44 protein-coding genes, 8 tRNA genes, 3 rRNA genes and 1 riboswitch (2 of these 56 cut by a window edge) are annotated in these 57,671 nt (G+C 57.4%); of the genes, 43 read left to right on the top strand and 12 right to left on the bottom strand.

Translation table 11 applies throughout. The features are described 5' to 3' along the window. Both ppc and argE read right to left on the bottom strand, forming a co-directional pair. Positions 1-1,146 carry the beginning of a phosphoenolpyruvate carboxylase gene (gene ppc / locus GKQ23_RS22830; RefSeq protein WP_056233714.1) on the bottom strand. 1,503 nt of this gene lie to the left of the window's left edge, so 1,146 of the gene's 2,649 nt are visible here — the first part of the coding sequence; the start codon lies at positions 1,144-1,146; its stop codon lies beyond the left edge, outside the window. Positions 1,147-1,392: 246 nt separating this feature from the next. Then, positions 1,393-2,544 (bottom strand): acetylornithine deacetylase, encoded by a 1,152-nt coding sequence (gene argE, locus GKQ23_RS22825; protein ID WP_056233716.1) that lies wholly within the window; start codon positions 2,542-2,544, stop codon positions 1,393-1,395. Positions 2,545-2,714: 170 nt separating this feature from the next. Here argE and argB point away from each other — a divergent pair, with 170 nt between their 5' ends. The 3 genes from argB (at position 2,715) to argH (ending at position 6,315) form a co-directional block, all read left to right on the top strand. Beyond that, the gene (argB, locus tag GKQ23_RS22820) at positions 2,715-3,491 is read left to right on the top strand and encodes an acetylglutamate kinase (RefSeq protein ID WP_056233717.1); all 777 of its coding nucleotides are present in this window, start codon (positions 2,715-2,717) and stop codon (positions 3,489-3,491) included. A 146-nt stretch (positions 3,492-3,637) separates the two neighbouring features. Beyond that, positions 3,638-4,852 (top strand): argininosuccinate synthase, encoded by a 1,215-nt coding sequence (locus GKQ23_RS22815; RefSeq protein ID WP_056233718.1) that lies wholly within the window; start codon positions 3,638-3,640, stop codon positions 4,850-4,852. 89 nt (positions 4,853-4,941) lie between these two features. Then, positions 4,942-6,315, top strand: a complete 1,374-nt coding sequence (argH, locus tag GKQ23_RS22810; RefSeq protein ID WP_212409497.1) for an argininosuccinate lyase — start codon at positions 4,942-4,944, stop codon at positions 6,313-6,315. 79 nt (positions 6,316-6,394) lie between these two features. On the opposite strand, the gene GKQ23_RS22805 is transcribed toward argH, so the two are convergent. Then, the gene (locus tag GKQ23_RS22805; protein ID WP_056233721.1) at positions 6,395-7,126 is read right to left on the bottom strand and encodes a glutathione peroxidase; all 732 of its coding nucleotides are present in this window, start codon (positions 7,124-7,126) and stop codon (positions 6,395-6,397) included. Between the two features lie 137 nt (positions 7,127-7,263). On the opposite strand from GKQ23_RS22805, the gene oxyR reads away from it, so the two are divergent. Next, positions 7,264-8,172 carry a DNA-binding transcriptional regulator OxyR gene (oxyR, locus tag GKQ23_RS22800; protein WP_056233725.1) on the top strand — a complete coding sequence of 303 codons (909 nt, stop codon included), beginning with the start codon at positions 7,264-7,266 and terminating at the stop codon, positions 8,170-8,172. Here oxyR and sthA read toward each other — a convergent pair. After that, entirely contained in the window at positions 8,164-9,564 is a 1,401-nt protein-coding gene (gene sthA, locus GKQ23_RS22795) for a Si-specific NAD(P)(+) transhydrogenase (RefSeq protein WP_056233727.1), read from the bottom strand. The genes oxyR and sthA overlap by 9 nt on opposite strands. 192 nt (positions 9,565-9,756) lie before the next feature. Here sthA and fabR point away from each other — a divergent pair, with 192 nt between their 5' ends. Continuing rightward, positions 9,757-10,398, top strand: a complete 642-nt coding sequence (fabR, locus tag GKQ23_RS22790; RefSeq protein WP_056233729.1) for an HTH-type transcriptional repressor FabR — start codon at positions 9,757-9,759, stop codon at positions 10,396-10,398. Positions 10,399-10,410: 12 nt separating this feature from the next. Next, positions 10,411-10,764 carry a YijD family membrane protein gene (locus GKQ23_RS22785; RefSeq protein ID WP_056233731.1) on the top strand — a complete coding sequence of 118 codons (354 nt, stop codon included), beginning with the start codon at positions 10,411-10,413 and terminating at the stop codon, positions 10,762-10,764. A gap of 125 nt (positions 10,765-10,889) precedes the next feature. On the opposite strand, the gene trmA is transcribed toward GKQ23_RS22785, so the two are convergent. Next, the gene (gene trmA, locus GKQ23_RS22780; protein WP_212409496.1) at positions 10,890-11,990 is read right to left on the bottom strand and encodes a tRNA (uridine(54)-C5)-methyltransferase TrmA; all 1,101 of its coding nucleotides are present in this window, start codon (positions 11,988-11,990) and stop codon (positions 10,890-10,892) included. Between the two features lie 123 nt (positions 11,991-12,113). Next, positions 12,114-12,295: riboswitch (cobalamin riboswitch) on the top strand. Positions 12,296-12,361: 66 nt separating this feature from the next. On the opposite strand from trmA, the gene btuB reads away from it, so the two are divergent. The 8 genes from btuB to GKQ23_RS22740 all read left to right on the top strand — a co-directional run bounded on the left by btuB (position 12,362) and on the right by GKQ23_RS22740 (position 20,865). Then, positions 12,362-14,245, top strand: a complete 1,884-nt coding sequence (btuB, locus tag GKQ23_RS22775; RefSeq protein ID WP_212409495.1) for a TonB-dependent vitamin B12 receptor BtuB — start codon at positions 12,362-12,364, stop codon at positions 14,243-14,245. Further along, positions 14,190-15,056 carry a glutamate racemase gene (murI, locus tag GKQ23_RS22770; protein WP_072166311.1) on the top strand — a complete coding sequence of 289 codons (867 nt, stop codon included), beginning with the start codon at positions 14,190-14,192 and terminating at the stop codon, positions 15,054-15,056. The genes btuB and murI overlap by 56 nt, the downstream gene beginning before the upstream one ends. Positions 15,057-15,446: 390 nt before the next feature. Continuing rightward, positions 15,447-16,986: ribosomal RNA gene (locus tag GKQ23_RS22765) — 16S ribosomal RNA — on the top strand. A gap of 91 nt (positions 16,987-17,077) precedes the next feature. Then, positions 17,078-17,152 (top strand) — tRNA-Glu (locus GKQ23_RS22760). 218 nt (positions 17,153-17,370) lie between these two features. Beyond that, positions 17,371-20,278, top strand: a 23S ribosomal RNA gene (locus tag GKQ23_RS22755). Positions 20,279-20,491: 213 nt separating this feature from the next. Then, a 5S ribosomal RNA gene (rrf, locus tag GKQ23_RS22750) occupies positions 20,492-20,607 on the top strand. The 16S, 23S and 5S rRNA genes sit together here with 3 tRNA genes alongside, the layout of an rRNA operon. A 98-nt stretch (positions 20,608-20,705) precedes the next feature. Beyond that, positions 20,706-20,782, top strand: a tRNA-Asp gene (locus GKQ23_RS22745). A 7-nt stretch (positions 20,783-20,789) separates the two neighbouring features. Further along, positions 20,790-20,865: transfer RNA gene (locus GKQ23_RS22740), tRNA-Trp, on the top strand. 141 nt (positions 20,866-21,006) lie between these two features. On the opposite strand, the gene hdfR is transcribed toward GKQ23_RS22740, so the two are convergent. Further along, positions 21,007-21,834 carry an HTH-type transcriptional regulator HdfR gene (gene hdfR, locus GKQ23_RS22735; RefSeq protein WP_056234853.1) on the bottom strand — a complete coding sequence of 276 codons (828 nt, stop codon included), beginning with the start codon at positions 21,832-21,834 and terminating at the stop codon, positions 21,007-21,009. Between the two features lie 121 nt (positions 21,835-21,955). On the opposite strand from hdfR, the gene GKQ23_RS22730 reads away from it, so the two are divergent. Then, the gene (locus GKQ23_RS22730) at positions 21,956-22,294 is read left to right on the top strand and encodes a DUF413 domain-containing protein (RefSeq protein ID WP_056234658.1); all 339 of its coding nucleotides are present in this window, start codon (positions 21,956-21,958) and stop codon (positions 22,292-22,294) included. A 30-nt stretch (positions 22,295-22,324) separates the two neighbouring features. On the opposite strand, the gene GKQ23_RS22725 is transcribed toward GKQ23_RS22730, so the two are convergent. Beyond that, a complete protein-coding gene (locus tag GKQ23_RS22725) occupies positions 22,325-23,845 on the bottom strand; it encodes a YifB family Mg chelatase-like AAA ATPase (RefSeq protein WP_212409494.1) in 1,521 nt (506 codons plus the stop codon). A gap of 337 nt (positions 23,846-24,182) precedes the next feature. Here GKQ23_RS22725 and ilvL point away from each other — a divergent pair, with 337 nt between their 5' ends. The 6 genes from ilvL to ilvA all read left to right on the top strand — a co-directional run bounded on the left by ilvL (position 24,183) and on the right by ilvA (position 30,731). After that, entirely contained in the window at positions 24,183-24,281 is a 99-nt protein-coding gene (gene ilvL / locus GKQ23_RS22720) for an ilv operon leader peptide (RefSeq protein WP_072277511.1), read from the top strand. Between the two features lie 140 nt (positions 24,282-24,421). After that, complete coding sequence (ilvG, locus tag GKQ23_RS22715; RefSeq protein WP_212409493.1) at positions 24,422-26,068, top strand: acetolactate synthase 2 catalytic subunit; 1,647 nt, start codon at positions 24,422-24,424, stop codon at positions 26,066-26,068. Then, positions 26,065-26,322 carry an acetolactate synthase 2 small subunit gene (gene ilvM / locus GKQ23_RS22710; protein ID WP_056234668.1) on the top strand — a complete coding sequence of 86 codons (258 nt, stop codon included), beginning with the start codon at positions 26,065-26,067 and terminating at the stop codon, positions 26,320-26,322. Before ilvG ends, ilvM begins: the two co-directional genes overlap by 4 nt. An 18-nt stretch (positions 26,323-26,340) precedes the next feature. Continuing rightward, positions 26,341-27,267 (top strand): branched-chain amino acid transaminase, encoded by a 927-nt coding sequence (locus GKQ23_RS22705; protein ID WP_056234670.1) that lies wholly within the window; start codon positions 26,341-26,343, stop codon positions 27,265-27,267. 63 nt (positions 27,268-27,330) lie between these two features. After that, complete coding sequence (gene ilvD / locus GKQ23_RS22700) at positions 27,331-29,181, top strand: dihydroxy-acid dehydratase (RefSeq protein WP_056234673.1); 1,851 nt, start codon at positions 27,331-27,333, stop codon at positions 29,179-29,181. Between the two features lie 5 nt (positions 29,182-29,186). Further along, positions 29,187-30,731 carry a threonine ammonia-lyase, biosynthetic gene (ilvA, locus tag GKQ23_RS22695; RefSeq protein ID WP_056234676.1) on the top strand — a complete coding sequence of 515 codons (1,545 nt, stop codon included), beginning with the start codon at positions 29,187-29,189 and terminating at the stop codon, positions 30,729-30,731. On the opposite strand, the gene ilvY is transcribed toward ilvA, so the two are convergent. After that, a complete protein-coding gene (gene ilvY / locus GKQ23_RS22690; RefSeq protein WP_212409492.1) occupies positions 30,728-31,609 on the bottom strand; it encodes an HTH-type transcriptional activator IlvY in 882 nt (293 codons plus the stop codon). The genes ilvA and ilvY overlap by 4 nt on opposite strands. A 165-nt stretch (positions 31,610-31,774) precedes the next feature. On the opposite strand from ilvY, the gene ilvC reads away from it, so the two are divergent. Further along, positions 31,775-33,250, top strand: a complete 1,476-nt coding sequence (gene ilvC / locus GKQ23_RS22685; protein ID WP_212409491.1) for a ketol-acid reductoisomerase — start codon at positions 31,775-31,777, stop codon at positions 33,248-33,250. Positions 33,251-33,316: 66 nt separating this feature from the next. Here the strand turns inward: ilvC and ppiC are convergent, their stop codons facing one another. Further along, complete coding sequence (gene ppiC / locus GKQ23_RS22680) at positions 33,317-33,598, bottom strand: peptidylprolyl isomerase PpiC (RefSeq protein ID WP_056234683.1); 282 nt, start codon at positions 33,596-33,598, stop codon at positions 33,317-33,319. Positions 33,599-33,797: 199 nt separating this feature from the next. Between ppiC and GKQ23_RS22675 the strand changes: the two genes are divergently transcribed. The 4 genes from GKQ23_RS22675 (at position 33,798) to GKQ23_RS22660 (ending at position 39,044) form a co-directional block, all read left to right on the top strand. Then, positions 33,798-34,613 (top strand): MoaF C-terminal domain-containing protein, encoded by an 816-nt coding sequence (locus GKQ23_RS22675; RefSeq protein WP_249168453.1) that lies wholly within the window; start codon positions 33,798-33,800, stop codon positions 34,611-34,613. A gap of 17 nt (positions 34,614-34,630) precedes the next feature. Further along, positions 34,631-35,434: an SDR family NAD(P)-dependent oxidoreductase gene (locus tag GKQ23_RS22670; protein ID WP_212409489.1), complete on the top strand. Its 804-nt coding sequence runs from the start codon at positions 34,631-34,633 to the stop codon at positions 35,432-35,434. A gap of 76 nt (positions 35,435-35,510) precedes the next feature. Further along, positions 35,511-37,529 carry a DNA helicase Rep gene (gene rep / locus GKQ23_RS22665; protein WP_212409488.1) on the top strand — a complete coding sequence of 673 codons (2,019 nt, stop codon included), beginning with the start codon at positions 35,511-35,513 and terminating at the stop codon, positions 37,527-37,529. A 132-nt stretch (positions 37,530-37,661) separates the two neighbouring features. After that, positions 37,662-39,044 carry an SGNH/GDSL hydrolase family protein gene (locus tag GKQ23_RS22660; protein ID WP_212409487.1) on the top strand — a complete coding sequence of 461 codons (1,383 nt, stop codon included), beginning with the start codon at positions 37,662-37,664 and terminating at the stop codon, positions 39,042-39,044. Positions 39,045-39,088: 44 nt separating this feature from the next. Here GKQ23_RS22660 and gppA read toward each other — a convergent pair whose 3' ends face one another. Together gppA and rhlB are read right to left on the bottom strand one after the other, a co-directional pair. Continuing rightward, positions 39,089-40,573: a guanosine-5'-triphosphate,3'-diphosphate diphosphatase gene (gene gppA / locus GKQ23_RS22655; protein ID WP_212409486.1), complete on the bottom strand. Its 1,485-nt coding sequence runs from the start codon at positions 40,571-40,573 to the stop codon at positions 39,089-39,091. A gap of 6 nt (positions 40,574-40,579) precedes the next feature. Continuing rightward, the gene (gene rhlB, locus GKQ23_RS22650) at positions 40,580-41,872 is read right to left on the bottom strand and encodes an ATP-dependent RNA helicase RhlB (RefSeq protein ID WP_056234707.1); all 1,293 of its coding nucleotides are present in this window, start codon (positions 41,870-41,872) and stop codon (positions 40,580-40,582) included. Between the two features lie 132 nt (positions 41,873-42,004). Between rhlB and trxA the strand changes: the two genes are divergently transcribed. From trxA to GKQ23_RS22565, 17 genes are all read left to right on the top strand, one after another. Then, positions 42,005-42,334 (top strand): thioredoxin TrxA, encoded by a 330-nt coding sequence (gene trxA / locus GKQ23_RS22645; protein ID WP_056234709.1) that lies wholly within the window; start codon positions 42,005-42,007, stop codon positions 42,332-42,334. A 361-nt stretch (positions 42,335-42,695) separates the two neighbouring features. Then, the gene (gene rho, locus GKQ23_RS22640; protein ID WP_056234711.1) at positions 42,696-43,955 is read left to right on the top strand and encodes a transcription termination factor Rho; all 1,260 of its coding nucleotides are present in this window, start codon (positions 42,696-42,698) and stop codon (positions 43,953-43,955) included. Between the two features lie 240 nt (positions 43,956-44,195). Continuing rightward, complete coding sequence (gene wecA / locus GKQ23_RS22635) at positions 44,196-45,284, top strand: UDP-N-acetylglucosamine--undecaprenyl-phosphate N-acetylglucosaminephosphotransferase (protein WP_056234714.1); 1,089 nt, start codon at positions 44,196-44,198, stop codon at positions 45,282-45,284. A 39-nt stretch (positions 45,285-45,323) separates the two neighbouring features. Continuing rightward, positions 45,324-46,352, top strand: a complete 1,029-nt coding sequence (wzzE, locus tag GKQ23_RS22630) for an ECA polysaccharide chain length modulation protein (RefSeq protein ID WP_212409485.1) — start codon at positions 45,324-45,326, stop codon at positions 46,350-46,352. Between the two features lie 49 nt (positions 46,353-46,401). Further along, on the top strand, positions 46,402-47,532 hold the full coding sequence (wecB, locus tag GKQ23_RS22625; RefSeq protein WP_056234719.1) for a non-hydrolyzing UDP-N-acetylglucosamine 2-epimerase: 1,131 nt from the start codon (positions 46,402-46,404) through the stop codon (positions 47,530-47,532). Then, a complete protein-coding gene (gene wecC, locus GKQ23_RS22620; RefSeq protein ID WP_056234722.1) occupies positions 47,529-48,791 on the top strand; it encodes a UDP-N-acetyl-D-mannosamine dehydrogenase in 1,263 nt (420 codons plus the stop codon). Before wecB ends, wecC begins: the two co-directional genes overlap by 4 nt. A 27-nt stretch (positions 48,792-48,818) precedes the next feature. Beyond that, positions 48,819-49,514, top strand: coding sequence for a dTDP-4-amino-4,6-dideoxy-D-galactose acyltransferase (rffC, locus tag GKQ23_RS22615; RefSeq protein ID WP_212409484.1), 696 nt, complete (start codon positions 48,819-48,821; stop codon positions 49,512-49,514). After that, a complete protein-coding gene (gene rffA / locus GKQ23_RS22610; protein WP_212409483.1) occupies positions 49,511-50,641 on the top strand; it encodes a dTDP-4-amino-4,6-dideoxygalactose transaminase in 1,131 nt (376 codons plus the stop codon). The genes rffC and rffA overlap by 4 nt, the downstream gene beginning before the upstream one ends. 1 nt (position 50,642) lies before the next feature. Beyond that, positions 50,643-51,893, top strand: coding sequence for a lipid III flippase WzxE (gene wzxE / locus GKQ23_RS22605; RefSeq protein WP_212409482.1), 1,251 nt, complete (start codon positions 50,643-50,645; stop codon positions 51,891-51,893). After that, positions 51,890-52,966: a TDP-N-acetylfucosamine:lipid II N-acetylfucosaminyltransferase gene (locus tag GKQ23_RS22600; protein WP_212409481.1), complete on the top strand. Its 1,077-nt coding sequence runs from the start codon at positions 51,890-51,892 to the stop codon at positions 52,964-52,966. Before wzxE ends, GKQ23_RS22600 begins: the two co-directional genes overlap by 4 nt. Continuing rightward, complete coding sequence (gene wzyE, locus GKQ23_RS22595; RefSeq protein WP_212409480.1) at positions 52,963-54,330, top strand: ECA oligosaccharide polymerase; 1,368 nt, start codon at positions 52,963-52,965, stop codon at positions 54,328-54,330. Before GKQ23_RS22600 ends, wzyE begins: the two co-directional genes overlap by 4 nt. Positions 54,331-54,358: 28 nt before the next feature. After that, on the top strand, positions 54,359-55,099 hold the full coding sequence (wecG, locus tag GKQ23_RS22590) for a lipopolysaccharide N-acetylmannosaminouronosyltransferase (protein WP_056234737.1): 741 nt from the start codon (positions 54,359-54,361) through the stop codon (positions 55,097-55,099). 180 nt (positions 55,100-55,279) lie between these two features. Next, positions 55,280-55,356: transfer RNA gene (locus tag GKQ23_RS22585), tRNA-Arg, on the top strand. A 78-nt stretch (positions 55,357-55,434) separates the two neighbouring features. After that, positions 55,435-55,510 (top strand) — tRNA-His (locus GKQ23_RS22580). A gap of 28 nt (positions 55,511-55,538) precedes the next feature. Then, a tRNA-Leu gene (locus GKQ23_RS22575) sits at positions 55,539-55,625 on the top strand. A 35-nt stretch (positions 55,626-55,660) separates the two neighbouring features. Then, a tRNA-Pro gene (locus GKQ23_RS22570) sits at positions 55,661-55,737 on the top strand. Positions 55,738-55,812: 75 nt separating this feature from the next. Then, positions 55,813-55,889: transfer RNA gene (locus GKQ23_RS22565), tRNA-Pro, on the top strand. A gap of 883 nt (positions 55,890-56,772) precedes the next feature. Here GKQ23_RS22565 and hemY read toward each other — a convergent pair. Next, positions 56,773-57,671, bottom strand: partial view of a protoheme IX biogenesis protein HemY gene (hemY, locus tag GKQ23_RS22560; protein ID WP_212409479.1) — the 3' portion only. The gene runs 292 nt beyond the window's last position; 899 of the gene's 1,191 nt are visible here — the last part of the coding sequence; its start codon lies beyond the right edge, outside the window — the gene reads right to left on this strand; the stop codon is at positions 56,773-56,775.

Below are 57,671 nucleotides of genomic sequence, written 5' to 3'. Positions count from 1 at the left end.
GCGGCGCAGGGTATCGAGCAGCTGGCCGTTGGCGATGATACCCATGCCACAGGCCTGCAGCGACTGGAAACAGGTGTAGAGCGGGTCCCACAGCTGGTCGTTGGAGATCAGCAGGTCGGCCGGGCGCGGAAGGCGCTCGCCCTTCAGGCGGCGGGCCAGGTAGGCCTGGGTGCTCATCAGCTGGCCGCGCAGGTTTTTCATGATCTCGCGGTACGGCTCCAGCGCCTCCGGATTACCGCACAGCTCGCGGACTTCCGGGGTACATTCGGACATCGACAGCTCGGAGACCAGCACGGCGATATCGCGCAGGAACAGGTCGCAGGCTTTCCAGCGGCTCAGCTGCAGCACGTGGCGGGTGACTGTGGCGGTCACGTTCGGGTTGCCGTCACGGTCGCCGCCCATCCACGAGGTAAATTTCACCGGCACGAAATCGACCGGCAGGGTGTAGCCGAAGGAGGCTTCCACCTGCTCGTCCAGCTCGCGCAGGAACTGCGGCACGCCGTCCCACAGGCTGTTTTCCACCACCGCAAAGCCCCACTTGGCTTCATCGACCGGGGTCGGGCGGTATTTACGAATTTCATCGGTGTGCCAGGCCTGGGCAACCAGCTGACGCAGGCGGCGCATGATCTTGCCGCGATCGTAGTCGGACAGGTCGTTGTGATCGAGCTGCTTCAGGCAGCTGTTCACTTCCACCAGTTTATGAATCAGGGTACGACGGGTGATCTCCGTCGGGTGAGCGGTCAGCACCAGTTCCAGCGACAGGGATTCCACCGCCTGGCGAACGTCCGCTTCCGTCAGGTCCGGCTGCTGTTTCAGACGCGCAAAGGTCTGTGCCAGCACCTGCGGATTATTGGCCCCTTCGCCGTTGGGTGAAATAGTGTGGTACTGCTCGGCCACGTTGGTCAGGTTAAGGAACTGGCTGAAGGCGCGGGCTACCGGCAGCAGCTCATCGTTGGACAAGTTTTGCAGCGTGGTCAGCAGCGCCTGACGGTCGGCGTCATTTCCCGCACGCGATGACTTGGAAAGCTTACGGATGGTCTCCACCCGTTCCAGGATGTTCTCTCCCAGTGCATCCTTGATAGTATCCCCGAGCAGTTTGCCGAGCATACTGACGTTACTACGCATTGCGGAATATTGTTCGTTCATATGACCCCTGACACCCTTTTTCTTATCTGTAACTTTATTTCACCCTTGTGGGCATAACTTAGTCTTTTATCTAGCCACGTTAAGAACCTTTCGTCAATTGACTTAAACAGGTGATAACGTGCCGCTAAATAGCGGTAATTTATGAAATTTAATTACAGCGAAGCGGGATAAGTTATTCTTATCGACCGGAATAATACAATTCGGGGGCAATGCGCTGTTTTTGCAGCTGATTACCCCATTTTTCACTCAGTGATAGCAGAAATGATGGACCACCTGGCTAATCAGCGCGCGGGTCGGTTTAATAAAAGCGGTGTCGAGATATTCATCCGGCTGATGCGCCTGGTTGATCGATCCCGGGCCCAGCACCAGCGTCGGGCACAGCTGCTGAATAAACGGGGCCTCGGTGCAGTAGTTAACCACTTCGGTCTGCACGCCCAGCAGTTTCTCCACCACCTGCACCAGCTGATGGTCAGGCGGGCACTCGTAGCCCGGGATCGGCGGGTGCATCTCACCGACGGTGAGTCGGCCCGGCCAGCGGGCGCTGACCGGCTCCAGCGCCTCCTGCAGTAAGCCATCCAGATCGCTCAGCGTCAGCCCCGGCAGCGGGCGAATATCCATATGCAGTTCGCAACAGGCGCAGATGCGGTTTGGCGCATCGCCGCCGATGATGTGACCAAAGTTCATGGTCGGGTAGGGGATGGCAAAACCGTCGTGGTGATAGCGCTCTTTCAGGGTGTTGCGCAGGCCCATCAGCTGGGTGATTGACTCGTGCATCAGTTCAATGGCGTTGACGCCGCGTGCCGGATCGCTGGAGTGGCCGGACTGGCCCTGGATGCGGATCGCTTTGGAGAGGTGGCCCTTGTGGGCGCGCACCGGCTTCAGCGAGGTCGGTTCGCCGATGATCGCGCAGTCCGGACGAATCGCGGTGGTGCTGGCGAAGTACATCGCGCCGGCCATTGAGGTCTCTTCATCGGCGGTGGCGAGGATATAGAGCGGCTTTTTAAGCTGAGACACCTCAACGTCACGCAGGCTGTCTAAGATGAAGGCGAAGAAGCCTTTCATATCGGCGGTGCCCAGCCCGTAGAGCTTATTATCATGTTCGGTAAGGGTGAACGGATCGCGCGTCCAGCGGCCATCGTCGAACGGTACGGTGTCGGTATGGCCGGCCAGCAGCAGGCCGCCGGCACCGTCACCGCTCTTTGCCAGCAGGTTGAATTTATTGCGCGTGCCGGGCACCGGCTGGACCTCGGTGGTGAAGCCCAGGTCACGGAACCAGCCTGCCAGCAAATTGATTAAAGTCTGATTACTCTGATCGAGGGCGATATCCGTAGCGCTGATCGAGGGCGTGGCAATCAGCTGGCGGTATAGTTCGATAAAAGGGGGTAATTTTGTCTTCACTGTTGCCGGTCCTTGAGTTAGGATAGTGTCAATATTCATGCAGTAATAGTGAATAAAAATACATTAACCACCTGCAGATGGAAACCGATAATTTATCGCCAGCCGCAGCCGTTGAACAGGCGTTTCAGTGCAACCGGAACGCAGACACCCACAGAGAGCGAGTTACGTTGATGACCAGTCCGTTAATTATCAAGTTAGGTGGCGTATTGCTGGACAGCGAAGAGGCGTTGACGCGCCTGTTTGATGCCCTGGTCAGCTACCGTAGCACGCATCAGCGTCCGTTGCTGATCGTTCACGGTGGTGGCTGCCTGGTTGATGAGCTGATGAGCAAGCTGTCGCTGCCGGTGAAAAAGAAAAACGGCCTGCGGGTGACCCCGGCCGACCAGATTGACATCATTACCGGCGCGCTGGCGGGCACCGCCAATAAAACGCTGCTGGCCTGGTCAACAAAACATGGCATTCCTGCTGTTGGCCTCTGCCTGGGCGACGGTAACAGTGTTAAGGTGGCACAGTTTGATGATGAACTGGGGCACGTGGGCCAGGCGTCGGCGGGCTCGCCGCTGCTGATTAACACTCTGCTTAGCGCCGGCTTCCTGCCGGTGGTCAGCTCGATCGGCATTACCGCGGATGGCCTGCTGATGAACGTCAACGCCGACCAGGCGGCCACCGCGCTGGCGGCCACGCTGGGTGCCGATCTGGTGCTGCTGTCGGACGTGAGCGGCATCCTCGACGCGGACAAGCAGCGTATCCCTGAGATGACGGCGACAAAAGCGGAAAAACTGATCGCTGACGGCGTGATCACCGACGGAATGATTGTTAAAGTCAATGCAGCACTGGATGCCGCCCGCACGCTGGGCCGTCCGGTCGATATTGCCAGCTGGCGCCATGCGGAACAGCTGCCAGATTTGTTTAACGGTGTGTCCATCGGCACCCGGATCCTCGCTTAACTATTAACTGTCCCGAGTATTTCATGCTGCAGCAAGGCGGCGATGGAACGAATCCCCGGGAGCTTAGTTTACTAAGTGACCGGGGTGAGTGAGTGAAGCCAACGCAGCTGCAGCGTGAAAGACGAAGGGAAGATCAAGGAATTATCATGCAAGACAAGAGCATCAAGAAAATCGTACTGGCTTACTCCGGCGGCCTGGATACCTCGGCGATCATTCCCTGGCTGAAAGAGAACTACGGCGGCTGTGAAGTGGTGGCGTTTGTGGCGGATATTGGCCAGGATCCAAAAGATCTGGAAGGCGTTGAGCAGAAAGCGCTGCAGTCCGGTGCTTCTGAGTGCCACGTGGTGGATCTGCGTGAAGAGTTTATCAGCGAGTACGTTTATCCGGTGCTGCAGACCGGTGCACTGTATGAAGGCACTTACCTGCTGGGTACCTCAATGGCGCGCCCAATCATCGCCAAAGCCCAGGTTGAGCTGGCGCTGAAGGTCGGTGCTGATGCCCTGTGCCACGGCGCGACCGGTAAAGGTAACGACCAGGTGCGTTTCGAAACCACCTACACCGCACTGGCTCCACAGTTGAAAGTAGTTGCGCCATGGCGTGAGTGGAACCTGCGTTCCCGTGAAGCGCTGCTCGACTATCTGAAAGAGCGCAATATCCCGACCACCGCGTCGCTGGAAAAAATCTACAGCCGTGATGAGAACGCCTGGCACATCTCTACCGAAGGCGGCGTGCTGGAAAGCCCGTGGAATGCCCCGAACAAAGACTGCTGGGTGTGGACCGTCGATCCGCTGGAAGCACCGGACCAGCCTGAGCAGGTCACCGTTTCCGTAGAGAAAGGCCGCGTGGTTGCCGTTAACGGCGAAGCGCTGAGCCCGTTTGGCTGCCTGGACAAGCTGAACGCCATCGGTGCGCGTCACGGCGTGGGCCGCATCGATATCGTGGAAAACCGTCTGGTGGGCATCAAATCCCGCGGCTGCTACGAAACCCCTGGCGGCACCATCATGGTTAACGCGCTGCGTGCGGTAGAGCAGCTGGTTCTGGACCGTGACAGCTTCAAATGGCGCGAGCAGCTGGGCCTGGAGATGTCTTATGTGGTTTACGACGGCCGCTGGTTCGCGCCGCTGCGTAAATCCATCCAGGCCTCTGCCGAAGCGCTGGCGGAAGAAGTAAACGGTGAAGTGGTGCTGCAGCTCTACAAAGGCCAGGTCACCGCGATTCAGAAGAAATCGGCTAACAGCCTCTACTCTGAAGAGTTCGCCACCTTCGGCGAAGACGAAGTGTACGATCACCGTCACGCGGGCGGCTTTATCCGTCTGTTCTCCCTCTCTTCACGCATCCGCGCGCTGAACGAGAAGAAGTAATCCTGCGGGCGGGCATGTCCCGCCCTGCCGAATACCATCAGGGGCGGCGTCGGCCGCCCCTGTCATATGAATTGAATGGAGCACTGCACATGGCACTTTGGGGTGGACGGTTCACACAGGCAGCCGATCGGCGTTTTAAACTGTTTAATGACTCACTGCGCTTTGACTATCGTCTGGCAGAACAGGACATTATCGGCTCCGTGGCCTGGTCCAAAGCGCTGGTGACGGTCAACGTATTAACCGCAGACGAGCAGCAGCAGCTGGAAAGCGCGCTGAACGTGCTGCTGGAAGAGGTGCGCGCTAATCCGGAGCAGATTCTGGAGAGCGACGCCGAAGATATTCACAGCTGGGTGGAAGGCAAGCTGATCGACAAGGTCGGTGCGCTGGGTAAAAAACTCCACACCGGCCGTAGCCGTAATGACCAGGTCGCTACCGACCTGAAGCTGTGGTGCAAACTGCAGGTGGGCGAGCTGCTGGCCGCCACCCGCCAGTTCCAGCAGGCGCTGGTCGCCACTGCCGAAGCTAACCAGGACGCGGTGATGCCGGGTTATACCCACCTGCAGCGCGCGCAGCCGGTGACCTTTGCCCACTGGTGCCTGGCCTACGTGGAGATGCTGGCGCGCGATGAGAGCCGCCTGCAGGATACCCTGAAGCGCCTCGACGTCAGCCCGCTGGGCTGCGGCGCGCTGGCGGGTACCGCCTATGAGATCGACCGCGAGCAGCTGGCCGGCTGGCTGGGCTTTGCCTCCGCCACCCGTAACAGCCTTGATACCGTCTCCGACCGTGACCACGTGCTGGAGCTGCTGTCTGACGCCTCGATCGGCATGATCCACCTGTCGCGTTTTGCCGAAGATCTGATCTTCTTCAACACCGGTGAAGCGGGCTTCGTTGAGCTGTCGGATAAAGTCACTTCCGGCTCGTCGCTGATGCCGCAGAAGAAAAACCCGGACGCGCTGGAGCTGATCCGCGGTAAAGCCGGCCGCGTGCAGGGCGCGCTGACCGCGATGAGCATGACGCTGAAGGGCCTGCCACTGGCGTACAATAAAGATATGCAGGAAGACAAGGAAGGGCTGTTTGACGCGCTCGACACCTGGTTTGACTGCCTGCAGATGGCTACCCTGGTGCTGGACGGCATTCAGGTGAAGCGTCCGCGCTGCCAGGAAGCGGCCGAACAGGGCTACGCCAACTCCACCGAGCTGGCGGATTACCTGGTCGCCAAAGGCGTACCGTTCCGTGAAGCGCACCATATCGTCGGTGAGGCGGTGGTGGAAGCCATTGCTCAGGGCGTGGCGCTGGAAGCGCTGTCGCTGGCCGACCTGCAGAAGTTCAGCAGCGTGATTGGCGATGACGTCTATCCGGTGCTGGCGCTGCAGTCGTGCCTCGACAAGCGTAACGCGCAGGGCGGCGTATCACCGCAGCAGGTGGCTGCGGCCATCGCGCACGCTAAACAGCGCCTGGCGTAAATAAAAAAGGCGGGCCTGCTGGCCCGCCTGGTCACTTCTTTTTTATTTTCTTACTTCAGACATTGCCGTGCGTTCGCCCTTATGCGGCGAAATACTGCTCTAAATCATCGCTGCCGCCGATATGGCGCCCGCCGATAAACACCTGCGGCACGGTCGCCCGGCCGGTCACGGCACGCAGGCTGACGGTGGTTGCATCCTGACCCAGCACAATCTCTTCAAACTTAATGCCGCGATCGAGCAGCATCTGCTTGGCCTTGGCGCAGAAAGGGCAGCCCGGCTTGCTGAACAGGGAAACCGACTCCTGCACCTTAAACTCGGGTGCCACGTAGCGCAGCATGGTGTCGGCATCCGACACTTCAAACGGGTCGCCCGGCTTGTTAGGCTCAACGAACATCTTCTCCACCACGCCGTTGCGCACCAGCATTGAGTAACGCCATGAGCGTGGACCAAAGCCGATCTCGGCTTTCTCGACCAGCATCTCCATACCGCGGGTGAAGTCGCCGTTGCCGTCCGGGATGAAGGTGATGTTATCCGCGCGCTGGTCGGCTTTCCATGCGTTCATCACAAAGGTGTCGTTGACCGACACGCAGAGAATGCTGTCCACGCCGTGTGTTTTAAACACCTCTGACAGCTCGTTATAGCGCGGCAGATGGCTGGATGAACAGGTTGGGGTAAAGGCACCCGGCAGGGAAAAGACGATCACCGTTTTATCTTTAAACAGCTCGTCAGTGGTAACGTCGACCCAGCTGTCGCCCTGACGTGTATGAAAAGTAACCTGCGGGACGGACTGACCTTCCTGACTTGCAAACATAAAGAACCTCTTGTTTAACGCGGTTGACGTGGCGTTTCGTTGGAATGCGCACATTATTGTCAATGCGGCTTGATAGGGCTAATCGTTGATTGCTATGCTATCTATCGTCACGAGCTATCGTGGAAATGGAGAATTGAATGAATATTCGCGATCTTGAGTACCTGGTTGCGCTGGCTGAACACCGCCACTTCCGCCGGGCGGCGGATGCCTGCCACGTCAGCCAGCCGACGCTGAGCGGACAGATCCGCAAGCTGGAAGATGAGCTGGGCGTGATGCTGCTGGAACGCACCAGCCGCAAGGTGCTGTTCACCCAGGCCGGCCTGCTGCTGGTGGACCAGGCCCGTACCGTGCTGCGGGAAGTCAAAGTCCTGAAAGAGATGGCCAGCCAGCAGGGCGAGGCGATGTCCGGGCCGCTGCATATCGGCCTGATCCCCACCGTTGGTCCCTATCTGCTGCCGCAGATTATTCCGTCGCTGCACAAGACGTTTCCAAAGCTGGAGATGTACCTGCACGAGGCCCAGACCCAGCAGCTGCTGGCCCAGCTGGACAGCGGCAAGCTCGACTGTGCGATTCTGGCGCTGGTCAAAGAGTCAGAGGCGTTTATTGAAGTGCCGCTGTTCGACGAGCCGATGAAGCTGGCGGTCTATCAGGATCACCCGTGGCGCGATCGCGATCGGGTGCCGATGTCGGACCTGGCCGGTGAAAAGCTGCTGATGCTGGAAGATGGCCACTGCCTGCGCGATCAGGCAATGGGCTTCTGCTTCCAGGCGGGAGCGGATGAAGATACCCATTTCCGCGCTACCAGTCTGGAGACCTTACGCAATATGGTGGCGGCGGGAAGCGGCATTACGCTGCTGCCTGCGCTGGCGGTACCGAAGGAGCGCGTACGCGACGGCGTCTGCTATCTGACGTGCTATAAGCCGGAACCACAGCGCACCATTGCGCTGGTGTATCGTCCGGGTTCGCCCCTGCGCGGCCGCTATGAGCAGCTGGCAGAGGCGATCCGTGAACATATGCAGGGTGTAATGGCGGGCAGTTTAAAATAAGCGGTTCAGGCCGTTCAGTGCGGCAACCCGGTAGGCTTCAGCCATGGTCGGGTAGTTAAAGGTGGTATTCACAAAGTACTCAATGGTGTTACCACCGTTTTTCTGTTCCATAATCGCCTGGCCGATATGAATAATCTCGGCGGCGCGCTCGCCAAAGCAGTGAATGCCGAGAATCTCTTTGGTTTCGCGATGGAACAGAATTTTCAGGCTGCCGACGTTCATCCCGACGATCTGCGCGCGTGCCAGGTGTTTGAACTGCGCACGGCCCACTTCGTAAGGCACCTTCATGGCGGTCAGCTGCTGTTCGGTTTTACCGACCGAGCTGATCTCAGGAATGGTGTAGATGCCGGTCGGAATATCTTCGATCAGATGGGCGGTCGCCTCACCTTTTACCAGCGCCTGCGCGGCAATACGGCCCTGATCGTAAGCGGCTGATGCCAGGCTCGGGTAGCCGATCACGTCACCGACCGCGTAGATATGCGGCTGTGCGGTCTGATACATGCTGTTGACCTTTAACAGGCCACGGCCGTCTGCTTCCAGCCCGACGTTTTCCAGCCCCAGCGAATCCGTGTTACCGGTGCGGCCGTTCGCGTACAGCAGGCAGTCTGCCTTCAGCTTCTTGCCAGACTTCAGGTGCATGATCACCCCGTCGCTGACTGCCTCAATCTTCTCAAACTCTTCGTTGTGACGGATCACCACGCCGTTGTTCCAGAAGTGATAGGAGAGCGAGTCTGACATCTCCTGATCGAGAAACGCCAGCAGGCGATCGCGGGTGTTGATCAGGTCAACCTTGACGTTCAGGCCGCGGAAAATTGACGCATATTCACAGCCGATCACCCCGGCACCGTAGATAATCACGTGGCCCGGTTCATGGTGCAGGTTGAGGATCGAATCGCTGTCGTAAACGCGCGGGTGGCTGAAGTCGACGTCCGGTGGATGATACGGGCGCGACCCGCAGGCGATGACAAACTTCGCGGCCGTCAGCTGTTCAACGCTGCCGTCGTGACTCTCTACCGCAATGGTGTTGGCATCGATAAAGCGGGCGTCGCCCTGGAACAGTTCGCAGCGGTTGCGCTCATAGAAGCCCTGACGCATGCGGGTCTGCTGGCTGATGACGCTTTCGGTGTGGTTAAGGATGTCGGCAAAAGAGGAGCGCAGAAGACGTGAGTGGTCGCTGTACAGGGGGTTCTGGTTGAACTCGATGATACGGCTCACGGCGTGGCGCAGGGCTTTCGACGGGATGGTTCCCCAGTGGGTACATCCGCCGCCGATATTATGATAGCGCTCGATCACCGCGACTCGTGCGCCCTGTTTCACCAGCCCCATGGCGGCACCTTCACCCCCCGGACCGGAACCAATAATAATCGCGTCGTAATCATAAGACTGTGGCATAGCGATACGTCCTATTTCTTATACAATTTTACAACGAGATTCTAACATCTTGTGAGCGACTTCCCAATTCCACGCGCATTTTTTGCCATTTTTTTGGTAACAACCCGCTTAACAGGCGTTCACAAAGTTTGACCGCCTGTACGCTGAAATTTTTGCTATAGTGCCTGTCCGGCAGGTCTAACAGGCACAATCATGGGCGTCAGAGCGCAGCAAAAAGAACGTACACGGCGGTCACTTATTGAAGCGGCATTCAGCCAGCTCAGTGCCGAGCGTAGCTTCGCCAGCCTGAGCCTGCGCGAAGTGGCCAGGGAAGCCGGCATCGCCCCAACGTCATTCTATCGTCATTTTCGTGATGTAGATGAGTTAGGGCTGACCATGGTTGATGAGAGTGGCCTGATGTTGCGCCAGCTGATGCGTCAGGCGCGTCAGCGTATCGCCAAAGGGGGCAGCGTAATCCGCACCTCGGTGGCAACATTTATGGAATTTATCGGCAATAATCCAAACGCCTTTCGCCTGCTGTTGCGGGAGCGTTCCGGCACCTCGGCGGCGTTTCGTGCCGCGGTAGCGCGTGAAATTCAGCATTTTATCGCCGAGCTCGCCGATTACCTCGAGGTGGAAAACCGCATGCCGCGCAGCTTTACCGAAGCGCAGGCCGAAGCGATGGTGATTATCGTCTTTAACGCCGGTGCCGAAGCGCTGGATATTGATGCCGGGCAGCGTCGGCAGCTGGAAGAGCGGCTGGTGCTGCAGCTGCGGATGATCTCCAAAGGGGCTTACTACTGGTATCGCCGCGAGCAGGAGAAACTGGCGGTGACGCTTGAATCTAAAGAGTGAAGGGGAAAGGCAATGAGTTTAGCTCCACAACGCGATAAAGGGACGCTGCTGCTGGCGTTTATCACCGGACTTTCAATCAACGGCACCTTTATGGCGCTGTTCAGCTCTGTCGTTCCGTTCACCGTTTTCCCGCTGATTGCCCTGGCGCTGGCGGCCTGGTGCCTGCATCAGCGCTACCTGAACCGTGCGATGCCGGAAGGGATGCCGTCGCTGGCCGCTGCCTTCTTCCTGCTGGGGATCCTGCTGTATAGCGCGGTAGTGCGTGCTCAGTACCCGGATATTGGTTCGAACTTTATTCCGACCATCCTGATGGTGGTGGTGGTGTTCTGGATCGCCATGCGGGTGAAGAAGGCGCCACACTCCTGACGATCGGGTGGCGGCAAGGGTTGTCGCCACACGCTTCTCCCGCTGCCTGACACATCTTATCGTGCAGTTATATCACCCGAGCCTGCAGCTGGTAGCGGGCCGGTCAGTCCGGCCTGCACAGGCAATTAACGGCGCGTCAGCAGCACGCCGCACTCCATATGATGGGTGTACGGGAACTGGTCAAACAGCGCCAGCCGGCTGACGTCGTGGGTGGCCGACAGCGTGGCGAGGTTATCGCACAGCGTCTGCGGGTTGCATGAGATGTACAGAATGCGCGGATAGGCCTGCACCATCTTCACCGTCTCTTCATCCAGCCCGCTGCGCGGCGGATCGACAAAAATCGTTTCACACTCGTAGCTCTGCAGATCGATGCCTTCCAGCCGGTTAAAGCTGCGCTCGCCGTTCATGGCCTGGGTAAACTCTTCTGCCGCCATGCGGATAATCTGCACGTTGTCGATCTGGTTGACGGCGATATTGTACTGGGCCGAGGCGACCGACGGCTTGGCGATCTCGGTCGCCAGCACCCGACGGAAGTTGCGCGCCAGCGCCAGTGAGAAATTGCCGTTGCCGCAGTACAGCTCCAGCAGATCGCCGCTGGCGTTACGTGTGGTATCCAGCGCCCACTCGAGCATTTTCACGTTTACCGCCGCGTTGGGCTGGGTAAAGCTGTTCTCGACCTGACGATAAATCATCTCCTGGCCGTCAATGGTCAGCCGCTCGTCCACGTAGTCACGGTCAAGGCAGATCTTGGTTTTGGTGGCGCGGCCAATCAGCTGCAGATCAAAGCCCTCTGCCCGCAGCGTGTCGCGCAGTGCGGTAGCCGCCTGCTGCCACTCGTCGTCGAGCTTGCGGTGATAGAGCAGCGACACCACGATCTGCCCGCTGGTCGTGGAGAGATAATCAATCTGGAACAGCTTGAAGCGCAGCACGCGCACGTCGCGCACCGCGTCCAGCAGACGGGTCATCATGCGGTTGATCAGCTCGCTGGCCGCCGGGAAGCTGTCCACGCGGATGCGCTGGCGGGTCTGCTGATCGAAGATAATGTGGTAGAGGTCGTCGCCATCGTGCCAGATACGAAACTCCGCGCGCATCCGGTAGTGGCTGACCGGGGAACGGAAGACTTCCACCTCAGGGGCGCTGAACGGTGCCAGCATTGACGTCAGTCGCGCCACCTTTTCGGCAAGTTGATCTTCGTACTGTTCAGTGGGCAGCTGTTCGGGCGTCATGGTTTTTCCTGAATATTAAGCGGAGAGTGCCCGGCGATTGTAGGGATTCCACATCTCATGTCCAGCACTGTGCACTTTTTGCCAGTATGGATGTCTGGCTGTCTGGACATCCAATTTCTTTAAACTTAAAATGCGTTTACCGGCCTCATCCCGAGTTAAAAGGGAATCCAGTGCAAACCTGGAGCTGACGCGCAGCGGTATAGAATGTCATGGCAATCGCGCAAGCAGACACTGTCTTCGGATGGGAAGTCTTTGCCTGTAAACGACTCTGAGCCCGAAGACCTGCCGGATTAACGTCGCATTACTACGATTATCGCGTGCTATCAATCGTAGGCCTGCGGCATCCTGCTGAAATTTTGGATGCTCTCATAATGAATAAGATGAATAAATCGCTGTTTGCCTTTAGCGCAACGGCGCTTGCGCTCTGGGCGCAGTATGGCTATGCACAGGAAAGTCGTGAAGCGGAACAGGTGGTAACGGCGAACCGTTTTGAACAGCCGGTCTCTTCGGTGCTGGCCCCCACTACTGTGGTGACCAGAGAACAGATTGATCGCTGGCAGTCGAAAACGCTGACTGACGTGATGCGCCGCTTACCGGGCGTTGATATTGCTCAGAACGGCGGTATGGGCCAGCAGAGCTCGCTGTTTATTCGGGGCACCAACTCTAACCATGTTCTGGTGCTGATTGACGGTATTCGTCTTAACCAGGCGGGGATCAGCGGCGCGTCCGATCTGAGCCAGATCCCGATTTCGCTGGTACAACGTATCGAATATGTGCGCGGTGCGCGGTCAGCGGTATATGGCTCCGATGCCATTGGTGGTGTGGTTAATATCATCACCGGGCGTGATAAACCCGGCACTACGCTCAACGCTGGGGTGGGTTCAAAAGGCTATCAGTCCTACGACGGCTCAACTCAGCAGAGACTGGGTGAGGATACCCTGCTGACGCTGGCGGGCAGTTACACCTATACCAAGGGGTATGATGTCGTTGCGGGTCTGCCAGATTCATCCGGTAATCCGGCGCAGCCAGACCGCGATGGCTATATGAGTAAATCACTGTATGGTGCAGTGGATCATCAGTTTAATGACGAGTTCAGCGGTTTCATTCGTGGCTATGGTTTTGATAACCGCACGGGCTACGATGGTTATCTCACCTATAACAGTGACTACACCCAGGTGATCGGAATACCCGATACTCGCCAGCTCTACAGTCAGAGTTGGGATACCGGGCTGCGTTTCAATCGCGGCATCTACTCTTCACAGCTCATCGCCAGCTACAGCCACACTAAAGACCTTAACTTTGATCCTGCAAAAGGCCGCTATGGTCCGGCCTCAACGCTGGATGATGTCGAGCAATATAACCTTCAGTGGGGCAATACTCTCGCCGTGGGCTACGGTACGGTCAGCGGCGGCGTTGACTGGCAGAAGCAGACTTCAGAGCCGGGTACTAACTATGTGACGGCCGGACAGGAACAGCGCAGTACGGGTATCTACGCCACTATGCAGCAGAAGCTGGGTAACGTAACGCTGGAAGGAGCCGTGCGCGGTGATGATAATAACGCCTTCGGCTGGCATAATACCTGGCAGAGCAGCGCGGCCTGGGAGTTTGTTGACGGCTACAGCGTGTTTGCTTCTTACGGTACCGCATTCAAGGCACCGAACCTGAATCAGGTATATAGCGAGAGTTACGGCAATCGCTCCCTGCAACCTGAGAAAAGTAAGCAGTGGGAAGGGGGCTTCGAAGGGTTAAGCGGGCCGGTAAACTGGCGTTTGTCCGGTTATCGTAACGACATTGACGACCTGATTAACTTTGACTCCACTTCGCATTACAGCAATATCAATAAAGCACGCATCAAAGGGGTCGAAGCAACGGCGTCATTTGATACGGGCTCTCTGGCGCATACGCTCTCTTATGATTATCTCGATCCGCGTAATGCAGTGACGAATGAAGTCCTGGCGCGTCGGGCTAAGCAGCAGGTGAAATACCAGCTGGACTGGAGCGTGGCTGAGTTTGACTGGTCCCTGACCTGGCAGTACCTCGGTCAGCGCTATGACACTGATTACAGCGTTTACCCAAGTCCGCGCGTGAAAATGGGCGGTGTGAGCCTGTGGGATCTCGCGGTTTCGTATCCGGTCACATCCCATCTCACCGTTCGTGGTAGAATTGCCAACCTGTTCGATAAAGATTACGAGACAGCGTATGGCTATGAAACCCCTGGACGGGAATACTACCTCAGCGGCAGCTACAACTTCTAAACCGCGCCCCACCGTGCTGGTTTTTGACTCCGGCGTCGGTGGGCTTTCAGTCTATGATGAGATCCGCAAGCTGTTGCCGGATCTTCATTATCTTTACGCTTTCGATAACGTTGCCTTTCCTTATGGTGAGAAGTCGGAAGAGTTTATCGTTGAACGGGTCGTCGCTATCGTTGAGGCAGTGACCCGCCTTTATCCCCTGGCACTGGTGGTGATTGCCTGTAACTCAGCGAGCACCGTCACCCTGCCTGCCTTACGCGAACGTTTCGAATTCCCGGTGGTGGGCGTGGTACCTGCTATTAAGCCGGCGGCGCGTCTGACCCGGAACGGCATCGTCGGCCTGCTGGCTACGCGCGGCACCGTGAAGCGTCCTTATACTCATGAGCTGGTGGCGCGCTTTGCCAGTGAATGCAAAACCGAAATGCTTGGCTCGGCAGAGCTGGTGGAACTGGCCGAAGCCAAACTGCACGGTCAGCCGGTAGCTACAGAAGAAGTGAGACGTATTCTGCAGCCGTGGCTGCGTATGAAGGAGCCGCCGGACACAGTGGTGCTGGGCTGCACGCACTTCCCGCTGATTAGTGAAGAACTGCAGCAGGTGCTGCCGGAAGGGACGCGGCTGATTGACTCCGGCGCGGCGATTGCCCGCCGTACCGTCTGGTTACTGGAGAATGAAGCGCCGGAGGCGTTATCATCCGGTGAGAACATCGCTTTTTGTATGGCGATCACCGAGCAGGCTGTACAATTAATGCCCGTTTTGCAGCGTTATGGCTTTGGGAAGCTCGAAAAACTGTCACTTTCAGCGGTTTCAGAGTAAAAAAGCAGCGCTCAGCAAATTATTTGCAATTAGCCCTTGTCAGCCTCCAGAAAATCCCTATACTGCGCCTCCACTGACACGGAACAACGGCTTACGAGTCACCGGGTCAGGAGCTTCAGGTAACTGAAGCGACAGAGAAAAATCTTCAAAAAAAGATTGACTCTGAATGAGGAAAGCGTAATATACGCCACCTCGCAACAGGAAGCTTCGGCACTGATTGCACCGCTCTTTAACAATTTATCAGACAATCTGTGTGGGCACTCGCAGGATTGATATCAGACACCTCCGGGTGTCAAAAAATATCAAGTCTCACGAGTGAACACATAATGAAATTCATTATGACGTTTTACAGATGAGCATCGCTGCACTTGTTGCAGCAAATCGAACTTTTAATTGAAGAGTTTGATCATGGCTCAGATTGAACGCTGGCGGCAGGCCTAACACATGCAAGTCGAACGGTAGCACAGAGAGCTTGCTCTTGGGTGACGAGTGGCGGACGGGTGAGTAATGTCTGGGAAACTGCCCGATAGAGGGGGATAACTACTGGAAACGGTAGCTAATACCGCATAACCTCGTAAGAGCAAAGTGGGGGACCTTCGGGCCTCACGCTATCGGATGTGCCCAGATGGGATTAGCTAGTAGGTGGGGTAATGGCTCACCTAGGCGACGATCCCTAGCTGGTCTGAGAGGATGACCAGCCACACTGGAACTGAGACACGGTCCAGACTCCTACGGGAGGCAGCAGTGGGGAATATTGCACAATGGGCGCAAGCCTGATGCAGCCATGCCGCGTGTATGAAGAAGGCCTTCGGGTTGTAAAGTACTTTCAGCGGGGAGGAAGGCGCTGTGGTTAATAACCACGGCGATTGACGTTACCCGCAGAAGAAGCACCGGCTAACTCCGTGCCAGCAGCCGCGGTAATACGGAGGGTGCAAGCGTTAATCGGAATTACTGGGCGTAAAGCGCACGCAGGCGGTCTGTCAAGTCAGATGTGAAATCCCCGGGCTTAACCTGGGAACTGCATTTGAAACTGGCAGGCTAGAGTCTTGTAGAGGGGGGTAGAATTCCAGGTGTAGCGGTGAAATGCGTAGAGATCTGGAGGAATACCGGTGGCGAAGGCGGCCCCCTGGACAAAGACTGACGCTCAGGTGCGAAAGCGTGGGGAGCAAACAGGATTAGATACCCTGGTAGTCCACGCTGTAAACGATGTCGACTTGGAGGTTGTGCCCTTGAGGCGTGGCTTCCGGAGCTAACGCGTTAAGTCGACCGCCTGGGGAGTACGGCCGCAAGGTTAAAACTCAAATGAATTGACGGGGGCCCGCACAAGCGGTGGAGCATGTGGTTTAATTCGATGCAACGCGAAGAACCTTACCTGGCCTTGACATCCACGGAATTCGGCAGAGATGCCTTAGTGCCTTCGGGAACCGTGAGACAGGTGCTGCATGGCTGTCGTCAGCTCGTGTTGTGAAATGTTGGGTTAAGTCCCGCAACGAGCGCAACCCTTATCCTTTGTTGCCAGCGATTCGGTCGGGAACTCAAAGGAGACTGCCGGTGATAAACCGGAGGAAGGTGGGGATGACGTCAAGTCATCATGGCCCTTACGGCCAGGGCTACACACGTGCTACAATGGCGCATACAAAGAGAAGCGAACTCGCGAGAGCAAGCGGACCTCATAAAGTGCGTCGTAGTCCGGATCGGAGTCTGCAACTCGACTCCGTGAAGTCGGAATCGCTAGTAATCGTAGATCAGAATGCTACGGTGAATACGTTCCCGGGCCTTGTACACACCGCCCGTCACACCATGGGAGTGGGTTGCAAAAGAAGTAGGTAGCTTAACCTTCGGGAGGGCGCTTACCACTTTGTGATTCATGACTGGGGTGAAGTCGTAACAAGGTAACCGTAGGGGAACCTGCGGTTGGATCACCTCCTTACCTCAAGATACATTCCCGCGTAGTGCTCACACAGATTGTCTGATGAAAAAGTAATGAGCAAGACGGCTGCGAAGTCGAGACATGATTCAGTGTCCCCTTCGTCTAGCGGTTAGGACTCCGCCCTTTCACGGCGGCAACAGGGGTTCGAATCCCCTAGGGGACGCCACTTGCTTGGTGACAGGTGAAAGGTGTCTCCATCGTATCTTAAAGATGACTTTCGAGTCTGCTTTAAGATATTGCTCTTTAAAAATCCGGAACAAGCTGAAAATTGAAACGACGTATCGTTATTCATTCTCCGTAATAAGAATGAAGTCAACGATATGTTCGAGTCTCTCAAATGCTTGCAGCTTTCGAGCTGTCCTGCGGGACGCTTGTGGGTTGTGAGGTTAAGCGACTAAGCGTACACGGTGGATGCCTAGGCAGTCAGAGGCGATGAAGGGCGTGCTAATCTGCGATAAGCGTCGGTAAGGTGATATGAACCGTTACAACCGACGATACCCGAATGGGGAAACCCAGTGTGTTTCGACACACTATCATGTCATGAATACATAGTGGCATGAGGCGAACCGGGGGAACTGAAACATCTAAGTACCCCGAGGAAAAGAAATCAACCGAGATTCCCCCAGTAGCGGCGAGCGAACGGGGAACAGCCCAGAACCTGAATCAGTTTGTGCGTTAGTGGAAGCGTCTGGAAAGTCGCAGGGTACAGGGTGATACTCCCGTACACAAAAACGCACATTCTGTGAGTTCGATGAGTAGGGCGGGACACGTGACATCCTGTCTGAATATGGGGGGACCATCCTCCAAGGCTAAATACTCCTGACTGACCGATAGTGAACCAGTACCGTGAGGGAAAGGCGAAAAGAACCCCGGCGAGGGGAGTGAAACAGAACCTGAAACCGTGTACGTACAAGCAGTGGGAGCACCTTCGTGGTGTGACTGCGTACCTTTTGTATAATGGGTCAGCGACTTATATTCTGTAGCAAGGTTAACCGTATAGGGGAGCCGAAGGGAAACCGAGTCTTAACTGGGCGTTAAGTTGCAGGGTATAGACCCGAAACCCGGTGATCTAGCCATGGGCAGGTTGAAGGTTGGGTAACACTAACTGGAGGACCGAACCGACTAATGTTGAAAAATTAGCGGATGACTTGTGGCTGGGGGTGAAAGGCCAATCAAACCGGGAGATAGCTGGTTCTCCCCGAAAGCTATTTAGGTAGCGCCTCGTGAACTCATCTTCGGGGGTAGAGCACTGTTTCGGCTAGGGGGCCATCCCGGCTTACCAACCCGATGCAAACTGCGAATACCGAAGAATGTTATCACGGGAGACACACGGCGGGTGCTAACGTCCGTCGTGAAGAGGGAAACAACCCAGACCGCCAGCTAAGGTCCCAAAGTCATGGTTAAGTGGGAAACGATGTGGGAAGGCACAGACAGCCAGGATGTTGGCTTAGAAGCAGCCATCATTTAAAGAAAGCGTAATAGCTCACTGGTCGAGTCGGCCTGCGCGGAAGATGTAACGGGGCTAAACCATGCACCGAAGCTGCGGCAGCGACATGTAAATGTTGTTGGGTAGGGGAGCGTTCTGTAAGCCGTCGAAGGTGGACTGTGAGGTCTGCTGGAGGTATCAGAAGTGCGAATGCTGACATAAGTAACGATAAAGCGGGTGAAAAGCCCGCTCGCCGGAAGACCAAGGGTTCCTGTCCAACGTTAATCGGGGCAGGGTGAGTCGACCCCTAAGGCGAGGCCGAAAGGCGTAGTCGATGGGAAACGGGTTAATATTCCCGTACTCGGTGTTACTGCGAAGGGGGGACGGAGAAGGCTATGTTAGCCGGGCGACGGTTGTCCCGGTTTAAGCATGTAGGCGGAGGTCTTAGGTAAATCCGGGACCTTATCAACGCTGAGGTGTGATGACGAGGCACTACGGTGCTGAAGTAACAAATGCCCTGCTTCCAGGAAAAGCCTCTAAGCATCAGGTAACATCGAATCGTACCCCAAACCGACACAGGTGGTCAGGTAGAGAATACCAAGGCGCTTGAGAGAACTCGGGTGAAGGAACTAGGCAAAATGGTGCCGTAACTTCGGGAGAAGGCACGCTGTCGGTAGGTGAAACCCCTCGCGGGTGGAGCCGAAGGCAGTCGAAGATACCAGCTGGCTGCAACTGTTTATTAAAAACACAGCACTGTGCAAACACGAAAGTGGACGTATACGGTGTGACGCCTGCCCGGTGCCGGAAGGTTAATTGATGGGGTTATCGCGCTGCGAGAAGCTCTTGATCGAAGCCCCGGTAAACGGCGGCCGTAACTATAACGGTCCTAAGGTAGCGAAATTCCTTGTCGGGTAAGTTCCGACCTGCACGAATGGCGTAATGATGGCCAGGCTGTCTCCACCCGAGACTCAGTGAAATTGAACTCGCTGTGAAGATGCAGTGTACCCGCGGCAAGACGGAAAGACCCCGTGAACCTTTACTATAGCTTGACACTGAACATTGAGCCTTGATGTGTAGGATAGGTGGGAGGCTTTGAAGCGTGGACGCCAGTCTGCGTGGAGCCATCCTTGAAATACCACCCTTTAACGTTTGATGTTCTAACCTGGCGCCGTAATCCGGCGTGGGGACAGTGTCTGGTGGGTAGTTTGACTGGGGCGGTCTCCTCCCAAAGAGTAACGGAGGAGCACGAAGGTTAGCTAATCACGGTCGGACATCGTGAGGTTAGTGCAATGGCATAAGCTAGCTTGACTGCGAGAGTGACGGCTCGAGCAGGTGCGAAAGCAGGTCATAGTGATCCGGTGGTTCTGAATGGAAGGGCCATCGCTCAACGGATAAAAGGTACTCCGGGGATAACAGGCTGATACCGCCCAAGAGTTCATATCGACGGCGGTGTTTGGCACCTCGATGTCGGCTCATCACATCCTGGGGCTGAAGTAGGTCCCAAGGGTACGGCTGTTCGCCGTTTAAAGTGGTACGCGAGCTGGGTTTAGAACGTCGTGAGACAGTTCGGTCCCTATCTGCCGTGGGCGCTGGAGAATTGAGAGGGGTTGCTCCTAGTACGAGAGGACCGGAGTGAACGCACCACTGGTGTTCGGGTTGTCATGCCAATGGCATTGCCCGGTAGCTAAGTGCGGAAAAGATAAGCGCTGAAAGCATCTAAGCGCGAAACTTGCCTCGAGATGAGTTCTCCCTGGGTCCTTGAGACCCCTGAAGGGACGTTGAAGACTACGACGTTGATAGGCCGGGTGTGTAAGCGCAGCGATGCGTTGAGCTAACCGGTACTAATGACCCGTGAGGCTTAACCTTACAACGCCAGAAGCGTTCTGGTGGCGTTCGAGAGACGCAAACAATTTCAGCTTGTTTTACCGGATAACAAATTTGTAGGAAACGGAAGATTTTGCGCTGAGGCAAGGCGGCAAGCGAAGGCAGAGAAGGAGCATACGTTGGTATGTGACTGAACTGACGAGCGCAGCCAACGCGGCATCAGCACAAAAGATTCGTTTCAGACACCAAGATTTGCCTGGCGGCTTTAGCGCGGTGGTCCCACCTGACCCCATGCCGAACTCAGAAGTGAAACGCCGTAGCGCCGATGGTAGTGTGGGGTCTCCCCATGCGAGAGTAGGGAACTGCCAGGCATCAATTAAGACTCTTAACGAGTCATGACGTTACCCCTGACAAGGTAACGGCGAGTTACCTGAAATCAGACGTTTTCTGATATCAGTACAGAATCGGTGGAGCGGTAGTTCAGTTGGTTAGAATACCTGCCTGTCACGCAGGGGGTCGCGGGTTCGAGCCCCGTCCGTTCCGCCACCCTTTTAGGGGCGTAGTTCAATTGGTAGAGCACCGGTCTCCAAAACCGGGTGTTGGGAGTTCGAGTCTCTCCGCCCCTGCCAGAATAAGAAAAAACCTTTGCTTCGGCGAAGGTTTTTTTTTGCCTGAAATCCGTAGAGTTGATGTCTTTTCAACCTGATCCAGCCTCTGGAAGGGCAAAAAGAGCCCTCCATTGCGCCCTTTTTGCCCATAAATCAAACAACTTATCTGTTCATTGTTACCGGAAATTTCAACAGTTGGCGGATAGTTGCCTCCTGATCGCTGTTCTGCAGCCATACGGCATACAGCGGCCTGACCACAGCTGGCGTATCCGGAACTGACAGAAGATCGCTGTAATCTGCGGCCCAGAATTCAGGCAAAAATGAGCAGGCTCCCGTGGTCGCAAGCAACTGCCGGGTCAACTGTGCGGATGTGGTGGTCAGGATCGGCACATCATCGGCACCGGCCAGATAGTGCTCGTGCTGATGAAAATCGGCCCCCCATTCCAGCTTAATGTAGTCATATTTCTCCTTCTCCCCGCCGTGGCGTGAGCGGAACAGCGCGAGAGAGATATGGCCGATCTGCTGGCTGGACAGCTCTTCCATTTTAGGCGCTTCAGTGGTGATCAGTAGGTCCAGCTGCCGCTCATGCAGCTGTTTGACCAACAGATGACGCTGAGCAATACGCGCCTCAAGGTGCAGGCTTTGACGGTGCTCGTAAAGCGTTTGCATCCACGGGGTCAGATAAGCCTCCCACAGCGAGGCGCTGGCGCCTATCGACAGCTCATGGTGCTGCTGCGTATGCGACACCTCCTTCTTTGCCAGCAGCCAGGTGGTCATCAGCGTTTCTGCATAGGGGAGCAGCCGCTCGCCGGCGGAGGTCAGCCGGATATTGTTGCGGTGTCGGGTGAACAGGTTCACGCCAAGCTGATTTTCCAATTGCCGAATGCGAAAACTAACGGCCGACTGTGTGAGGTAGAGGGCTTCCGCAGCGCGTCCAAAGTGGCGAGTTCGGCTCACTTCCAGAAAGGTTTTCAGTAATTCCGTATCCACAGTCATCTCCTAAAAAACATTTGTCGTTATGATTTAAATGTTTTGTTTTACACTCTGTCAAGCCTATCTAATACTCCGCGCCATAAATAGCACGACCATATAAGAGTCAGGAGCGTGTAAAATGGCGGAAAGCTTCGCAACTACGAATCGTTTTTTTGATAACAAGCATTACCCACGCGGTTTCTCACGCCACGGTGATTTCACCATCAAAGAAGCTCAACTTCTTGAGCGTTATGGTTACGCTTTCAACGAGCTGGATCTGGCCAAGCGCGAGCCGGTAACGGAAGAAGAGCGTCAGTTTATTGAGGTGTGCCGGGGCGTACGCGAGCCGCAAAGTGAGCCCGAAAGAGTCTGGTCGAAGTATATGACCCGCATCAAGCGTCCTAAGCGCTTCCACACCCTGTCCGGCGGTAAACCGCAGATGGAAGGTGTCGAGGACTACACGGACAGCGACGATTAAGAACAAGGGGCTCAGGCCCCTTTTTCATTTTCAGCTCACGCTGTTTTGCAAATACTGCAACAGTCTGTCAATGCCGCGATAGCCCATTGCTTCCGTCAGATGCGGACGCTGGATTGCCGGTTCACCCGCCAGATCGGCGATGGTTCGTGCCACCTTCAATACCCGCTGCCATGCCCGTATCGACAGCCCCAGCTGATTCATCACCTGCTCCAGCCACTGCGCATCCTCTGACCGTAACTGACAGCTGTGACGAAAGTCATCATGGCCAAGCGCACTGTTTATTTTGCCGCAGCGTGCCAGCTGGCGTTGCCGGGCGGCGAGCACTCTCTCCGCGACCTGCTGGCTGGATTCTCCCCGCTGCGGCTCAGCGCTGAGCGTGCCTGGCGGTAACAGCGGGACTTCCAGCGAGAGATCGAAGCGGTCAAGAAAGGGGCCAGACAGCCGGCTGAGATAGCGTAAAACCTGCTGCGGGGTAGAGCGGTTATGCGGTCCCTGATAGTGCCCGCCGGGGCTGGGGTTCATCGCGGCAACCAGTTGAAAGCGCGCCGGATAGGTCACTTTTGCCCGCGCACGGGAGAGACTGATCTCACCGGCTTCCAGCGGTTCGCGCAGCGCATCCAGCGCCTTACGTTCAAATTCCGGCAGCTCATCGAGAAACAGCACGCCGTTGTGCGCCAGCGAGATCTCGCCAGGTTTGGGGATCGCTCCACCCCCGACCAGCGCGTAGAGTGAGGTACTGTGGTGAGGCGAACGGAACGGGCGTTGACGCCAGCGTTGAGTGAGGCTATCGCTGCGGGTCAGGCTGGTGATGCTGGCGCTCTCCAGCGCCTCCACGTCGCTTAACGGCGGCATCAGGCCGTTCAGGCGGGTAGCCAGCATGGTCTTGCCGGTGCCGGGGGGGCCGATCAGCAACAGGTTATGCCCACCGGCCGCAGTAATCTCCAGCGCGCGTTTGGCCTGGTACTGGCCGATAATGTCATTCAGGTCTGCCGACGCATCAGGAGGTGGCAGCGGTGGCGGTTGGGCTGACGGCAGCGTGGCTTTGCCCTGCAGAAAGGCACAGACGTCCAGCAGATGCGGGCTGACCAGGCTGCTCCCGTGTTGGATCAACCCCACGTCATACTGATTCTCCGCCGAGAGGATCAGCTGTCGCTGTGAGTGGATCGCCGCCATCGCTGCGGGAATGGCCGCCTGTACGCCACGCAGAGCGCCTGTGAGTGCTAGTTCACCCAGGAATTCAAATTGTGCCAGTTTCTCCGCAGGAATTTGTTCTGAGGCGGCGAGAATGGCGATGGCGATAGGCAGATCGTATCGGCCGCCCTCTTTGGGCAGGTCGGCCGGGGCCAGGTTGACGGTAATGCGCTGCGCCGGAAAGATAAAACCGCTGTTGACGATCGCGCTGCGCACCCGATCGCGCGCTTCTTTAACCGTCGTTTCCGGCAGGCCAACCAGAGACAGCGCGGGAAGTCCATTGCTGATATGGACCTCGACGCTGACCAGGGGAGCCTGAATACCGATCGCGGCACGGGTGTAAGCCAGAGAGAGTGACATAGGAGCTCCTTGTTCTGCGCACTGTGCGCAAAAACTGACCGGCTGGCGAGGGGGTAAAACGCGATCCGCGTAACGCGACTGATTTTTCAGCTGCAAAACGGAAGGCGTTACCCGGCGCCGTGAGCCGCCATCAGATTTTGCCGGCATGCAAAAAAGCCATCACCCTGGGTGAGTAATGAAAAAAATTCAGTTTTTCGTTATTGGCTGAATAACAAACCTTTTTCCTAAAACTGCAGGCAGGTTGATTAAATTAAAAATCGAAAAAAGTTGAATTTAGCACGCTAACTGTGATAACTCTGTAGGCATTACTTCGAACAAGCGAACGAAACGAATTCCAATGAAAGCCCTTCTACGAGTCATTAGCCTAGTCGTCATTAACGTCGTCGTGATTATTATCACGCCGTGCGGGGCTACGCTCGGAGAAAGAAAGGCTTAAATATCAAGCCTGATTTCGAAAGAACCCCCGCACCGAAAGGTCCGGGGGTTTTTTTTTGGCAAGGCAATAATGTGAGAGGAACAGAAGATGTACAGTAGAATAAAATGCTGTTGTTCCCATAAACGGACGGGGAAATAACTATGAATGGTGCTCAGTGGGTGGTTCAAACGTTGCGTGCTCAGGGAGTTGAAACGGTATTCGGCTACCCGGGTGGAGCCATTATGCCGGTCTACGACGCGCTCTATGACGGTGGTGTCGAACACCTGCTGTGCCGCCATGAGCAGGGTGCTGCGATGGCCGCGATCGGCTATGCCCGCGCCACCGGCAAAGTCGGGGTCTGCATCGCGACCTCAGGCCCGGGTGCCACCAACCTGATCACCGGCCTTGCCGATGCAATGATGGACTCTGTACCGATCGTCGCCATCACCGGCCAGGTTTCTTCCGCCGTAATGGGCACCGATGCCTTCCAGGAGATTGACGTACTGGGTCTCTCGCTGGCCTGCACCAAGCACAGTTTCCTCGTGGAATCCCTTGATGAGCTGCCGGTGGTGCTGGCGGAGGCGTTTGCCATCGCTAAATCTGGCCGCCCCGGCCCGGTGCTGGTTGATATCCCGAAAGACATCCAGCTGGCCAGCGGTGAACTGACCGCTCACCTGATCCCCGTTGAGCAGGAACTTGCGCACCCGCACGCAGAGCTGCAGCAGGCCCGCCAGCTGCTGGCACAGTCGCAGAAACCGATTCTGTATGTCGGCGGCGGCGTCGGCATGGCCGATGCGGTTCACGCTCTGCGCGATTTTGCCAGAGAGACCGGTATCCCCACCGTCGCTACGCTGAAGGGCCTCGGTACGCCGGATGCCGACGATGCCTGTTATCTCGGCATGCTGGGCATGCACGGCACCAAAGCCGCTAACCTGGCGGTGCAGCAGTGCGACCTGCTGATTGCCGTGGGTGCCCGTTTTGACGACCGCGTGACCGGCAAGCTGGACACCTTCGCGCCGCACGCCAGCGTGATCCACCTGGATATCGACCCGGCAGAGCTGCACAAGCTGCGCCGTGCACACGTTGCCATCCAAGGCGATCTGAACAAACTGCTGCCAGATCTCTACCAGCCGGTGGACATTACCGCCTGGCGGGAAGAAGTCCAGGCGCTGAAGGCCGATCACGGCTGGCGTTACGATCATCCGGGTGATGCGATCTTTGCGCCGCTGTTCCTCAGGCAGCTGTCTGACCGTAAATCGCCGAGCGCGGTGGTCACCACCGACGTCGGCCAGCATCAGATGTGGGCGGCGCAGCATATGAGCTTCACCCGCCCGGAAAACTTTATTACCTCCAGCGGCCTCGGCACCATGGGCTTTGGCCTGCCGGCGGCGGTAGGGGCGCAGGTCGCCCGCCCGGATGACACGGTAATCTGCGTCTCCGGCGACGGTTCTTTCATGATGAACGTGCAGGAGCTGGGTACCATCAAACGTAAGCAGCTGCCGGTAAAAATCGTGCTGCTGGATAACCAGCGTTTAGGCATGGTACGCCAGTGGCAGCAGCTGTTCTTTGAAGAACGTTACAGTGAAACCAATCTCTCAGATAACCCGGACTTTCTCATCCTGGCCAGCGCTTTTGACATTCCAGGCCAGCGCATTACCCGTAAAGATCAGGTCGACGCCGCATTAGACGCTTTGCTGCACAGTGAAGGGCCGTACATGCTCCACGTCGCGATTGACGAGCATGAGAACGTCTGGCCTCTGGTACCACCGGGTGCCAGCAACGAAAATATGATGGAGAAAACCTCATGATGCAGCATCAATTGTCTATCGAAGCACGCTTTCGCCCGGAAATACTGGAGCGCATTTTACGTGTTGTCCGCCATCGTGGTTTCCAGGTGTGCACCATGAATATGGTGCCGTCCGCCAACGCTGAGAATATTAATATTGAGATGACCGTTGCCAGCCCACGCTCCGTCGATTTACTGTCAACCCAGTTGAGCAAACTGATGGACGTGGCCTGCGTGCAGACCCAGCAACAGATAACACAACAAATCCGCGCATAAGCGCGCAAGGAAACAAGAATGACGAAGAAAGCTGACTTTATCTGGTTCAACGGCGAGATGGTTAAGTGGGAAGAGGCAAAGGTTAGCGTCATGTCTCACGCCCTGCACTACGGCACCTCGGTATTTGAAGGCGTCCGTTGCTATGACTCGCACAAAGGACCGGTGGTCTTCCGCCATCGTGAACACATGCAGCGTCTGCGCGATTCTGCAAAAATCTACCGTTTCCCGGTCAGCCAGAGCGTTGACGAGCTGATGGAAGCGTGCCGTGCGACGCTGCGCAAGAACAACCTGAAGAGTGCCTATATTCGTCCGCTGGTGTTTGTCGGCGACGTGGGTCTGGGCGTCAATCCGCCAGATGGCTACAGCACGGATGTGATCATCGCCGCGTTCCCGTGGGGTGCTTACCTGGGTGCTGAAGCGCTGGAGCAGGGCATTGATGCCATGGTCTCCTCATGGAACCGCGTTGCACCGAACACCCTGCCCACCGCGGCCAAAGCCGGCGGTAACTACCTCTCCTCACTGCTGGTCGGTAGCGAAGCGCGCCGCCATGGTTATCAGGAAGGTATCGCACTGGATACCCAGGGCTACATCTCCGAAGGGGCCGGTGAAAACCTGTTTGAGGTAAAAGACGGTATTCTGTTTACCCCGCCGTTTACCTCCTCGGCGTTGCCGGGTATCACCCGTGATGCGATCATCAAGCTGGCCCAGGACCTGGGTATTGAAGTGCGTGAGCAGGTGCTGTCGCGTGAATCCCTCTACCTGGCCGATGAAGTGTTTATGTCCGGCACCGCCGCAGAGATCACCCCGGTGCGCAGCGTAGACGGCATTCAGGTTGGTGAAGGCAAGCGTGGCCCGGTGACGCAACGTATTCAGAGTGCCTTCTTCGGCCTGTTTACCGGCGAAACGGAAGACAAATGGGGCTGGCTGGATCCGGTTAACCCATAAAAATTATTTTTCTCACGGGCGTCAGTTGACGCCCGTGCACGTTCGATTTCTGGAGTAAAGAGCATGCCTAAGTACCGTTCAGCTACCACCACCCACGGCCGCAACATGGCGGGTGCCCGAGCCCTGTGGCGCGCCACAGGAATGACCGATGACGATTTCGGTAAACCGATTATTGCGGTGGTGAACTCCTTCACGCAGTTCGTACCGGGCCACGTACACCTGCGCGACCTGGGTAAGCTGGTGGCCGAGCAGATCGAAGCCTCCGGCGGCGTGGCGAAAGAGTTCAACACCATCGCCGTGGACGATGGCATCGCGATGGGTCACGGCGGGATGCTCTACTCCCTGCCGTCCCGCGAGCTGATCGCCGACTCCGTTGAATACATGGTTAATGCCCACTGCGCCGATGCGATGGTCTGTATTTCCAACTGCGACAAAATCACCCCCGGAATGCTGATGGCGTCACTGCGCCTGAATATTCCGGTGATCTTCGTCTCCGGTGGCCCGATGGAAGCCGGCAAAACCAAGCTGTCGGATAAAATCATCAAGCTCGACCTGGTCGATGCGATGATCCAGGGTGCCAACCCGAACGTCAGCGATGCGGAAAGCGATCAGATTGAACGCTCTGCCTGCCCGACCTGCGGCTCTTGCTCAGGGATGTTTACCGCCAACTCCATGAACTGTCTGACCGAAGCGCTGGGCCTGTCGCAGCCGGGTAACGGTTCGTTACTGGCGACCCATGCGGACCGTAAAGAGCTTTTCCTTAACGCCGGCAAGCGCATCGTCGCCCTGACCAAGCGTTACTACGAGCAGGATGATGAAAGCGCACTGCCGCGCAACATCGCCAGCAGGGCCGCGTTTGAAAACGCCATTACGCTGGATATCGCGATGGGCGGTTCCACCAACACCGTTCTGCACCTGCTGGCCGCCGCGCAGGAAGGCGAAATCGACTTCGATATCTCCGACATCGACCGCCTGTCGCGCCTGGTGCCGCACCTGTGCAAAGTGGCACCCAGCACGCAGAAATACCATATGGAAGACGTGCACCGTGCCGGTGGCGTACTCGGCATCCTCGGCGAACTGGATCGTGCCGGACTGCTGGATAACAGCGTGCGCAACATCCTCGGCCTGAGCCTGCGCGAGACGCTGGACCAGTACGACATCATGCTGACCAAAGATGAAGCGGTGAAAAAGATGTTCCGCGCCGGCCCGGCAGGTATTCGTACCACCCAGGCCTTCTCGCAGGACTGCCGCTGGGACACGCTGGACGACGACCGTCAGGAAGGCTGTATTCGTTCACGCGAATTTGCCTTCAGCCAGGACGGTGGTCTGGCGGTGCTGTACGGCAACCTCGCTGAAAACGGCTGTATCGTTAAAACCGCCGGCGTCGATGAAGGCAGCCTGGTGTTTAGCGGCCCGGCCAAAGTCTATGAAAGCCAGGACGATGCGGTTGCGGCGATCCTCGGCGGTAAAGTGGTAGCCGGTGACGTAGTCGTGATCCGTTACGAAGGACCGAAAGGCGGCCCGGGCATGCAGGAGATGCTGTATCCGACCACCTACCTGAAGTCGATGGGGCTGGGTAAAGCCTGTGCACTGATCACCGACGGCCGTTTCTCCGGTGGTACCTCCGGCCTGTCGATCGGTCATGCGTCTCCGGAAGCGGCCAGCGGCGGCACCATTGCGCTGGTGAAAGATGGTGACAGGATCAACATCGATATTCCTAACCGCGGTATCCATCTGGATATCTCTGATGAAGAGCAGGCCGCGCGTCGCCGCGAAGAAGATGCCCGTGGCGATCAGGCTTATACGCCTCACGGCCGTGAGCGTCAGGTCTCCTTCGCACTGCGTGCCTACGCGACGCTGGCAACCAGCGCCGACAAAGGCGCGGTCCGTGACAAGAGCAAGCTGGGAGGCTAACCACGATGGCCGAGTCTCAACCGTTATCCGACTGTCCGACCGGCGCAGAGTATCTGCGTGCGGTGCTGCGTGCGCCGGTGTATGAAGCCGCGCAGGTCACGCCGCTGCAGAAGATGGAGAAGATCTCTGCACGCCTCGGCAACACCGTTCTGGTGAAGCGTGAAGATCGCCAGCCGGTGCACAGCTTTAAGCTGCGCGGCGCGTACGCGATGATTGCCGGGCTGAACGAAGAGCAGAAAGCGCGTGGCGTAGTGACCGCCTCGGCGGGTAACCACGCGCAGGGCGTGGCGCTGTCCGCGACGAAGCTCGGCATTAAATCGCTGATCGTGATGCCGCTGGCCACCGCCGATATCAAGGTTGATGCGGTACGGGCGTTTGGCGGTGAGGCTTACCTGTTTGGCGCCAACTTTGACGAGGCGAAAGCTAAGGCCATCGAGCTGGCGGAACAGCAGGGTTACACCTTTGTGCCGCCGTTCGATCACCCGATGGTGATCGCCGGTCAGGGCACGCTGGCGATGGAGCTGCTGCAGCAGGATGCGCATCTCGATCGCGTGTTCGTGCCGGTCGGTGGCGGCGGGCTGGCGGCGGGCGTGGCGGTGCTGATCAAGCAGCTGATGCCGCAGATCAAGGTGATTGCGGTGGAAGCTGTGGATTCAGCCTGCCTGAAAGCGGCGCTGGACGCCGGCCATCCGGTCGACCTGCAGCGCGTCGGCGGGTTTGCCGAAGGCGTAGCGGTCAGGCGCATCGGCAGTGAAACCTTCCGTCTGTGCCAGGAGTATCTCGACGACATCGTCACCGTCGACAGCGACGCGATCTGTGCGGCGATGAAGGATCTGTTTGACGATGTGCGTGCGGTGGCGGAGCCTTCGGGCGCGCTGGCGCTGGCCGGGATGAAGAAGTATATCCAGCAGCACCAGATCCAGGGCGAGCGCCTGGCGCACGTGCTGTCGGGTGCCAACGTCAACTTCCACGGCCTGCGCTATGTTTCTGAACGCTGCGAGCTGGGCGAACAGCGCGAAGCGCTGCTGGCGGTGACCATCCCGGAACAGCAGGGCAGCTTCCTGCGTTTCTGTCAGCTGCTGGGTGGCCGCTCGGTCACCGAGTTCAACTACCGTTATGCCGATGAAAAAGACGCCTGTATTTTTGTCGGCGTGCGGCTGACGCGCGGGCTGGAAGAGCGCCGGGAGATCCTCGAACTGCTGAGCGACGGCGGCTATCAGGTTGTTGACCTCTCAGATGATGAGATGGCCAAGCTGCACGTGCGCTATATGGTCGGCGGGCGGCCGTCGAAGCCGCTGCGCGAGCGGTTGTTCAGCTTCGAATTCCCGGAGGCGCCCGGCGCGCTGCTGCGTTTCCTGCAGACGCTCGGCACCCACTGGAATATCTCGCTGTTCCACTACCGCAGCCACGGCACCGACTATGGTCGCGTGCTGGCCGCCTTTGAACTGAGCGACAGCGAACCGCAGTTTGAAGAGCACCTGACGGCGCTGGGCTATGATTTCCACGACGAGAGCAATAACCCGGCGTTCCGCTTCTTCCTCAAGGGTTAAAGCAGCTTCCAGAAGGCATCAATAAGCGGCTCGGTGAGCCGCTTTTTTTGTACGCAAACGCCCAGTTCAAACGGCGCCACCATCTCCACATCCTCCAGTTCAAGAATACGGTTACGGATCGGCTCCGGACTGTTCTCCAGCACCACGTCCGGCAGCAGCGCAATGCCACAGCCCAGCGCGACCATCGAGACGATTGCCTCATGGCCGGATACCGTGGCGTAGATCTGCGGATTGGCAATGCGGCGATGGCGGAACCACAAATCGATGCGCCGGCGCGCCGGCCCCTGGTCGGGCAGAATAAACGGGATCTGCGCCCAGTCGGGCTTCGGCTGTGTCGCCAGGCTGCGCACCGCGCAGGGCAGCGCAGGGGCAATCAGCACCAGCGGGATCAGCCCCAGAGGCATAAAGCCGATGCTGGCGGGCAGGGATTCCGGCCGACCGGCGATGGCGATATCCGCTTCACCAGACTGGACCTTCTCCATCGCATCGGCGGCATCGCCGGTGGTCAGTTTAATCTCCACCAGCGGATGCTCGGCGCGAAAGCGGTCGAGGATCGGCGGCAGGTGGCTGTAGGCCGCGGTCACCGAACAGAACAGCTTCAGCTCACCGCTCAGCGAGGTGCCGTTCTGCCCCAGCGCGTGACGCATCTGCTCATACTGCAACAGCGTCTGCTGAGCGAACAGGCGCAGCCGCTCGCCGGCGTCAGTGAGGGTAACGGTACGGTTGTCACGTAAAAACAGCGTCTGGCCGAGGTCCTCCTCCAGCCGCTGGATCTGCCTTGAGAGCGTTGACGGACTGACGTGCATCGCCCGCGCACTGCGGCCAAAATGGCGGCTATCCGCCAGATGCAGAAAGAGTTTCAGATCGCGTAAGTCCATCTGTTTCAGGCCTCTGTTTCACGTTGCAGATTATGCAATATCATCTTGTTAATATATCAATTTCAGCAATGCATTTCCTGTCATATGATGGGGGCATAGTAAGGGCTGGCAATGAACGGCCCTGATACCAAACATCATGCACCACAACCTGATACGGAGTTTCCCATGGCTAACTATTTCAACACTTTGAACCTGCGCAACCAGTTAGCGCAATTAGGTAAATGCCGCTTTATGGCGCGCGAAGAGTTCGCGGATGAAGCCAGCTACCTGAAAGGCAAAAAAGTCGTCATCGTTGGCTGTGGTGCTCAGGGCCTGAACCAGGGCCTGAACATGCGCGATTCCGGCCTGGATATCGCCTACGCCCTGCGTGCTGAAGCCATTGCAGAAAAACGTGCTTCATGGCGTAAAGCGACCGAAAACGGCTTCACCGTTGGCACCTACGAAGATCTGATCCCACAGGCGGATCTGGTGGTTAACCTGACTCCGGACAAGCAGCACTCTGCCGTTGTTCAGGCGGTACAGCCGCTGATGAAGCAGGGTGCAGCACTGGGCTACTCGCACGGTTTTAACATCGTTGAAGTGGGCGAGCAGGTCCGTAAAGATATCACCGTAGTGATGGTTGCGCCTAAGTGCCCGGGTACCGAAGTGCGTGAAGAGTACAAACGTGGTTTCGGCGTGCCAACGCTGCTGGCCGTTCACCCGGAAAACGATCCGAAAGGCGAAGGCATGGCGATCGCTAAAGCCTGGGCTGCAGCGACCGGCGGTCACCGTGCGGGCGTGCTGGAATCTTCCTTCGTTGCCGAAGTGAAATCTGACCTGATGGGCGAGCAGACCATCCTGTGCGGCATGCTGCAGGCCGGTTCACTGCTGTGCTTCGACAAGCTGGTGGCGGAAGGTACTGACCCGGCTTACGCTGAAAAACTGCTGCAGTTCGGCTGGGAAACCATCACCGAATCACTGAAGTTTGGCGGTATCACCCTGATGATGGATCGCCTGTCTAACCCGGCGAAACTGCGCGCTTATGAGCTGTCTGAGCAGCTGAAAACCATCATGGCACCGCTGTTCCAGAAGCACATGGACGACATCATCTCCGGTGAGTTCTCTTCCGGCATGATGGCTGACTGGGCTAACGACGACAAAAACCTGCTGACCTGGCGCGAAGAGACCGGCGCAACGGCATTCGAAAACGCACCACAGTTTGAAGGCAAGATCCCTGAGCAGGATTACTACGACAAAGGCGTGGTGATGGTCGCTATGGTGAAAGCGGGCGTTGAGCTGGCGTTTGAAACCATGGTTGACGCGGGCATCATCGAAGAGTCGGCTTACTACGAATCACTGCACGAGCTGCCGCTGATTGCCAACACCATTGCACGTAAGCGTCTGTATGAAATGAACGTGGTTATCTCTGATACCGCCGAGTACGGTAACTACCTGTTCTCCTTCGCTGCGGTTCCGCTGCTGAAAGAGTTCATGACCACCCTGCAGCCGGGCGACCTGGGCCAGAGCACTGAAGGCAACGCGGTGGATAACGCACAGCTGCGTGACGTGAACGAAGCGGTTCGCAACCACCCTATCGAAACCGTGGGCAGCAAGCTGCGTGGCTACATGACCGATATGAAACGTATCGCGGTTGCGGGCTAATCAGCCAGACGCGGGGCGGCTGGTGTGCCGCCCACATAAAAAGACGCCCCTGCGGGCGTCTTTTTTTTAGTTACGGTAAATCACTTTGATGATGTGGTAACCGAACTGGGTGTGCAGCGGGCCCTGGGGTTCGATCAGCGGGCAGGAGAACACCACTTTATCGAACGCCGGCACCATCGCACCCTGTTTGAATTCGCCCAGATGACCGCCTTTCTTACCTGACGGGCAGGTAGAGTGCTTCTTCGCCAGCTTCTCAAAGTCAGCGCCCTGCTGCAGCTGAGCTAACAGCTCCTGAGCCAGTTTCTCTTCTTTTACCAGAATATGCAGTGCTGCTGCGGTCTTCGCCATGTTGTTCTCCGAATCGTTCAGTCAGTTCAGGCCAGCGGCCAGGATGGCGCTACTATACCTGTTCAGCGTACGGCACGCGACAGGAGGCATTAAATGCCCTCCTGCCGCGGGCCTCAAATAATGAACACGCGATCACATTCCCCGGCAACCCCGCTGAATAGACTCGGAACCTCATACTGACCGGAAAAGGAGAGTGAGGATGAAGGCGTCCGTATTAAGCAGCGCCGCTGAGTCGGGCTGGAAAAACTACGAGGACTTTGCCGACGGCATCGACGGTAACCGCCTGCTGTCAACTACCCACTGGCGCGGCAGGACGCTGGTGCTGGCACTGGAGGATCAGCCCTCCCTGACGCTTGCCTTTCAGCCCGACGATGAGGGGCTGAACTGGCAGTGGGGCAAAGAGCGGGGAAAGGCGCGGGTGGATGAAGTGTGCATGGATGAAGGGCTCTATTTCTTCAGCTTTCTGCTCAGCCCGGCGGGCGGGTCCGCGCCGGACAGCCAGTGCCTGGCGCTGGTGATCAATACCCTGACGCGTCGGGGGCTGGCGGTGCGCTGCTGCCTGCAGCCTGCCGGGACAGCTGGCGGATCGCGGCTGGAGCAGCAGTTTATGTCCGGCACCCTGGCTGGTGGCGAAGTGAGTGGGGAAGCCCCGGCGCTGACCCGCGAGCTGATCGGCTTTCGTGCCCTCAATATTTACAGCCCTAATCACTACTACGAACATTTCTATGTCAACAGCCAGCGTTATGCCTGGCAGAACCTGCGCGGTGAACAGTTTGGTCAGGGCGATATGGATTATGCCACCTACTACAAATTTTCCGCCGACCGCTACCTGTTTGCCTTTCGCGAAAAGATTATCCCGGTCTGCTCGGTATTCTTTTTTGACTACCCGAACGGACGCTGCACCGGGATTTTTATGGGTCTCGACTCTTCCGGCGACGTCAAGCTGCGCCCGGCCGGTGCGTTGATTTCTAAAATGAGCTTTAACTGCTACCCCAACGGCATTGCGCCGCTGTAACGGACGGGAGGCCCTTGATGGAGACGGGATTAGAAGGAAAAGTGGTGCTGGTCACCGGCGGCAGCAGCGGTATCGGCGCGGCCACCGCTCGCTGGCTGACAGAGCAGGGGGCGAAAGTCGCCATTACCGGGCGTCGACGCGCGGTGCTGGATGCCACCGCGCAGGCGACGGGCGCGTTTGCCGTCGCCGCTGATATGTCCGATACGGCACAAACGGCAGAAGCGGTGGCGCAGGTGGTGAGCTACTTCGGTGGCATCGACAGACTGGTGACCTGCGCGGGCGTGCATGGTGATGCGCGGGTCGGCGAGATGACTGACAACGTCTGGCGGTACAACATGGGCGCCAACCTCGACAGCGCATTTATTGCTGCCCGTGCGGTGCTGCCGCAGCTGATCGCGGCACGGGGTAGCATGGTGATCGTCTCTTCACTGGCCGGATTGTTTGCCGGCCCGGCGGTCGCCGGCTATACGGTTGCCAAGCATGCGCTGATCGGCCTGACCAAATCGCTGGCGCGCGACTACGGCAGGCAGGGCGTCCGCGTTAACGCGGTCTGTCCCGGCTGGGTGCGAACGCCGCTGGCAGATAAAGAGATGCGCGAGCTGGCGCGGCAGCGTGGTCTGCCGCCGGATGAGGAGTCAATGTATCAGGAGGTGACGAAACACGTGCCGCTTGGGCGGCCAGCGCGGCCGGACGAGGCGGCATCGGTAATTGGTTTTCTGCTCTCCGATCTGGCCTCCTATATCACCGGTGCTGCGCTGGTGGTTGACGGCGGGGCGCATGTTGTTGATTTACCGACGATAAGCTTTGCGTCTGGCAGATAGCTGACCTCACGCCTCCACAGTCCGGGCATCTTTGGGTATACTGCCCGCCTGTTTATACCTGTGGAATTTTCAAGCTATGCGTCTTAATCCTGGTCAGCAACACGCCGTCGAATTTGTCACCGGGCCCTGCCTGGTGCTGGCCGGAGCCGGTTCGGGCAAGACGCGAGTGATTACCAATAAAATTGCCCACCTGATCCGCGAATGCGGTTATCAGGCGCGACATATCGCTGCGGTGACCTTCACCAATAAGGCCTCGCGCGAGATGAAAGAGCGCGTGGCGCAGACGCTGGGGCGTAAAGAGGCGCGCGGGCTGATGATTTCGACCTTCCATACCCTCGGGCTGGAGATTATTAAACGCGAGTACGCCGCGCTGGGGATGAAATCCAACTTTTCACTGTTTGACGATCAGGATCAGCTGGCGCTGCTGAAAGATCTCACCGAAGAGTGGCTGGAGAACGACAAAAACCTGCTGCAGCAGCTGATCTCGACGATCTCCAACTGGAAGAACGATCTGCTGGATCCGTCGCGGGCAGCGGCAGGCGCACAGTCGGAGCGCGACAAGCTGTTCGCCCACTGTTATGCACTGTATGACAGGCATCTGAAGTCCTGCAACGTACTGGACTTCGATGATCTGATCCTGCTGCCGACGCTGCTGTTCCAGCGCAACCTTGAGGTGCGTGAACGCTGGCAGCAGCGTATTCGCTATCTGCTGGTTGACGAATACCAGGATACCAACACCAGCCAGTACGAGCTGGTGAAGCTGCTGGTGGGTGCACGGGCGCGTTTTACCGTGGTGGGTGACGACGACCAGTCAATCTACTCCTGGCGCGGGGCACGGCCGCAGAACCTGGTGCTGTTGAAAGAGGACTTCCCGGCGCTGCAGGTGATCAAGCTGGAGCAGAACTACCGTTCGTCCGAACGTATTCTCAAGGCAGCCAATATCCTGATCGCCAACAACCCGCACGTGTTTGAAAAGCGACTGTTCTCCGAGCTGGGCTACGGGGCTGAGCTGAAGGTGGTGACCGCCAACCATGAGGATCATGAGGCGGAGCGGGTGATCGGCGAGCTGATCGCCCACCACTTTATTAATAAAACACAGTACAAGGATTATGCCATCCTCTATCGCGGAAACCATCAGTCGCGCGTGTTTGAAAAGATGCTGATGCAGAACCGTATCCCTTACCGCATCTCCGGCGGCACCTCGTTCTTCTCGCGCCCGGAAATCAAAGATCTGCTGGCCTACCTGCGGGTACTGACCAACGCTGACGATGACAGCGCCTTTATGCGCATCGTTAACACGCCACGCCGTGAGATCGGCGCCGCCACGCTGCAAAAGCTCGGCGAGTGGGCAATGCAGCGTAATAAAAGCCTGTTTACCGCCAGCTTCGATATGGGTCTCAGCCAGACGCTGACCGGACGCGGGCTGGAATCCCTGCAGCGCTTTACCAGCTGGCTGCAGGAGGTGGCACGGCTGGCGGAACGCGAGCCGGTCGCCGCAGTGCGCGATCTGATCCGCGGTATTGACTACGAGAGCTGGCTGTTTGAAACCTCGGCCAGCCCGAAAGCCGCCGAAATGCGTATGAAAAACGTCAACACGCTGTTCCAGTGGATGACCGAAATGCTGGAAGGCAGCGACATTGATGAACCGATGACGCTGACCCAGGTGGTGACGCGCTTTACCCTGCGCGACATGATGGAGCGCGGTGAAAGTGACGAGGAGCTTGATCAGGTGCAGCTGATGACCCTGCACGCCTCCAAAGGGCTGGAGTTTCCCTATGTCTATATGGTCGGCATGGAAGAGGGGCTGTTACCGCACCAGAGCAGCATTGATGAGAACAATATCGAGGAGGAGCGGCGTCTGGCCTACGTGGGGATTACCCGCGCACAGAAAGAGCTGACCTTCACCCTGTGCCGCGAGCGCCGCCAGTACGGTGAGCTGGTGCGCCCGGAGCCAAGCCGTTTTCTGCTTGAGCTGCCGCAGGACGATGTCAACTGGGAAAGTGAGCGTAAAGTGGTCAGCGCCGAAGAGCGGATGCAGACCGGGCAGAGCCGGGTGGCGGGATTAAGAGCAATGCTGGATAAAGCAAGAAAATAAGGTTTTTTTTCAGTTACCTGGCTGCCCTGTATTAATAAAGTAAATGGGTTTTAAGTTTTCAAAAGTCATAATTTTTTTCGATAGTGATTATCCTTTGATGTTCAATTTATTTCGACGTCAAAAGGTTATTTTGTGAAAAAAAATATTCTGTTTTCTATTTCATTGGTGCTATTAGGTGGTGCGTTGTCATCCGTTGCACTCGCGAGTGAGGATGATGAGGAAAGTGTATTCCCGGTGGTGGAGTTGGATAATTATCTGGGCGAAACACCATTGATAAAAACGGATTTTGATAATAATGATCGTCCTTCGCAAAGGGTTTTTTTAGGGCAAAAGTCAACCTATACCTACATGCGATGCATTACTCGTCTGGACAATAATCAGGCTCACCCCGGAAGCACCTGGTACTGGGCAAAAAATGAGTCTGGCAGCGGATACTATAAACTCAATGGCCACTGGTGGTCGAATTTTATAATGCAGTGGAAGAATATGTTCTACACTGACACGCCATATAAAAAGCTGGAAGAAATTTGCAGGAAAACGCTGGCCAGTGAGGGGGTAAATGTCAGACAGTTGGAAATATATGCTGCGGATAATAGTCAGTCTTTTGACCACACGATCTGGTCAATGAATTATGATGCTAAAGGATTGAGGAAAAATGGCGCATTCGAACGTATCATAACCTTTGGTGACAGCCTTACTGACAACAGCAACGTATTCAATGCATCAATGTGGAAAGCCCCGAATTCAAAGACCTGGTATCGTGGACATTTCAGTAATGGCTATGTCTGGCACGAGTATCTGGCTGGAAATCTGGGGATTCATTCCTATAACTGGGCGGTGGGAGGGGCTGAAACAAAAGATACCTCTGTACTGGGGCTGATTAAGATCCCTGGAATTGACAAGCAGATCGACTCTTTCGTTTCTTATATGAATGAAGACAAAAACTACAATGCAGGGAAATCGCTCTTTTCAATCATGGCCGGCGGTAATGATCTGATGAATGGTGATATTGAACCTGAAGAGATGATATCTAATATCGATAAAGGGATTTCCCGGCTGACGAGCCTGGGAGCGAAGAGCATCATCGTAATGACGGCACCTGATGTTTCTCTGGTGCCGGGGATGCAGGATAAGTCTGATAGCGAAAGGCTCAGGTTAAAAGATTACGTACGCGTCCTTAACAACGGAATAAAAGAGAGCGTAAAACGCCATGAATACCGTAACCGAGGTAACGTTGATATTCATCTTCTTGATGTTGAGAAAATCTTCAATGACCTGGTGAAAAACCCGGGGGAGCATGGCATTGATGATGTAAAAAATGCCTGCCTGGACATCAACAACATTTTACCCTTGCCGGATTATATTTTTAATTTCAAACCTTCGCCATCATGTCAACATGATAAGGTTCACCTGTTCTGGGATAACGTGCATCCAACAACCTATGTCCATGAACTGATTTCAACGAAGATAATGGCAGCCATTATTCAGCATTACAATCTGACTATCGAAGAGTAATAAAGATACCGGAAGGTGACATACATCGCCTTCCGGTTTAATGTTCAGACAATCGTCAGCGACCAGTGCACATAACTTTGCCAGTGCACTTCCTGCTCAAGCAGCTCGGCGCGCAGCGGATGGGCTTCCAGCCAGCCGGCTGGCAGGGTCAGCGTCAGGGTGTCTTCCTCCGCCAGCAGGCGCACCGCAGGCAGCGTATTATCGCGGCGGCGGCTGGCAAAAATGATCGCCAGCCGCAGCAGGCGCGAAAGACGTTCCGCCACCCGCGGCGGCACGGCATTTTGCTGGCTCAGTAACGCCAGATCGATGCCGTTTCGCTGATTCTGCAGCAGGGTTGCCAGCAGCTTTTTCTGGGCCGGGGTAAAGCCGGGCAGATCGAGATTGCGCACCAGATAGGCCGCATGCTGTGGCGCCTGACGGAAATCGACGCTCAACCCAATTTCATGGATCAGACAGGCGCTGTCCAGCAGCTCCCGGCTGATGTCATCCAGCTTCCAGTTCTGGCTAATCTGGCGGGCGAAACTCTCGGCCAGCTGGCGGACGCGCTCGGCCTGTTCTGCATCGATCGCAAAACGGCGTTGAACGTTGTGCAGCGTCCTGCTGCGAATATCGCGATCCACCGGCAGGTGCAGCATGCCGTAGACCAGGCCTTCGCGCAGCGCGCCACCGGCCAGCGTCATACTCTCGATATTCAGCTCGATAAAGATGGCGATCAGGATCGACAGGCCGCTGGGGAACACCAGCGCCCGCTCCAGCGTCAGGCCTTCGATCTCCAGCTCTTCCAGCTTGCCGCACTGAATGGCGCGCTGCTTCAACTGCTGCAGCTTGCCGAGCGTAATCCGCTCGTCCATGCCCTGCGCCATCATGATTTCCTGCAGCGCCTGCACGGTGCCGGACGCGCCGACACAGATCTGCCAGCCCTGCTCGCGCAACACCGCGGCCACCGGACGGATCATCTCACGGGCGGCGGCCTCTGCCTGAGCGAAGTTCTCACGGCCAAGGTGGCGATCGGCGAAATAGCGTTCCAGCCAGGTGACGCAGCCCATCGACAGGCTGAACAGCGCGGTCGTTTGCGCGCCCTTGCCGGTAACCAGCTCGGTGCTGCCGCCGCCGATATCCACCACCAGACGTTTATCCGCACCACCGGTGGTGTGGGCTACCCCCTGGTAGATCAGGCGCGCCTCCTCTTCACCGCTGATCACGTTGATCGGGCAACCGAGGATCTGTTGAGCAGCGATCAGGAACTCGCCGGCGTTAGCGGCGATACGCAAGGTGGCGGTCGCCACCACGCGGATCTGTTCCGACGGGATATCCTGCAGCTGTTCGGAAAACAGCCGCAGGCACTGCCAGCCGCGCTCCATGGCTTCACCAGAGAGCTGGCTTTGGCTGTCCAGCCCGGCCGCCAGGCGCACCTTGCGTTTGATGCGGGCAATGGTCTGGATACTGCCAGCCACTTCGCGCACCACCAGCATATGAAAACTGTTCGATCCGAGATCGATGGCAGCATAAAGTGATGACGCGCTCAGCATGGTGGCTTAACCCGGGCGTTTGCGGTTGGGGCTGCGCGGCGCGCTGCCACGGCGATTGTTGTTGCCGCCACGACGCAGGTTGTTACCGGTGCGGTTGCGGGTTAAACGCTTCGGCGGCGGCAGTTCGCTCATCAGCGCATCGCTGTTATAGCGGCTGACCGGAATGCTGTGACCGATATACTCTTCAATCGCCGGCAGGTTCAGCGCGTACTCTTCACAGGCGAGGCTGATTGAGTGACCGTTGGCACCGGCACGGCCGGTACGGCCAATACGGTGCACGTAGTCTTCACGATCGTCAGGCAGATCGTAGTTGAAGACGTGCGTCACGGCCGGGATATGCAGACCACGCGCGGCCACGTCGGTCGCCACCAGGATATCGACATCACCCTTAGTGAAATCTTCCAGGATACGCAGGCGCTTTTTCTGCGCCACGTCGCCTGTCAGCAGACCCACGCGGTGACCATCGGCGGCCAGGTGGCCCCAGATATCTTCACAGCGGTGCTTGGTGTTGGCAAAAATGATGGCGCGATCCGGCCACTCTTCTTCCAGCAGCGTTTGCAGCAAACGCATTTTTTCTTCGTTGGAAGGGTAGAACAGCTCTTCTTTAATACGGTGTCCGGTTTTTTGCTCTGGCTCGACTTCTACGTATTCCGCGTTGTTCATGTTCTCAAAAGCCAGTTCACGCACGCGGAATGACAGCGTGGCGGAGAACAACATATTCAGGCGCTGGTTGGCGGCAGGCATGCGGCGGAACAGCCAGCGGATGTCTTTAATAAAGCCGAGATCGAACATGCGATCGGCTTCGTCAAGTACCACCACCTGGATCGCGCCCAGATTAACGTGGTTCTGTTTGACGTAATCGATTAAACGGCCGGTGGTGCCAATCAGGATATCAACACCGCTTTCCAGCACTTTCAGTTGCTTATCGTAGCCATCGCCACCGTAAGCCAGACCGAGTTTCAGTCCGGTTACCTGCGCCAGCGGCTCTGCATCCGCATGGATCTGAACCGCCAGTTCGCGGGTCGGAGCCAGAATCAGCGCGCGCGGTTGATTAACCTGGCGACCTTCCGGAGCGGGGTGAGAGAGAAGATGATGAAACGTTGACGTCAGAAACGCCATCGTTTTGCCGGTACCGGTTTGCGCCTGACCTGCTACATCACGCCCGGAGAGCGTAAACGGTAATGCCAGCGCCTGAATAGGCGTGCAATTTTGAAAGCCTTTAGTTTCAAGGGCTTCAATCACCTGAGCGTGCAGGGCGAAGTCGGAAAACTTCTTTTCGGTTAAGTGTGTTTTGCTCATAGTGTGGTAGAATATCAGCTTAGTATTGCTTTACGAAAGCATATCCGTTGAAATAAAAGCGAGTGAAATAACGCTAACCTGATGCTGCTTCCTGCTACATCATTTAGGTAAAGATAATCTCCTGGAGTAAACATGAGCGATAAAATTATTCACCTGACAGATGACAGCTTCGTAACGCAAGTTCTGCAAGCTGAAGGCGTGACCCTGGTCGACTTCTGGGCCGAGTGGTGTGGTCCGTGCAAAATGATCGCGCCAATTCTTGATGAAGTGGCAGAAGAGTACGAAGGTAAACTGACCGTTACCAAGCTGAACATCGATGAGAACCCGGCCACTGCCCCAAAATACGGCATCCGCGGTATCCCAACCCTGCTGCTGTTCAAGAACGGCGAAGTGGCAGCCACCAAGGTGGGCGCACTGTCTAAAGGTCAGCTGAAAGAGTTCCTGAACGCGAACCTGGGCTAATCACACGATACCGGCGTCCTGCGCTGCGGATTTTTTTTCTGACCGCTGGACGCCCGGCTTTAGGCGTGCTAAGTTAAATTCACTGCACGACGAACTTACCTTGCTAGTTTGCATCTTTAGATTTTTTCCTTGTTGAACGCTGTATTCATCACAGTTTTACAGACATTCAGCAATCTGACGGTTAGTATCAACTGAATTCCGGCACTTTCCTTACCGTCTCCTCGTCTCAGATCTGCGTTATCCTGCATGCGATCATCGAGTGGACCCGGGAACAGACCGCCATTAAACAGGCATGGATCTCTAGCCATACCATTGACGACAAACAGTTCAAGTTTTACCCCGAGTTTAAGAACCCACCATTATGAATCTTACCGAATTAAAAAATACGCCGGTTTCTGACCTGATCACTCTCGGCGAAAATATGGGGCTGGAAAACCTGGCGCGCTTGCGCAAACAGGACATTATCTTCGCCATCCTCAAGCAACACGCGAAAAGTGGCGAAGACATCTTCGGCGACGGCGTACTCGAGATATTGCAGGATGGATTTGGTTTCCTCCGTTCTGGAGACAGCTCCTACCTCGCCGGTCCCGATGATATCTACGTTTCCCCTAGCCAAATCCGCCGCTTTAACCTCCGCACTGGTGACTCCATCTCTGGCAAGATTCGACCGCCAAAAGAGGGTGAGCGTTACTTTGCGCTGTTGAAAGTTAACGAAGTTAACTACGACAAGCCTGAAAATGCCCGTAACAAGATCCTGTTTGAGAACTTAACGCCGCTGCACGCTAACTCGCGTCTGCGTATGGAGCGCGGTAACGGTTCAACGGAAGATCTGACGGCTCGCGTACTCGACCTGGCATCGCCAATTGGTCGCGGTCAGCGTGGTCTGATCGTGGCACCGCCGAAAGCCGGTAAAACCATGCTGCTGCAGAACATCGCGCAGAGCATTGCTTATAACCATCCTGACTGCGTGCTGATGGTGCTGCTGATTGACGAGCGTCCGGAAGAAGTGACCGAGATGCAGCGTCTGGTTAAAGGCGAAGTCATTGCTTCTACCTTTGATGAGCCAGCATCGCGCCACGTTCAGGTTGCTGAGATGGTGATCGAAAAGGCCAAGCGCCTGGTCGAGCACAAAAAAGACGTGATCATCCTGCTGGACTCCATCACCCGCCTGGCGCGTGCCTACAACACCGTGGTACCGGCCTCTGGCAAGGTACTTACCGGTGGTGTGGATGCCAACGCCCTGCACCGTCCGAAGCGTTTCTTCGGTGCGGCACGTAACGTGGAAGAGGGCGGTAGCCTGACCATCATCGCCACCGCGCTGGTTGATACCGGTTCGAAGATGGACGAAGTGATCTACGAAGAGTTCAAAGGTACCGGCAACATGGAACTGCACCTGGCGCGTAAAATCGCTGAGAAGCGTGTGTTCCCGGCTATCGACTACAACCGTTCTGGTACGCGTAAAGAAGAGCTGCTTACCACCTCGGAAGAGCTGCAGAAGATGTGGATCCTGCGTAAAATCATCCACCCGATGGGTGAGATCGACGCAATGGAATTCCTCATCAACAAGCTGGCGATGACCAAAACCAACGATGACTTCTTCGACATGATGAAGCGTTCGTAACGGTCAACCGTCACAGCTGTGTTCTAAACTCGGGAAACGCCACGCATAGTCGTGGCGTTTTTCGTTTCTGCTCTATACGCTGTTTTACACGCGGGAGTGCACCTGCAAGTTCGTGCAAATTAACGTGTCTGATACGTTGCTTGTGCGGGGCCTGACCAATAAAATCTGAATTACACTAATGATTATGGCACCAAAATTGCTTATAACATTGCGCTAATTCTTAGCTGAGAGCTGGTTAATGTGAATTTACTCAATATGAGTACAGAACTTGCCCTGATTTTTTTATTTTCACTGGCGTTCCTGTTTTTTGCCCGCAAGGTGGCTATAAAGATCGGCCTGGTGGACAAGCCTAACTACCGCAAACGCCACCAGGGAACCATCCCGCTGGTCGGGGGTATTTCGGTATTTGCCGGCAGCTGTTTTGCCTGGCTGATGACCGACTTTTATGTCCCCCATTTTCTGCTGTATCTGGGCTGCGCCGCCGCGCTGGTGCTGGTCGGGGCGCTGGATGACCGCTTCGATATCAGCGTAAAAATTCGCGCGGTGGTTCAGGCCGGCGTGGCGGTGGTGATGATGGTCAAGGCGAAGCTGTATCTGCTCAGCCTTGGCTATATTTTCGGCCCCTGGGAGCTGATCGTCGGCCCGTTTGGCTACGTGCTGACCCTGTTTGCCGTCTGGGCGGCGATCAACGCGTTCAATATGGTCGATGGCATCGATGGCCTGCTGGGCGGGTTGTCCTGCGTCACCTTCTTCGCGATGGGCATGATCCTGTTGTCCGACGGTCAGCTGAGCCTGGCAATGTGGTGCTTCACTATGATTGCGGCGATTTTGCCCTATATTTTACTGAACCTCGGCGTGTTCGGCCGCCACAACAAAGTGTTTATGGGCGATGCCGGCAGCACGCTGATTGGTTTCACCATTATCTGGATCCTGCTGGAGACCACCCAGGGAGAGAGCCACCCGATTACGCCGGTGACGGCGCTGTGGCTGATTGCCATTCCGCTGATGGACATGGTGGCGATCATGTACCGGCGTCTGAGTAAGGGCATGAGCCCGTTTTCCGCGGATCGCCAGCATATTCACCACCTGATTATGCGTGCCGGGTTCACCTCGCGTCAGGCTTTTGTGCTGATTACCCTCGCGGCCGCCGTGCTGGCGCTGGTGGGCGTGCTGGGTGAGTACCTGAGCTTCACTCCCGAATGGGTAATGCTGGTTCTGTTTTTACTGGCCTTTATGTTGTACGGCTACTGTATTAAACGTGCGTGGCGCGTGGCGCGGATGATTAAACGCCTGAAGCGTCGCCTGCGTAATAACGAGAACGACCGCTGACTTTTTGAACGATGATGTTCGACAACAAGGAAATGATGCATGACTTATCCTGACGCTGCAGATAACGAACTGGATATTCGGGGCCTGTGCTGCACGCTGTGGCGCGGTAAAGGGTGGATCGTCGGTGGTGGTGCGCTGTTCGCCCTGCTGGCGCTGGTCTGGTCGCTGCTGGTAACGCCACAGTGGAGCACGACGGCGATTACCGACCGCCCAACGGTCAATACCCTCGCCGGCTACTACTCACAGCAGCAGTTCCTTAATAATCTGGACCTGCGTAACGGTAATCCTAACGCCACGCTGCCGAACGTGATGGACGAAGCCTACCAGGAGTTTGTCATGCAGCTCTCCGCATGGGATACCCGGCGTGACTTCTGGCTGCAGTCTGCTTACTACAAACAGCGGCAGGTCGGCAAAGTGGCGGATGACGCGGTATTGCTGGATAAGCTGATTGCCAGTATTCAGTATCAGCCGGCGGACAGCCTCAAAAAAACCAACGACACCGTGAAACTGGTGGCAGAGACTTCGGCGGAAGCCAACACGCTGCTGCGTCAGTACGTGGCCTTTGCCAACGCCCGGGCTACCGCGCATCTGAATGATGCATTATCCGGGGCCTGGGCCGCACGCACCATCCAGCTAAAAGCGCAGATTAAGCGTCAGGAAGCGGTGGCGAAGGCGATTTACGATCGCCAGCTCAACAGCGTCCAGCAGGCGCTGAAAATCGCCCAGACCCAGGGGCTGGAGCAGGCCCATACCGCTACGCCGTCTGAGCAGCTGCCGGACTCTGAGCTCTACCTGCTGGGGCGGCCTATGCTGCAGGCGCGGCTGGAAAACCTGCGCGACAGTGGCCCGGACTACGACCTCGAATACGATCAAAACCGTGCCATGCTGGCGACGCTGAACGTTGGGCCGACGCTGGTCTCCTCCTTTAAGGCCTGGCGCTACCTGCGCACGCCGGAAGAGCCGGTGACGCGTGACAGCCCGCGCCGTCTGCTGCTGATGATCATGTGGGGATCGGTAGGGGTGTTGATCGGTGCAGGTACGGCGCTGGTCAGACGGCGCCGTGGCTAAGGATGCCCGGCGAATGCAGTTCAACAATGGAACGACAGAGAGAGCAACGGTGAAAGTATTAACAGTTTTCGGCACACGCCCTGAAGCCATCAAGATGGCACCTCTGGTCCACGCGCTGGCTCAGGACGCTTCGATCGAATCACGCCTGTGCGTGACCGCCCAGCATCGTGAAATGCTCGATCAGGTGCTGCATCTGTTCTCTCTGGTACCGGATTACGACCTGAACATCATGCGGCCGGGCCAGGAACTGACTGAAATCACCAGCCGCATTCTTGAGGGGCTGAAAACGGTGTTTGCCGACTTTACTCCCGACGTGGTGCTGGTGCACGGCGATACCACCACCACGCTGGCCGCGAGCCTGGCGGCGTTTTATCACCGCATTCCGGTCGGTCACGTTGAAGCGGGACTGCGTACCGGTGACCTGTGGTCGCCGTGGCCGGAAGAGGCTAACCGCACGCTGACCGGGCACCTCGCCAGCTATCACTTTGCGCCGACGCAGCGCTCACAACAGAACCTGCAGCGGGAGAACGTGCCGGCTTCGCGTATTTTCGTCACCGGCAACACGGTGATTGACGCGCTGTTCTGGGTGCGTGACCGGGTTCTGAGTGACGCCGCGCTGCACAACAGCATGGCGGCACGCTATCCGTTCCTTGATGCAGACAAGAAAATGCTGCTGGTGACCGGTCATCGTCGCGAAAGCTTCGGCGGCGGCTTTGAGCGCATCTGTAACGCGCTGGCGGAGATCGCCCGTCTGCACCCACAGCTGCAGATTGTCTACCCGGTACATCTCAATCCTAACGTCAGCGAACCGGTGAACCGCATCCTGCGCGGTATTGACAACATAGTACTGATCGAGCCGCAGGAGTATCTGCCCTTTGTCTGGCTGATGGACCGCGCCTGGCTGATCCTGACCGATTCCGGTGGTATCCAGGAAGAGGCACCGTCGCTGGGGAAACCGGTGCTGGTGATGCGTGATACCACCGAGCGGCCGGAGGCACTCGACGCCGGTACGGTCAGACTGGTGGGAACCGACCAGCAAAAAATTGTCAGCGAAGTGACGCGATTGCTAAACGACAACGAGGCGTGGCAGACGATGAGCCATGCCCACAATCCGTACGGTGACGGACTGGCCTGCCAGCGCATCGTAGAAGTTCTGAAAAATAACCGGATAACATTATGAGTTTCAATACTATTTCAGTCATTGGCCTGGGATATATCGGCCTGCCGACCGCGGCGGCGTTTGCCTCCTGCCAGAAGCAGGTGATTGGCGTTGATATCAACGCCCACGCGGTGGAAACCATCAATCGCGGCGAAATCCATATCGTTGAGCCGGATCTGGATCGGGTGGTGAAAACGGCGGTAGAAGGCGGTTTCCTGCGCGCAACCACCGTGCCTGAACCTGCGGACGCCTTTCTGATTGCGGTACCGACGCCGTTTAAAGAGCAGCATCAGCCGGATATGGCCTGGGTTGAGGCCGCCGCGCGCTCGGTTGCCGCGGTACTGAAAGCCGGCGACCTGGTGATTCTGGAATCCACCTCGCCGGTCGGGGCCACCGAGCAGATGGCCGCCCTGCTGGCCGCTGAGCGACCCGATCTGACCTTCCCACAGCAGGTGGGTGAAACGGCAGATATCCGCATTGCCTACTGCCCGGAGCGGGTGCTGCCGGGCAAGGTAATGGTCGAGCTGGTTAAGAACGACCGGGTGATTGGCGGTATGAGCGCGGCCAGCTCGCAGCGCGCCTGCGACCTGTATAACCTGTTCCTCGAAGGGGAGTGCGTGGTGACCAATGCCCGCACCGCCGAAATGTGCAAGCTCACCGAGAACAGCTTCCGTGACGTCAATATCGCCTTTGCCAACGAGCTGTCGCTGATCTGCGCCGAGCAGCAGATCAACGTCTGGGAGCTGATCCGCCTGGCCAATCGCCATCCGCGCGTCAATATCCTGCAGCCCGGCCCCGGCGTCGGCGGCCACTGTATTGCGGTCGACCCGTGGTTTATCGTGGCGCAAAACCCGCAACAGGCGCAACTGATACGTACCGCCCGTGAGGTTAACGACGGCAAGCCGTACCGGGTGCTTGAACAGGTGCAAAAGCAGGTGGCAGAGTGCCTGCAGGCCAGCGACCGGCGCGCCAGCGAGCTGAAAATCGCCTGCTTCGGTCTGGCCTTTAAGCCGGATATCGACGACCTGCGTGAAAGCCCGGCGATGCAGGTGGCGGCGATGATTGCGGACTGGCATCAGGGCAGTACCCTGGTGGTAGAGCCGCATATTCAGCAGCTGCCCGCGCGCCTGGCGCAGAAGGCCACGCTGCTGTCGCTGGACGAGGCGCTGCAGCAGGCCGACGTGCTGGTGATGCTGGTCGATCACCGCCAGTTTAAGGCGGTGGCAGCAGAAACTGTCCGCCAGCCGTGGATTGTCGATACCAAAGGCGTCTGGCGATGATGCCGCTTATCACTCTGGAGGCAATCTGTGTTTGCCACGCTTAAACCACTGGCGTGGGAAAACGCCTTTTTTGATCATAACAGCGCGCTGCTTGAGCTGCAGGGGGAGACTCTGCTGCTGCCCGAGAGGCTGGATGACTACGATCTCGTCCAGGTGAAACTGCCGGCGCAGCAGAGCGTCGAACTGGATGCGGTAAACGCACTCGGCTTCCAGCTGGTGGAAGCCGAAGTGGACTGCGTGCTGGGCATTGCCGCTACCGGCCGCCCGGAGGGCGTCCGCATTGCCCGGCCGGAGCATATCCCCGCGCTGCGCCAGATGGCCGCGGAAGCCTTCTCCTTCAGCCGTTTTCGTACGCCGTGGTTTGCCGCCGGCGACAGCGGCCGCCTGTACGCCGAGTGGGCGGAGAAGGCGGTGCTGGGCACCTTCGACCACCAGTGCCTGCTGGCCGTGGATCAACAGGGCGCGATGCAGGGATTTGTCTCGCTGCGCGAGCTGGCCGACGGCTCGGCGCGGATTGGCCTGCTGGCGGTGCTGCCCGCGGCACAGGGGCTGGGGGTTGGCCAGCGGCTGATGGCGGCCGCCAGCGACTGGAGCCGCGCGCGGCGTCTGGAGCGGCTTCATGTTGCAACGCAGCTGGGCAACCTGGCCGCGCTACGGCTCTACCTTCGTTGCGGTGGCGTGATTGAACGCACCGCCTATTGGTTATACAGGAAAACATCATGATTACGTTTAATGCACCACCGGTGGTGGGAACCGAACTGGACTACCTGCAGTCAGCGATGGGCAGCGGCAAGCTGTGCGGCGACGGCGGCTTTACCCGCCGCTGCCAGCAGTGGATGGAGCAGCGCTTTCACTGCCGCAAGGTGCTGCTGACCCCCTCCTGCACCGCCTCGCTGGAGATGGCCGCGATCCTGATTGATATTCAGCCCGGCGATGAAGTGATTATGCCGAGTTACACCTTCGTCTCCACCGCCAACGCCTTTGTGCTGCGCGGCGCGACTATCGTCTTTGTCGACGTGCGTCCGGATACGCTGAATATTGATGAAACGCTGATTGCCGCAGCGATCACCGACAAAACCAAAGCCATCGTGCCGGTGCACTATGCGGGCGTGGCCTGCGAGATGGACACCATTATGGCGCTGGCGAAGCAACATCAGCTGTGGGTGGTGGAAGACGCCGCGCAGGGCGTGATGTCCACCTATAAGGGGCGTGCGTTAGGAACGATTGGCCATATCGGCTGCTTCAGCTTCCATGAAACCAAGAATTATACCGCCGGCGGCGAGGGCGGCGCGACGCTGATCAACGATCCGGCGCTGGTCGAGCGGGCGGAAATCGTCCGTGAAAAGGGGACCAACCGCAGCCAGTTCTTCCGCGGGCAGGTGGATAAGTACACCTGGCGCGATGTCGGATCCAGCTATCTGATGGCCGACCTGCAGGCGGCTTACCTGTGGGCACAGCTGGAGGCGGCAGAGCAGATCAACCAGCAGCGCCTGCGCCTGTGGCAGAACTACGCGGATGCGCTGCAGCCGATCGCCGCCAGCGGGCGGATTACGCTGGCGAATATTCCGGCCGACTGCGCGCACAACGCGCATATGTTCCACCTCAGGCTGCGCGACAGCGAGGACCGCGGCGCGCTGATTGCCTGGCTGAAAGAGGCGGAGATCCTGTCGGTGTTCCACTATATCCCGCTGCACAGCTCACCGGCGGGCCAGCGCTTTGGTCGTTTCCACGGCGAAGACCGCTTTACCACCGTTGAAAGCGAGCGACTGCTGCGGCTGCCGCTGTTTTACAACCTGACCGACAATAATCAGAAGACGGTGATCGGCTCTCTGCTGAGCTACTTCTCCTGATATGTCACTGGCAAAAGCTTCGGTGTGGACCGCCGCGTCCACGCTGGTAAAAATTGCCGCCGGACTGCTGGTGGTAAAAATGCTGGCGCTGGCCTTCGGGCCAGCCGGCGTCGGGCAGGCGGGGAACTTTCGTCAGCTGGTGACCGTGTTAGGCGTGCTGGCGGGCGCGGGGATTTTCAACGGCGTCACCAAATACGTTGCTGAGTACCAGCAGGACCCGGCGCAGCTGCGCGCGGTGACCGGCACCGCCTCGTCGATGGTGCTCGGCTTTTCGCTGCTGCTGGCGCTGGTTTTTCTGCTGTTTGCCGCGCCGGTTAGTCGCGCGCTGTTTGGCCACGAGGAGTACCAGCAGGTGATCCGCGCGGTGGCGTTCCTGCAGTTTGGCATCGCCTGGGCCAACCTGCTGCTGGCGATCGTCAAAGGCTTCCGCGACGCGGCGGGCAACGCCGCCGCGCTGATCGGCGGCAGCCTGATCGGCGTCGCCGGCTGGTTTGTCTGCTACCGGCTGGGCGGCTACAGCGGTGCGCTGATCGGGCTGGCGCTGGTGCCGGCGCTGCTGGTGATCCCGGCCATCATCGTGTTGTGGCGTCGCGGTCGCCTGCCCTTAGGCTACCTGCTGCCCGCCTGGCAGCCGGCGTTCGCCCGCCAGCTGGGCAAGTTCACTGTGATGGCGTTGATCACCTCGGTGACGCTGCCGGTGGCGTGGATGATGATGCGTAACCAGCTGGCGGCACAGGCTGGCTGGGAACAGGTGGGGCTGTGGCAGGGGGTCAGCACCATTTCTGACGCCTATCTGCAGTTTATCACCGCCTCCTTTACCGTCTGGCTGCTGCCGACACTCTCCAGGCTGCAGCATAAAGAGGAGATTGCGCGCGAGGTCCTGAAAGCGCTGCGCTTCGTGTTACCTGCCGTAGCGGCGGTCAGCTTCTGCGTCTGGCTGCTGCGCGATGTGGCAATCTGGCTGCTGTTTTCCAGCCAGTTTACCGCCATGCGCGATCTGTTTGTCTGGCAGCTGGCCGGGGACGTGCTCAAGGTCGGCTGCTACGTGTTTGGCTATCTGGTGATTGCCAAAGCGTCACTGCGCTTCTATCTGCTGGCTGAGGTCAGCCAGTTTGTACTGTTGATGGGTTTTTCCCGCTGGCTGATCCCGCTGCACGGTGCAGCAGGCGCGGCTCAGGCGTATCTGGCGACCTACGTCGCTTATTTCGCACTTTGTGCTGGCATTTTTACACTTTACCGTAGACGCGTATGACCACAGTAATCCATCTCTTAGGCTCAGACATACCGCACCATAACCAGACGGTGCTGAGCTTTTTCAATCAGGTGCTGCATGATGCGGTACCGACGGCCGCCCCGCGCCCGTTCTGGGTGGTGAGCGCAGAGCCCGATCTGGCTTCGCGCTTCCCACAGCTGGCGGTTCGGGTGTTCGCCAGCAAGGGGGCGTTAGCTGCGGCGGCGATCGCTGAAGGCCGCCGGCAGCGCAGCACGCGCTTTTTCTGCCACGGCCAGTTTAACCCGCGCCTGTGGCTGGCATTGCTGACCGGCCAGCTGAAACGCCGCCAGTTTTACTGGCATATCTGGGGAGCGGACCTGTACGAAGATGCCACCGCCCTCAAGTTCCGGCTGTTCTACCTACTGCGGCGGCAGGCGCAAAAGCGCGTGGCGCAGGTGTTTGCCACCCGTGGTGACATCAGCCATTTTCAGCAGCGCTGCCCGCGCGTGCCGGCCTCGCTGCTCTATTTCCCCACCCGCCTGGCGCAGGATGTCCCGCTGAGTCAGTCCGCTGACGGCGCGCTGACCGTGCTGCTGGGCAACTCGGGTGACGCCAGCAACCGCCATATTCAGGCGCTGGAGGAGATCCACCGGCAGTTTGGCAGCGAGGTACAGGTGGTGGTGCCGATGGGTTATCCGTCGAATAATCAGGACTATATCGCCAGCGTGCGTCAGGCCGCGGGGGCGCTTTTTGCGCCGGGTCAGGTGCAGATCCTGACCGAAAAGCTGGCGTTTGCCGACTATATGGCGCTGATCGCCCGCTGCCAGCTGGGTTACTTCATCTTTGAACGTCAGCAGGGGATTGGCACCCTGTGTCTGCTGATGCAGGCGGGCGTGCCCTTTGTGCTCAACCGGCGTAATCCGTTCTGGCAGGACCTGACGGAACAGCAGGTGCCGGTGCTGTTCAGCGGCGATGCGCTGGATGCCGCCACGGTGGCCGAAGCGCGACGCCAGCTGACCCAGCTGGATTTAAAGCAGGTGGCATTTTTCGAGCCGGGTTATCTGGCAGGATGGCAGCAGGCGCTGCGGCAGGTGGAAGGGGAAGGCGCATGACGCTGTTACAGTTTGCCGGTCTGCTGCTGGTGTACCTGCTGTGTGGCGGTATGATCCTGACGCTGACCTGGCGCGAGTTTCGCCGGGTACGCTTCAATTTTAACGTGCTGTTCTCGATGCTGTTCCTGCTGACCTTCTTCTTCGGCTTCCCGTTTACCAGCGTGCTGGTGTTTGGCTTCGACGTTGAGGTGGTGCCGGCAGAGTATCTGCTGCAGGCGATGCTGGCCGCAGGGTGTTTTTACGCCATTTACTACGTAAGCTACAAAACCCGGCTGCGGGCGCGCAGCCATGTGCCCTCGCGCCCGGCTTTTACCATTAACCGCGTAGAGGCCCATCTGAGCTGGCTGCTGCTGGCGCTGGTGGCGCTGGGCACCGTTAGCGTGTTCTTTGCCCACAACGGTTTTCTGCTGTTTAAGCTGCACAGCTACAGCCAGATCTTCTCGGCGGACGTCTCCGGCGTGGCGCTGAAGCGCTTCTTCTACTTCTTTATCCCGGCGATGCTGGTGGTCTACTTTATGAAGCAGGATTTCCGCCGCTGGCTGCTGTTCCTGGTCAGCACGGTGGCGTTCGGCTTCCTTACCTACGCCATCGTCGGCGGCACGCGCGCCAATATCATCATCGCGTTTGCGCTGTTCCTGTTTATCGGCATTATCCGCGGCTGGATAACCCTGTGGATGCTGGTCGTGGCCGGCGCGGGTGGCGTGGTCGGCATGTTCTGGCTGGCGCTGAAGCGCTATAACCTTGATGTTAACGGTTCGGAAGCCTTCTATACCTTCCTCTATCTGACGCGGGATACCTTCTCACCGTGGGAGAACCTCGGTCTGCTGCTGCAGAACTATGACCGCATCGACTTCCAGGGCCTGGCCCCGATCGTGCGTGACTTCTACGTGTTTATTCCCAGCTGGCTGTGGCACGGACGGCCGTCGCTGGTGCTGAACAGCGCTAACTACTTCACCTGGGAGGTGCTGGATAACCACTCCGGGCTGGCGATCTCGCCCACGCTGATTGGTTCGCTGGTGGTGATGGGCGGTGCGCTGTTTATCCCGCTTGGCGCGGTGTCGGTGGGGCTGATCGTTAAATGGTTTGACTGGCTGTATGAGAAGGGCCGCCGGGAACAGAACCGCTATAAGGCGGCGATCCTGCAAAGCTTCTGCTTTGGTGCCGTGTTCAATATGATCGTGCTGGCCCGTGAAGGGCTGGATGCCTTTGCCTCGCGGGTGGTGTTCTTCTGCGTGATTTTTGTCGCCTGCGTGGTGGTGGCTAAGCTGCTTTACTGGCTGTTTGACAGCGCCGGGCTGATACGCGCGCGGCGCGCGGGAACATCGCTGGCCGTGCGGGGTGGTCCCGCGCCCGGTGCGCTTTGATTATTGAGTTTTATTTGAAGGATTTGCCATGCATGCCTCTGAAGAAGTTCCGCAGTATCAGATTCGCGGGTTGTCGCTGGCCGGCTTCCGCGACAGGGCACAGTTTGTCGATTACCTGAACCAGGGTGGGGAGCTGAAGAGCGGTACGCTGGTGGCGATCAACGCCGAGAAGGTGCTGACGGCGGAGGAGAATACCGAGGTGTTTCAGCTGCTCGCGGCCGCCGAGTATAAATATGCCGACGGTATCAGCGTGGTGCGGTCGATCCGCAAGAAGTATCCGCAGGCGCAGGTATCGCGTATCGCCGGGGCCGATCTCTGGGAAGCGCTGATGGAGCGCGCCGGGCGCGAGGGCACGCCGGTGTTTCTTATTGGCGGCAAGCCGGAGATTCTGGCGCAGACCGTCGATAAGCTGCGCCGGCAGTGGAACGTGAATATCGTCGGTGAACAGGATGGCTACTTCGCCCCGGCCGATCGCGACGCGCTGTTCGCCCGCATCAAGGCCAGCGGCGCACGGCTGGTGACGGTGGCGATGGGCTCACCGCGTCAGGAGATCCTGATGCGTGACTGCAAGGCGGCTAACCCTGATGCGCTCTATATGGGCGTGGGCGGTACCTATGATGTGTTTACCGGCCATGTGAAGCGGGCACCAAAGATTTGGCAAAATATGGGGCTGGAGTGGCTGTATCGCCTGCTTTCGCAGCCTTCACGTCTTGGGCGCCAGCTCAGGCTGCTGAAATACCTGAACTATCACTGGCGTGGCGAGCTTTAATTTTTACCTTTTGTCCGGCGGTAAGCCGCGTGGGAAGTGCTTTTTGTGCGCGATAAGCGTCTAAATTGCTGCGAGTTTAGACGAACTGCACAAAGCATAAGCAAACGCGGTTTTTTATTGAAAAAAGCACTGGACAGGTAAGGCTCCTGTCCGTAGTATGCACATCCGCAACGGCGCTACGCGCCCGTAGCTCAGCTGGATAGAGCGCTGCCCTCCGGAGGCAGAGGTCTCAGGTTCGAATCCTGTCGGGCGCGCCATTAAGTTTGTGCGCAAGAGCTGCGGTGGTAAGATATACCGCTTGTCAGGCAGTAAAAGTAGTATCTGGTAAAGTAGTGGTGGCTATAGCTCAGTTGGTAGAGCCCTGGATTGTGATTCCAGTTGTCGTGGGTTCGAGTCCCATTAGCCACCCCAGATTTTGTAGTATGTGATTTTGTAGAATGCGAAGGTGGCGGAATTGGTAGACGCGCTAGCTTCAGGTGTTAGTGTTCTTACGGACGTGAGGGTTCAAGTCCCTCTCTTCGCACCACAAAATCCAGATGTGAATAGCAGTGCCGTAGTATTCGGCGAGTAGCGCAGCTTGGTAGCGCAACTGGTTTGGGACCAGTGGGTCGGAGGTTCGAATCCTCTCTCGCCGACCAATTTTGAAAGCCCTGCAGTAGCGGGGTTTTTGCTTAAAGCCGTAAGGGATTTAAGCGCAGTAGTGCCGCAGTATTCGGCGAGTAGCGCAGCTTGGTAGCGCAACTGGTTTGGGACCAGTGGGTCGGAGGTTCGAATCCTCTCTCGCCGACCAATTTAAGAAACCTGTCTGAAAAGACAGGTTTTTTTTCGTCTGTAAGAAATTCAAAAGTCCGTTGTCTTCGGGATCGAGAGTGTCAGGCGGTCATGCGGGCGACCCTGCGCGGGTTACCCCGCTCCGGGCTCATCCCGCTGCCCTCCCTGATAATCAGCTTCGTGGTTGCCTGGGTGATTTTTTGAAACTTGTTAGCGTTTTATTTGAGTTCGTCGCTGTTTGGCGACGTGTAGTTTGTTGTATTTATAGCGTTTTACTTAATCATGCATTGAATGTCGCTGTTTTGCGACGGTTGGGGTGGATGATGTTGGGGTTTAGCGACGTTTGGTTGGGAAAGGGTGAGGGACCGGAGTTTAAATATCCTTAAAAATTAAAAAGATGTAATTCAGGAATTTGTTAAGTTTCATTCTGGCATGTCCTGTGCAAGAATCTAAAGGTAGATGCTCATTCCACCTCTTATGTTTGCTGATGCTTCATAAACCTGGGAATGACGCAGAGCCACTTTAAGGTACCCGTTGTCCAGCCAGCCAGTATCGCTAACGCCTTACCGGAACACAGGGCACACCGTTGAGTCGGGTACCAATCGGTTGTCTGACCGACCTGATACTTATACCTGTCACTGTTGTGGCAGGTTTTTTTTGCCTGCAGGCTGGCGCTAATGTCACTCTTCCGCAACCGCAACCGCAACCGCAACCGCAACCGCAACCGCAACCGCAACCGCAACCGCAACCGCAACCGCCATCAGCGCACAGCTCTACCTGTGCCTGCACCCGCACAGGGATCTCTGCGTGAACAGCATCGAGATTGTAGGTGGTTTAGTCGCGGCGAAAAAAAACCGGGCGGGCCCGGTTTTTTGAGAAGGTGATACTGAGCCGCTGACGCTTCAGGGATTATTTTTCAGCGTCAGCAGCAGCCCGTCGCGGCGCATCTGTGCGGCCTCTTCCGGCTTATGCTGGCGATCGAGGGTATCTGCCAGCCACGCGTAGTCGAAGGCATCCGGGCGCTGTTGCAGCGCGGCGCGGAACGCCTCGCTGGCCTGCTGCCATTCGCCGTGCTGCATCAGCAGTTGCCCCAGCGTGCTGTGCAGCAGCGGGGTGGCACCGTGCTGTTTGATCTGCTGGCGCAGCGCTTTCTCCAGCTGTTCCGGGTTGCCGCCCTTCAGGCGCGGCATCAGCAGCACCAGGCGTTCATCATACTGGCGTTTCAGGCCGTCGAGGACGATCTGCTGGGCGGTGTCATGATCGTCACAGACGATCAGGTGATCCGCCATCGCCACCTGCAGGGGGATCTCGTGGCGCGTTTTGCGGCTCTGCTGCTGCCACCAGCGCTTCAGGCCCTCGCTGCCCTGATCGGCCATTGCCTGGTTCATCAGGCCCAGCCAGGCCTGCTGCTGCAGCGCCAGGCGATGCGCTTCATCACCCAGCCTGATTTTCTCCATCGCCGGCAGAATATCCAGCAGCGCGCTCCAGGCCCCTGTTCTGATGTAGGCCTGTTCCGCCAGACGCAGCAGTTCAGGATGGCGCGGAGCGATCTCCAGCAGGCGGTCGATGCCGTGCCGTGCCGCGTGGTCTTCACCACGCGCCAGCTGGATGCGCACCCGGGTGATCTCGACCGGCAGCGGGTCGCCGTCGTTCAGTTCGGTGGCGCGGGCCAGGTGCTGGTCCGCGCGCTTCTCATCGCCGCGCTGCTGTGCGGCTTCGGCGGCCAGCAGGTAGTTGACCATCGGCTGGTCGGCATGATCGGCGTGGCGTGAGAGCAACTTCTCAACCTGCTGATGGTCAC

The sequence above is a fragment of the Erwinia sp. E602 genome (assembly GCF_018141005.1).
Classification (GTDB): Bacteria; Pseudomonadota; Gammaproteobacteria; order Enterobacterales; family Enterobacteriaceae; genus Erwinia.
This window is presented reverse-complemented; position numbering and strand designations above follow the sequence as displayed.

Excerpts from the sequence above, each read along its gene's own strand:
- GKQ23_RS22725 (WP_212409494.1), bottom strand. The coding sequence starts at position 23,845 with ATGTCACTCTCTCTGGCTTACACCCGTGCCGCGATCGGTATTCAGGCT.
- rhlB (WP_056234707.1), bottom strand. The coding sequence starts at position 41,872 with ATGAGCAAAACACACTTAACCGAAAAGAAGTTTTCCGACTTCGCCCTG.
- ilvA (WP_056234676.1), top strand. The coding sequence starts at position 29,187 with ATGGCCGAGTCTCAACCGTTATCCGACTGTCCGACCGGCGCAGAGTAT.
- rep (WP_212409488.1), top strand. The coding sequence starts at position 35,511 with ATGCGTCTTAATCCTGGTCAGCAACACGCCGTCGAATTTGTCACCGGG.
- murI (WP_072166311.1), top strand. The coding sequence starts at position 14,190 with ATGGCTATGAAACCCCTGGACGGGAATACTACCTCAGCGGCAGCTACA.
- ppiC (WP_056234683.1), bottom strand. The coding sequence starts at position 33,598 with ATGGCGAAGACCGCAGCAGCACTGCATATTCTGGTAAAAGAAGAGAAA.
- ilvY (WP_212409492.1), bottom strand. The coding sequence starts at position 31,609 with ATGGACTTACGCGATCTGAAACTCTTTCTGCATCTGGCGGATAGCCGC.
- wzzE (WP_212409485.1), top strand. The coding sequence starts at position 45,324 with ATGACTTATCCTGACGCTGCAGATAACGAACTGGATATTCGGGGCCTG.
- ilvD (WP_056234673.1), top strand. The coding sequence starts at position 27,331 with ATGCCTAAGTACCGTTCAGCTACCACCACCCACGGCCGCAACATGGCG.
- sthA (WP_056233727.1), bottom strand. The coding sequence starts at position 9,564 with ATGCCACAGTCTTATGATTACGACGCGATTATTATTGGTTCCGGTCCG.
- trmA (WP_212409496.1), bottom strand. The coding sequence starts at position 11,990 with ATGACGCCCGAACAGCTGCCCACTGAACAGTACGAAGATCAACTTGCC.
- wecC (WP_056234722.1), top strand. The coding sequence starts at position 47,529 with ATGAGTTTCAATACTATTTCAGTCATTGGCCTGGGATATATCGGCCTG.
- ilvG (WP_212409493.1), top strand. The coding sequence starts at position 24,422 with ATGAATGGTGCTCAGTGGGTGGTTCAAACGTTGCGTGCTCAGGGAGTT.
- rho (WP_056234711.1), top strand. The coding sequence starts at position 42,696 with ATGAATCTTACCGAATTAAAAAATACGCCGGTTTCTGACCTGATCACT.
- GKQ23_RS22675 (WP_249168453.1), top strand. The coding sequence starts at position 33,798 with ATGAAGGCGTCCGTATTAAGCAGCGCCGCTGAGTCGGGCTGGAAAAAC.
- ilvL (WP_072277511.1), top strand. The coding sequence starts at position 24,183 with ATGAAAGCCCTTCTACGAGTCATTAGCCTAGTCGTCATTAACGTCGTC.
- argH (WP_212409497.1), top strand. The coding sequence starts at position 4,942 with ATGGCACTTTGGGGTGGACGGTTCACACAGGCAGCCGATCGGCGTTTT.
- GKQ23_RS22670 (WP_212409489.1), top strand. The coding sequence starts at position 34,631 with ATGGAGACGGGATTAGAAGGAAAAGTGGTGCTGGTCACCGGCGGCAGC.
- GKQ23_RS22730 (WP_056234658.1), top strand. The coding sequence starts at position 21,956 with ATGGCGGAAAGCTTCGCAACTACGAATCGTTTTTTTGATAACAAGCAT.
- GKQ23_RS22705 (WP_056234670.1), top strand. The coding sequence starts at position 26,341 with ATGACGAAGAAAGCTGACTTTATCTGGTTCAACGGCGAGATGGTTAAG.
- trxA (WP_056234709.1), top strand. The coding sequence starts at position 42,005 with ATGAGCGATAAAATTATTCACCTGACAGATGACAGCTTCGTAACGCAA.
- wzyE (WP_212409480.1), top strand. The coding sequence starts at position 52,963 with ATGACGCTGTTACAGTTTGCCGGTCTGCTGCTGGTGTACCTGCTGTGT.
- ilvM (WP_056234668.1), top strand. The coding sequence starts at position 26,065 with ATGATGCAGCATCAATTGTCTATCGAAGCACGCTTTCGCCCGGAAATA.
- gppA (WP_212409486.1), bottom strand. The coding sequence starts at position 40,573 with ATGCTGAGCGCGTCATCACTTTATGCTGCCATCGATCTCGGATCGAAC.
- rffA (WP_212409483.1), top strand. The coding sequence starts at position 49,511 with ATGATTACGTTTAATGCACCACCGGTGGTGGGAACCGAACTGGACTAC.
- GKQ23_RS22815 (WP_056233718.1), top strand. The coding sequence starts at position 3,638 with ATGCAAGACAAGAGCATCAAGAAAATCGTACTGGCTTACTCCGGCGGC.
- GKQ23_RS22805 (WP_056233721.1), bottom strand. The coding sequence starts at position 7,126 with ATGTTTGCAAGTCAGGAAGGTCAGTCCGTCCCGCAGGTTACTTTTCAT.
- fabR (WP_056233729.1), top strand. The coding sequence starts at position 9,757 with ATGGGCGTCAGAGCGCAGCAAAAAGAACGTACACGGCGGTCACTTATT.
- wzxE (WP_212409482.1), top strand. The coding sequence starts at position 50,643 with ATGTCACTGGCAAAAGCTTCGGTGTGGACCGCCGCGTCCACGCTGGTA.
- GKQ23_RS22600 (WP_212409481.1), top strand. The coding sequence starts at position 51,890 with ATGACCACAGTAATCCATCTCTTAGGCTCAGACATACCGCACCATAAC.
- ilvC (WP_212409491.1), top strand. The coding sequence starts at position 31,775 with ATGGCTAACTATTTCAACACTTTGAACCTGCGCAACCAGTTAGCGCAA.
- oxyR (WP_056233725.1), top strand. The coding sequence starts at position 7,264 with ATGAATATTCGCGATCTTGAGTACCTGGTTGCGCTGGCTGAACACCGC.
- wecG (WP_056234737.1), top strand. The coding sequence starts at position 54,359 with ATGCATGCCTCTGAAGAAGTTCCGCAGTATCAGATTCGCGGGTTGTCG.
- GKQ23_RS22785 (WP_056233731.1), top strand. The coding sequence starts at position 10,411 with ATGAGTTTAGCTCCACAACGCGATAAAGGGACGCTGCTGCTGGCGTTT.
- btuB (WP_212409495.1), top strand. The coding sequence starts at position 12,362 with ATGAATAAGATGAATAAATCGCTGTTTGCCTTTAGCGCAACGGCGCTT.
- argB (WP_056233717.1), top strand. The coding sequence starts at position 2,715 with ATGACCAGTCCGTTAATTATCAAGTTAGGTGGCGTATTGCTGGACAGC.